49 protein-coding genes (1 of these 49 only partly in view) are annotated in these 56,685 nt (G+C 70.2%); 37 read left to right on the plus strand and 12 right to left on the minus strand.

All coding sequences use genetic code 11. The features are described from left to right. The first annotated feature begins 118 nt into the window (after positions 1-118). From AC3WXD_RS28025 to AC3WXD_RS28075, 11 genes are all read left to right on the plus strand, one after another. Positions 119-1,123: an ABC transporter permease gene (locus tag AC3WXD_RS28025; RefSeq protein ID WP_020423742.1), complete on the plus strand. Its 1,005-nt coding sequence runs from the start codon at positions 119-121 to the stop codon at positions 1,121-1,123. Further along, the gene (locus tag AC3WXD_RS28030) at positions 1,120-1,959 is read left to right on the plus strand and encodes an ABC transporter permease (protein WP_492325105.1); all 840 of its coding nucleotides are present in this window, start codon (positions 1,120-1,122) and stop codon (positions 1,957-1,959) included. Before AC3WXD_RS28025 ends, AC3WXD_RS28030 begins: the two co-directional genes overlap by 4 nt. Before the next feature lie 8 nt (positions 1,960-1,967). After that, positions 1,968-3,632, plus strand: a complete 1,665-nt coding sequence (locus AC3WXD_RS28035; RefSeq protein WP_492325106.1) for an ABC transporter ATP-binding protein — start codon at positions 1,968-1,970, stop codon at positions 3,630-3,632. A 44-nt stretch (positions 3,633-3,676) separates the two neighbouring features. Beyond that, positions 3,677-4,939, plus strand: a complete 1,263-nt coding sequence (gene gabT / locus AC3WXD_RS28040) for a 4-aminobutyrate--2-oxoglutarate transaminase (RefSeq protein ID WP_020202435.1) — start codon at positions 3,677-3,679, stop codon at positions 4,937-4,939. A gap of 61 nt (positions 4,940-5,000) precedes the next feature. Beyond that, positions 5,001-6,467 carry an NAD-dependent succinate-semialdehyde dehydrogenase gene (locus tag AC3WXD_RS28045; protein WP_020202436.1) on the plus strand — a complete coding sequence of 489 codons (1,467 nt, stop codon included), beginning with the start codon at positions 5,001-5,003 and terminating at the stop codon, positions 6,465-6,467. A gap of 24 nt (positions 6,468-6,491) precedes the next feature. Then, the gene (locus tag AC3WXD_RS28050) at positions 6,492-6,779 is read left to right on the plus strand and encodes a cupin domain-containing protein (RefSeq protein ID WP_029043477.1); all 288 of its coding nucleotides are present in this window, start codon (positions 6,492-6,494) and stop codon (positions 6,777-6,779) included. Continuing rightward, entirely contained in the window at positions 6,776-8,500 is a 1,725-nt protein-coding gene (locus AC3WXD_RS28055) for a thiamine pyrophosphate-binding protein (protein WP_492325107.1), read from the plus strand. The genes AC3WXD_RS28050 and AC3WXD_RS28055 overlap by 4 nt, the downstream gene beginning before the upstream one ends. A 103-nt stretch (positions 8,501-8,603) precedes the next feature. After that, positions 8,604-9,677, plus strand: a complete 1,074-nt coding sequence (locus AC3WXD_RS28060; protein ID WP_020202439.1) for a histone deacetylase family protein — start codon at positions 8,604-8,606, stop codon at positions 9,675-9,677. Positions 9,678-9,699: 22 nt separating this feature from the next. Continuing rightward, a complete protein-coding gene (locus tag AC3WXD_RS28065) occupies positions 9,700-10,944 on the plus strand; it encodes a Zn-dependent hydrolase (RefSeq protein WP_020202440.1) in 1,245 nt (414 codons plus the stop codon). 43 nt (positions 10,945-10,987) lie between these two features. Further along, positions 10,988-12,487: an aldehyde dehydrogenase gene (locus AC3WXD_RS28070; RefSeq protein WP_029043478.1), complete on the plus strand. Its 1,500-nt coding sequence runs from the start codon at positions 10,988-10,990 to the stop codon at positions 12,485-12,487. 352 nt (positions 12,488-12,839) lie between these two features. Then, entirely contained in the window at positions 12,840-13,793 is a 954-nt protein-coding gene (locus tag AC3WXD_RS28075; protein WP_492325158.1) for a Bug family tripartite tricarboxylate transporter substrate binding protein, read from the plus strand. 47 nt (positions 13,794-13,840) lie between these two features. Here AC3WXD_RS28075 and AC3WXD_RS28080 read toward each other — a convergent pair whose 3' ends face one another. Then, positions 13,841-14,314, minus strand: coding sequence for an aminoacyl-tRNA deacylase (locus AC3WXD_RS28080; protein WP_020202443.1), 474 nt, complete (start codon positions 14,312-14,314; stop codon positions 13,841-13,843). Positions 14,315-14,448: 134 nt separating this feature from the next. Next, positions 14,449-15,405 (minus strand): LysR family transcriptional regulator, encoded by a 957-nt coding sequence (locus tag AC3WXD_RS28085; protein WP_020202444.1) that lies wholly within the window; start codon positions 15,403-15,405, stop codon positions 14,449-14,451. A 355-nt stretch (positions 15,406-15,760) separates the two neighbouring features. Between AC3WXD_RS28085 and AC3WXD_RS28090 the strand changes: the two genes are divergently transcribed. The 5 genes from AC3WXD_RS28090 to AC3WXD_RS28110 all read left to right on the plus strand — a co-directional run bounded on the left by AC3WXD_RS28090 (position 15,761) and on the right by AC3WXD_RS28110 (position 19,472). Further along, positions 15,761-16,090 carry a hypothetical protein gene (locus tag AC3WXD_RS28090; protein WP_492325108.1) on the plus strand — a complete coding sequence of 110 codons (330 nt, stop codon included), beginning with the start codon at positions 15,761-15,763 and terminating at the stop codon, positions 16,088-16,090. A gap of 270 nt (positions 16,091-16,360) precedes the next feature. Further along, positions 16,361-16,681 carry an H-NS histone family protein gene (locus AC3WXD_RS28095; protein WP_020202445.1) on the plus strand — a complete coding sequence of 107 codons (321 nt, stop codon included), beginning with the start codon at positions 16,361-16,363 and terminating at the stop codon, positions 16,679-16,681. A 151-nt stretch (positions 16,682-16,832) separates the two neighbouring features. Further along, a complete protein-coding gene (locus AC3WXD_RS28100) occupies positions 16,833-17,240 on the plus strand; it encodes a lysozyme inhibitor LprI family protein (RefSeq protein WP_492325109.1) in 408 nt (135 codons plus the stop codon). A gap of 155 nt (positions 17,241-17,395) precedes the next feature. Beyond that, the gene (locus tag AC3WXD_RS28105; protein ID WP_059412086.1) at positions 17,396-18,553 is read left to right on the plus strand and encodes an acyl-CoA dehydrogenase family protein; all 1,158 of its coding nucleotides are present in this window, start codon (positions 17,396-17,398) and stop codon (positions 18,551-18,553) included. Between the two features lie 130 nt (positions 18,554-18,683). Further along, positions 18,684-19,472: an ImmA/IrrE family metallo-endopeptidase gene (locus tag AC3WXD_RS28110; RefSeq protein ID WP_492325110.1), complete on the plus strand. Its 789-nt coding sequence runs from the start codon at positions 18,684-18,686 to the stop codon at positions 19,470-19,472. Positions 19,473-19,522: 50 nt separating this feature from the next. Here AC3WXD_RS28110 and AC3WXD_RS28115 read toward each other — a convergent pair whose 3' ends face one another. The 3 genes from AC3WXD_RS28115 to AC3WXD_RS28125 form a co-directional block, all read right to left on the minus strand. Then, positions 19,523-20,833 carry an MFS family transporter gene (locus AC3WXD_RS28115; RefSeq protein WP_020202449.1) on the minus strand — a complete coding sequence of 437 codons (1,311 nt, stop codon included), beginning with the start codon at positions 20,831-20,833 and terminating at the stop codon, positions 19,523-19,525. Positions 20,834-21,308: 475 nt separating this feature from the next. Next, on the minus strand, positions 21,309-21,737 hold the full coding sequence (locus AC3WXD_RS28120; protein WP_052165853.1) for a hypothetical protein: 429 nt from the start codon (positions 21,735-21,737) through the stop codon (positions 21,309-21,311). A 319-nt stretch (positions 21,738-22,056) separates the two neighbouring features. Next, entirely contained in the window at positions 22,057-24,909 is a 2,853-nt protein-coding gene (locus AC3WXD_RS28125) for a M16 family metallopeptidase (RefSeq protein WP_492325111.1), read from the minus strand. A 168-nt stretch (positions 24,910-25,077) separates the two neighbouring features. On the opposite strand from AC3WXD_RS28125, the gene AC3WXD_RS28130 reads away from it, so the two are divergent. From AC3WXD_RS28130 to AC3WXD_RS28165, 8 genes are all read left to right on the plus strand, one after another. Next, a complete protein-coding gene (locus AC3WXD_RS28130) occupies positions 25,078-26,565 on the plus strand; it encodes an AlkA N-terminal domain-containing protein (RefSeq protein ID WP_492325112.1) in 1,488 nt (495 codons plus the stop codon). Then, entirely contained in the window at positions 26,562-27,098 is a 537-nt protein-coding gene (locus AC3WXD_RS28135; protein WP_454732562.1) for a methylated-DNA--[protein]-cysteine S-methyltransferase, read from the plus strand. The genes AC3WXD_RS28130 and AC3WXD_RS28135 overlap by 4 nt, the downstream gene beginning before the upstream one ends. Positions 27,099-27,549: 451 nt before the next feature. Beyond that, a complete protein-coding gene (locus tag AC3WXD_RS28140) occupies positions 27,550-29,835 on the plus strand; it encodes an alkaline phosphatase family protein (RefSeq protein WP_454732563.1) in 2,286 nt (761 codons plus the stop codon). A gap of 185 nt (positions 29,836-30,020) precedes the next feature. Continuing rightward, positions 30,021-31,397, plus strand: a complete 1,377-nt coding sequence (locus tag AC3WXD_RS28145) for a cytochrome-c peroxidase (RefSeq protein ID WP_029043483.1) — start codon at positions 30,021-30,023, stop codon at positions 31,395-31,397. Positions 31,398-31,528: 131 nt separating this feature from the next. Beyond that, a complete protein-coding gene (locus tag AC3WXD_RS28150; RefSeq protein ID WP_020202457.1) occupies positions 31,529-32,185 on the plus strand; it encodes a hypothetical protein in 657 nt (218 codons plus the stop codon). 62 nt (positions 32,186-32,247) lie between these two features. Then, the gene (locus AC3WXD_RS28155; RefSeq protein ID WP_059412092.1) at positions 32,248-33,165 is read left to right on the plus strand and encodes a 2OG-Fe(II) oxygenase; all 918 of its coding nucleotides are present in this window, start codon (positions 32,248-32,250) and stop codon (positions 33,163-33,165) included. A 41-nt stretch (positions 33,166-33,206) separates the two neighbouring features. After that, positions 33,207-33,800, plus strand: a complete 594-nt coding sequence (gene thpR / locus AC3WXD_RS28160; protein ID WP_454732566.1) for an RNA 2',3'-cyclic phosphodiesterase — start codon at positions 33,207-33,209, stop codon at positions 33,798-33,800. Between the two features lie 306 nt (positions 33,801-34,106). Then, positions 34,107-34,856: a flagellar brake protein gene (locus AC3WXD_RS28165; protein WP_020202460.1), complete on the plus strand. Its 750-nt coding sequence runs from the start codon at positions 34,107-34,109 to the stop codon at positions 34,854-34,856. Positions 34,857-34,919: 63 nt separating this feature from the next. On the opposite strand, the gene AC3WXD_RS28170 is transcribed toward AC3WXD_RS28165, so the two are convergent. Next, positions 34,920-35,768 (minus strand): IclR family transcriptional regulator domain-containing protein, encoded by an 849-nt coding sequence (locus AC3WXD_RS28170; RefSeq protein WP_029043485.1) that lies wholly within the window; start codon positions 35,766-35,768, stop codon positions 34,920-34,922. A gap of 322 nt (positions 35,769-36,090) precedes the next feature. Here AC3WXD_RS28170 and AC3WXD_RS28175 point away from each other — a divergent pair, with 322 nt between their 5' ends. Further along, on the plus strand, positions 36,091-36,597 hold the full coding sequence (locus tag AC3WXD_RS28175) for a hypothetical protein (RefSeq protein ID WP_492325113.1): 507 nt from the start codon (positions 36,091-36,093) through the stop codon (positions 36,595-36,597). A 36-nt stretch (positions 36,598-36,633) separates the two neighbouring features. On the opposite strand, the gene AC3WXD_RS28180 is transcribed toward AC3WXD_RS28175, so the two are convergent. Together AC3WXD_RS28180 and AC3WXD_RS28185 are read right to left on the minus strand one after the other, a co-directional pair. Further along, positions 36,634-36,987, minus strand: a complete 354-nt coding sequence (locus tag AC3WXD_RS28180) for a DUF1304 domain-containing protein (RefSeq protein WP_029043486.1) — start codon at positions 36,985-36,987, stop codon at positions 36,634-36,636. A gap of 87 nt (positions 36,988-37,074) precedes the next feature. Beyond that, on the minus strand, positions 37,075-37,596 hold the full coding sequence (locus tag AC3WXD_RS28185; protein ID WP_492325114.1) for a cupin domain-containing protein: 522 nt from the start codon (positions 37,594-37,596) through the stop codon (positions 37,075-37,077). A 244-nt stretch (positions 37,597-37,840) separates the two neighbouring features. On the opposite strand from AC3WXD_RS28185, the gene AC3WXD_RS28190 reads away from it, so the two are divergent. Beyond that, on the plus strand, positions 37,841-38,800 hold the full coding sequence (locus tag AC3WXD_RS28190) for a VTT domain-containing protein (RefSeq protein WP_020202465.1): 960 nt from the start codon (positions 37,841-37,843) through the stop codon (positions 38,798-38,800). An 8-nt stretch (positions 38,801-38,808) separates the two neighbouring features. Here AC3WXD_RS28190 and AC3WXD_RS28195 read toward each other — a convergent pair whose 3' ends face one another. Beyond that, complete coding sequence (locus AC3WXD_RS28195) at positions 38,809-39,492, minus strand: hypothetical protein (protein WP_492325115.1); 684 nt, start codon at positions 39,490-39,492, stop codon at positions 38,809-38,811. A 250-nt stretch (positions 39,493-39,742) separates the two neighbouring features. Between AC3WXD_RS28195 and AC3WXD_RS28200 the strand changes: the two genes are divergently transcribed. Continuing rightward, a complete protein-coding gene (locus AC3WXD_RS28200; protein WP_492325116.1) occupies positions 39,743-42,589 on the plus strand; it encodes a hypothetical protein in 2,847 nt (948 codons plus the stop codon). An 80-nt stretch (positions 42,590-42,669) separates the two neighbouring features. On the opposite strand, the gene AC3WXD_RS28205 is transcribed toward AC3WXD_RS28200, so the two are convergent. Beyond that, positions 42,670-43,668 (minus strand): TauD/TfdA dioxygenase family protein, encoded by a 999-nt coding sequence (locus tag AC3WXD_RS28205; RefSeq protein WP_492325117.1) that lies wholly within the window; start codon positions 43,666-43,668, stop codon positions 42,670-42,672. Between the two features lie 297 nt (positions 43,669-43,965). On the opposite strand from AC3WXD_RS28205, the gene AC3WXD_RS28210 reads away from it, so the two are divergent. Next, a complete protein-coding gene (locus AC3WXD_RS28210) occupies positions 43,966-44,430 on the plus strand; it encodes a YbaN family protein (protein WP_492325118.1) in 465 nt (154 codons plus the stop codon). On the opposite strand, the gene AC3WXD_RS28215 is transcribed toward AC3WXD_RS28210, so the two are convergent. Next, positions 44,427-45,095: a TetR/AcrR family transcriptional regulator gene (locus AC3WXD_RS28215; RefSeq protein ID WP_492325119.1), complete on the minus strand. Its 669-nt coding sequence runs from the start codon at positions 45,093-45,095 to the stop codon at positions 44,427-44,429. The two genes, AC3WXD_RS28210 and AC3WXD_RS28215, sit on opposite strands and share 4 nt — an antisense overlap. A 123-nt stretch (positions 45,096-45,218) precedes the next feature. Here AC3WXD_RS28215 and AC3WXD_RS28220 point away from each other — a divergent pair, with 123 nt between their 5' ends. The 3 genes from AC3WXD_RS28220 to AC3WXD_RS28230 all read left to right on the plus strand — a co-directional run bounded on the left by AC3WXD_RS28220 (position 45,219) and on the right by AC3WXD_RS28230 (position 48,141). Then, positions 45,219-46,235 carry an LLM class flavin-dependent oxidoreductase gene (locus AC3WXD_RS28220; RefSeq protein WP_082079537.1) on the plus strand — a complete coding sequence of 339 codons (1,017 nt, stop codon included), beginning with the start codon at positions 45,219-45,221 and terminating at the stop codon, positions 46,233-46,235. 167 nt (positions 46,236-46,402) lie between these two features. Then, the gene (locus AC3WXD_RS28225; protein ID WP_020202473.1) at positions 46,403-47,365 is read left to right on the plus strand and encodes an aldo/keto reductase; all 963 of its coding nucleotides are present in this window, start codon (positions 46,403-46,405) and stop codon (positions 47,363-47,365) included. 23 nt (positions 47,366-47,388) lie between these two features. Continuing rightward, entirely contained in the window at positions 47,389-48,141 is a 753-nt protein-coding gene (locus AC3WXD_RS28230; RefSeq protein ID WP_020202474.1) for a haloacid dehalogenase type II, read from the plus strand. Between the two features lie 105 nt (positions 48,142-48,246). Here AC3WXD_RS28230 and AC3WXD_RS28235 read toward each other — a convergent pair whose 3' ends face one another. After that, positions 48,247-48,999 (minus strand): FkbM family methyltransferase, encoded by a 753-nt coding sequence (locus tag AC3WXD_RS28235; RefSeq protein WP_492325120.1) that lies wholly within the window; start codon positions 48,997-48,999, stop codon positions 48,247-48,249. A gap of 231 nt (positions 49,000-49,230) precedes the next feature. Here AC3WXD_RS28235 and AC3WXD_RS28240 point away from each other — a divergent pair, with 231 nt between their 5' ends. The 6 genes from AC3WXD_RS28240 to yjjJ all read left to right on the plus strand — a co-directional run. Continuing rightward, positions 49,231-51,279: a sigma-54-dependent Fis family transcriptional regulator gene (locus AC3WXD_RS28240; protein WP_492325121.1), complete on the plus strand. Its 2,049-nt coding sequence runs from the start codon at positions 49,231-49,233 to the stop codon at positions 51,277-51,279. A gap of 202 nt (positions 51,280-51,481) precedes the next feature. Then, positions 51,482-52,594: an ATP-NAD kinase family protein gene (locus tag AC3WXD_RS28245; RefSeq protein ID WP_492325122.1), complete on the plus strand. Its 1,113-nt coding sequence runs from the start codon at positions 51,482-51,484 to the stop codon at positions 52,592-52,594. Between the two features lie 11 nt (positions 52,595-52,605). Beyond that, positions 52,606-53,601, plus strand: coding sequence for a thiamine pyrophosphate-dependent dehydrogenase E1 component subunit alpha (locus AC3WXD_RS28250; RefSeq protein ID WP_020202479.1), 996 nt, complete (start codon positions 52,606-52,608; stop codon positions 53,599-53,601). 49 nt (positions 53,602-53,650) lie between these two features. Beyond that, a complete protein-coding gene (locus AC3WXD_RS28255; protein ID WP_020202480.1) occupies positions 53,651-54,667 on the plus strand; it encodes an alpha-ketoacid dehydrogenase subunit beta in 1,017 nt (338 codons plus the stop codon). After that, positions 54,667-55,773, plus strand: coding sequence for an acetoin dehydrogenase dihydrolipoyllysine-residue acetyltransferase subunit (locus AC3WXD_RS28260; protein ID WP_492325123.1), 1,107 nt, complete (start codon positions 54,667-54,669; stop codon positions 55,771-55,773). Before AC3WXD_RS28255 ends, AC3WXD_RS28260 begins: the two co-directional genes overlap by 1 nt. A 151-nt stretch (positions 55,774-55,924) precedes the next feature. Further along, a protein-coding gene (gene yjjJ, locus AC3WXD_RS28265; RefSeq protein ID WP_492325124.1) for a type II toxin-antitoxin system HipA family toxin YjjJ crosses the window boundary here: on the plus strand, positions 55,925-56,685 show its 5' portion. 565 nt of this gene lie beyond the right edge of the window; the window shows 761 of its 1,326 coding nt (coding positions 1-761); the start codon lies at positions 55,925-55,927; its stop codon lies beyond the right edge, outside the window.

The raw sequence follows: 56,685 nt of genomic DNA on the forward strand, positions 1-56,685 counted from the left end.
CGCGGGTTCCGCTGCGGAACCCGCGCGCGCACCGGGCCGCTCCCGCGCGTGCGGGGCGGCGCAGCAATGCGGGCGCGATGGCGCCCGGACCCAGCTTTTGCCCCGCGTGGAGCATGCCGTGAATTTCCTCTCTTTCCTGTTGTCCCGCCTGTGGAAGGCCCTCGTGGTCGTGCTCGGCGTGGTCATCATCAACTTCTTCCTGATCCGCATGGCGCCGGGCGACCCCGCCACCGTCATGGCGGGCGAGGCCGGCGCCGGCGATGCCGCCTTCGTCGGCCAGCTGCGCCAGCAGTTCGGGCTGGACCAGCCGGTGCTCACGCAGCTCGGCATCTATCTCAAGGGCGTGGCCAGGCTCGACCTCGGCTACTCGTACCGCAACCACCTGCCGGTGCTGGACCTGATCCTGGACCGCCTGCCGGCCACCATCGTGCTGATGAGCGGCGCGTTCGTGTTCTCGCTCGTGCTCGGCGTGCTGCTGGGCGTGATCTCGGCGCGCACGCGCTACGAGAACAAGCGCCGCTGGGTCGACAGCGCGGTGATGAGCGGCGCGCTGCTGCTGTACGCCACGCCGCTGTTCTGGCTGTCGCTGATGGCCATCATCCTGTTCTCGGTGGTGCTGGGCTGGCTGCCCGCGTTCGGCATGGAGACCATCGGCGCCGGCTACACGGGCCTGGCGCGCGTGCAGGACGTGGCGCTGCACATGGTGCTGCCGACCATCTCGCTGGGCTGCTTCTTCATGGCGGTGTACGTGCGCCTCACGCGCGCCTCGATGCTGGAAGTGATGGGCATGGACTTCGTCAAGACCGCGCGCGCCAAGGGCGTGCCGGCCGGGCGCGTGATCCGCGTGCACGTGCTGCGCAACGCGCTGCTGCCGGTGATCACGTTCGCCGGCATCCAGCTCGGCCAGATGGCCGGCGGCGCGGTGCTGACCGAGACCGTGTTCTCGTGGCCCGGCATCGGCCGCCTGATGTTCGACGCGCTGCTGCAGCGCGACTACCAGCTGCTGCTCGGCATTTTCTTCGTGACCTCGGCGCTGGTGGTGTTCTTCAACCTGGTGACGGACATCGTCTACCGCTTCATCGACCCCCGCATCGCGGTGGGCGGCAAGGGAGCCACGGCATGAAAGCCTTCGCCCGACGTTATGCGCGCAACTACGGCGCGGTGATCGGCCTGCTGGTGCTGCTGGTCGTGGTGGCGGTGGCGCTGCTCGCGCCCGTGCTGTACGAGGACTCGCCGTGGCTGATGGTGGGCGAGCCGCTGGTGCACCCGTTCGCCGACGCCGCCTATCCGTTCGGCACCGACATGCTGGGCCGCGACATCACCGCCGGCATGCTGTACGGCGCGCGCGTCTCGCTGCTGGTGGGCGTGATCTCCACCGGCGTGGCGCTGGTGTTCGGCATCCTGATCGGCTCGGTGGCCGGCTACTGCGGCGGCCGCGTGGATGACGCGCTGATGCGCTTCACCGAGTTCTTCCAGACCATCCCGCAACTGGCGATGGCGGTGGTGATCGTGGCCATCTTCAACCCGACCATCTACTCCATCGTGGCGGCCATCTCGGTGGTCTCCTGGCCGCCGGTGGCGCGCCTGGTGCGCGGCGAGTTCCTCACGCTCAAGCAGCGCGAGTTCGTGCAGGCCGCGGTGGTGATCGGGCAGAAGCCGCTGCGCATCATCCTCACGCAGATCCTGCCCAACGCCATGTCGCCGATCATCGTGTCGGCCTCGTTCATGGTGGCCACGGCGATCCTGACCGAGTCGGCGCTGTCCTTCCTGGGCCTGGGCGACCGCAACATGATGAGCTGGGGCTTCATGATCGGCGCGGCCCGCACCATGATCCGCGAAGCCTGGTGGATGAGCGTGTGGCCGGGCGTGGCGATCCTGCTCACGGTGCTGTCCATCAACCTGATCGGCGAAGGCCTGAACGACGCCATGAACCCCCAACTGCGCCGCCGCGGCGAGTGAGCCAAAGGATGCCGCACATGCAATCACCTGACCAGAATCCCGCGCCGGCAGCCGCGCCGCTGCTGTCCGTGCGCGACCTCACCATCGCGCTGCCCGCCGGCGGCGACCGCCCGCACGCGGTCAGCGGCGTGACCTACGACCTGCACGCCGGCGAGATCCTGTGCATCGTCGGCGAGTCCGGCTCGGGCAAGTCGATGAGCGCCAACGCCATCATGGGCCTGCTGCCGCCCTACCTCAAGCCGCAGGGCGGGCAGATCCTGTTCAAGGGCCGCGACCTGCTGGCGCAGGACGAGAACACCCTGCTGTCGATGCGCGGCAAGGACATGGCGATGGTGTTCCAGGAGCCGCTGTCCGCGCTCAACCCGGTGATGACCGTGGGCGAGCAGATCGCCGAGGTGATGCGCGTGCACGGCGCCTATCCGGGCGAGGCGCGCAACCGCCGCGTGCTGGAACTGCTGGAATTCGTCGGCCTGCCCGACCCCGCCACGCTGACCCACAGCTATCCGTTCCGCCTGTCCGGCGGCCAGCGCCAGCGCGTGGTGATCGCGATGGCGCTGGCGCTCGAGCCCGCGCTGCTGATCGCCGACGAGCCGACCACCGCGCTCGACGTCACCACGCAGGCGCAGATCCTGGCGCTGATCAAGCGCATCCAGGCCGAGAAGGGCATGGGCGTGATGTTCGTCACGCATGACTTCGGCGTGGTGGCGGAGATCGCCGACCGCGTGGCGGTGATGGAAAAGGGCGTGCTGGTGGAGATGGGCACGGCGCAGCAGGTGCTCAACCACCCGCAGCATCCCTACACGCGCCGGCTCATCAGCGCCGTGCCGCACGGGCGCGCCAAGGAGCGCCAGGCGGACGCGGCCGAGACCGTGCTGGAAGTGCGCGACCTGCGCAAGACCTACGTCTCCGGCGGCGGCCTGTTCAGCAAGAAGCGCGTGGTCAACGCCGTGGACGGCGTGAGCTTCCGCGTGCAGCGCGGGCAGACGCTCGGCATCGTGGGCGAGTCCGGCTCGGGCAAGTCCACCATCGGCAAGTGCCTGCTCAAGCTGACCGGCATCGACGGCGGCGAGCTGCTGTTCGACGGCCAGGACATCGCGCGCCTGTCCGAGCGGCAGTTCCGCCCGCTGCGCAGCGACGTGCAGATGATCTTCCAGGACCCGTTCGCCTCGCTCAACCCGCGCCACACGGTGGGCCGCATCATCACCGACGGCCCGGTCGCCAACGGCGTGCCGCTGGCGCAGGCGCAGGCGCGCGGGCGCGAGCTGCTGCAACTGGTGGGGCTGGAGCCGTCCGCGTTCGACCGCTATCCCAACCAGTTCTCGGGCGGACAGCGCCAGCGCATCGGCATCGCGCGCGCGCTCGCGCTGGAGCCCAAGCTGCTGGTGGCCGACGAATCGGTCTCCGCGCTCGACGTCTCGGTGCAGGCGCAGGTGCTCGAGCTGCTGGCCGACCTGCAGAAGCGCCTGAACATCGGCCTGATCTTCATCACGCACGACCTGCGCGTGGCCGCGCAGATCTGCCATCACGTGATCGTGATGCACAAGGGGCGCGTGGTGGAGTCCGGCCCGCCCGACCAGATCTTCGACGCGCCGCGCCACGAATACACGCAGCGCCTGATCGCCGCGGTCCCCGGCAAGGAATGGGACCCGACCCTGATCCGCGCGGCCGCCTGAACGCGGCGCGCACCAACCTGACATCAAAGACGGAGCAACGACAGATGAAGAACGCCGAACTGGTTCGCCGCAAGGACGCCGCCACCCCGCGTGGCGTGGGCGTGATGTGCAATTTCTACGCCGAGCGCGCCGAGAACTCGGAGATCTGGGACGTGGAGGGCAAGCGCTACATCGACTTTGCCGCCGGCATCGCCGTGCTCAACACCGGCCACCGCCACCCGCGCCTGGTCGAGGCGATCCAGCGCCAGCTCGGCCGCTTCACCCACACCGCGTACCAGATCGTGCCGTATGCCAGCTACGTCGAGCTGGCCGAGAAGATCAACCAGCGCGCGCCGGGCCGCTCGGCCAAGAAGACCGCCTTCTTCACCACCGGCGCCGAAGCCGTGGAGAACGCCATCAAGATCGCCCGCGCCGCCACCGGCCGCCCCGGCGTGATCGCGTTCTCGGGCGGCTTCCACGGCCGCACCATGATGGGCATGGCGCTGACCGGCAAGGTGGTGCCGTACAAGGTCGGCTTCGGGCCGTTCCCGGGCGAGGTGTTCCACGCGCCGTACCCGTGCGCGCTGCACGGCGTGTCGGTGGACGACTCGCTCAAGGCGCTGCAGCACCTGTTCAAGGCCGATGTCGATCCCAAGCGCGTGGCCGCCATCATCTTCGAGCCGGTGCAGGGCGAGGGCGGCTTCAACGTGGCGCCGCCGGCCTTCGTCAAGGCGCTGCGCGCGGTCTGCGACGAGCACGGCATCCTGCTGATCGCCGACGAGGTGCAGACCGGCTTCGGCCGCACCGGCCGCCTGTTCGCGATGGAGCACTACGAGGTGGCGCCGGACCTGACCACGATGGCCAAGAGCCTGGCCGGCGGCATGCCGCTGTCGGCCGTGTGCGGCCGCGCCGAGGTCATGGACGCGCCCGCGCCCGGCGGCCTGGGCGGCACCTATGCCGGCAACCCGCTGGCGGTGGCCTCCGCGCTGGCCGTGCTCGACGTGCTCGACGGCGAGCAACTGATCCCGCGCGGCGCCGCGCTCGGCCAGCGCCTGGTGGCGCGGCTGGAAAGCCTGAAATCGCGCGTGCCGCAGATCGCGGAAGTGCGCGGCCTGGGCGCGATGGTGGCGGTGGAATTCCGCCGCGCCGACGGCTCGCCCGACCCCGAGTTCACGCGCGAGGTGCAGAACCGCGCGCTCGAGCAGGGCCTGCTGCTGCTGTCGTGCGGCGTGTACGGCAACGTGATCCGCTTCCTGTTCCCGCTCACCATCCAGGACGCGGTGATGGACGAAGGCCTGGACATCCTGGCCGACGTGCTCACGCGCTGACACCGGGCCGCATCCGCGCACGCTCCGGCACATCCACACCAACATAACGAGACAGAACATCATGCAACTCAAGGATTCCAGCCTCCTGCGCGCGCAGGCTTTCGTCGGCGGCCAGTGGCAGGACGCCGACAACGGCGCCACCTTCGCCGTCACCAACCCGGCCGACGGCGCGCTGATCGGCACGGTGCCGCTGATGGGCGCGGCCGAGACGCGCCGCGCCATCGAGGCCGCGCGCGTGGCGCAGGCCGCGTGGCGCCGCAAGACCGCGCGCGAGCGCGCCCAGGTCATGCGCGCCTGGTACGACCTGATGATCGCCAACGCCGACGACCTCGCCGTGCTGATGACCAGCGAGCAGGGCAAGCCGCTGGCCGAGGCGCGCGGCGAGGCGCTCTATGCCGCCTCTTTCCTGGAATGGTTCGCCGAGGAAGCCAAGCGCGTGAACGGCGACGTGCTGGCCACGCCCGCGGCCGACAAGCGCCTGCTGGTGGTCAAGGAGCCGGTCGGCGTGTGCGCGGCCATCACGCCGTGGAACTTCCCGCTGGCCATGATCACGCGCAAGGCCGGCCCCGCGCTGGCCGCCGGCTGCGCGATGGTGCTCAAGCCGGCCGAGGACACGCCGCTGTCCGCGCTCGCGCTGGCCCTGCTGGCCGAGCGCGCCGGGCTGCCCGCCGGCCTGCTCAGCGTGGTGACGGGCGACGCCGCCAGCTCGATCGAGATCGGCGGCGAGCTCACCGGCAGCCCCGTGGTGCGCAAGCTCAGCTTCACCGGCTCCACCGAAGTGGGCCGCATCCTGATGCGCCAGTCGGCGCCGACCATCAAGAAGCTGTCGCTGGAGCTCGGCGGCAACGCGCCGTTCATCGTGTTCGACGACGCCGACCTCGACGCCGCCGTGGAAGGCGCGATGGCCTCCAAGTACCGCAACGCCGGCCAGACCTGCGTCTGCGCCAACCGCCTCTACGTGCACGACAAGGTGTACGACGCCTTCGCGCAGAAGCTGGTGGCCGCGGTGGAAAAGCTCAAGGTCGGCCACGGCCTCGAGCCCGGCGTGCTGCAGGGCCCGCTGATCAACCAGGACGCGGTGGCCAAGGTCGAGCAGCATATCGCCGACGCCGTGGGCAAGGGCGCGCGCGTGCTCTCGGGCGGCAAGCGCCACCGCCTCGGCGGCACCTTCTTCGAGCCGACCGTGCTGGCGGGCGTGACGCCGGCCATGCTGGTGGCCCGGGAAGAAACCTTCGGCCCGCTCGCGCCGCTGTTCCGCTTCGGCAGCGACCAGGAAGTCATCGACATGGCCAACGACACCGAGTTCGGCCTGGCCTCCTACTTCTACAGCCGCGACATCGGCCGCGTGTGGCGCGTGGCCGAGGCGCTGGAGTACGGCATGGTCGGCATCAACACCGGGCTGATTTCCAACGAGGTGGCGCCGTTCGGCGGCGTCAAGCAGTCGGGCCTGGGCCGCGAAGGCTCCAGCTACGGCATCGAGGAATACCTGGAAACCAAGTACCTGTGCATGGGCGGCGTGGATCGCTGACCGGCACACCTTCAGGAGAAGCGCATGAGCAGACCCCAAGCCGTTCCCACCGTGCAGATCGACAACGACCGCGTGGCCGTCACCGAGTGGCGCTTCGCGCCGGGCGCCGAGACCGGCCATCACCGCCACGGCTACGACTACGTGGTGGTGCCGATGACCACCGGCGCGCTGCGGCTGGAGACGCCGGCCGGCGAGGTGGTCAGCCAGCTCGTGGCGGGCCGCGCCTACTACCGCGCGGCGGGCGTGGAGCACAACGTCATCAACGCGCACGAAGGCGAGTGCGTGTTCGTGGAAATCGAGATCAAGCGATGAGCGTATCTTCAACCCGGGCCGCCGCGCCGCGCGAGCGCAACGGCGGCCAGATCCTGGTGGAACAACTGCGCATCCAGGGCGTCAGGCGCGTGTTCCTGGTGCCGGGCGAAAGCTACCTGCCCTGCATCGACGCGCTGTACGACCACCAGGACGCGATTCAGCCGATCGTGTGCCGGCAGGAAAGCGGCGCCGGCTACATGGCGGAAGCCTACGGCAAGCTCACCGGCGAGCCCGGCATCTGCTTCGTCACGCGCGGGCCCGGCGCCACCAATGCCAGCATCGCCGTGCACACGGCGCACCAGGACTCCACGCCGATGATCCTGTTCGTCGGCCAGGTCGGCAACGACTTCGGCGAGCGCGAGGCGTTCCAGGAGATCGACTACCGCCGCATGTTCGGCCAGATGGCCAAGTGGGTGGCGCAGATCGACCGCACCGAGCGCATTCCCGAGTTCATCGCGCGCGCGTTCGCGGTGGCCACCAGCGGCCGGCCCGGCCCGGTGGTGCTGGCGCTGCCCGAGGACACGCTGTGGGGCAAGGCGGCGGTGGCCGACATGCCGCGCTACCAGCGCGCGCACGGCGCGCCCACGCCCGAGGCGCTGGGCGCGCTGGCCGGCCTGCTCGAGCGCGCCGAGCGCCCGTTCATGCTGGTGGGCGGATCGGGCTGGAGCGCGTCCGCGCAGCGCCGGCTCGAAGCGTTCGCCGAGCGCTTCGCGCTGCCGGTGGGCGTGGCCTGGCGCCGGCTCGAGTGCTTCGACAACCATCACCCGAACTACGTCGGCCACGTCGGCTGGGGCATGGGCGAGGCGCTGCGCGAGCGCATCCGCGAGGCCGACCTGCTGATCGCCGTGGGCACGCGCATGGGCGAGGCCACCACCGAAGGCTACACGCTGGTGGAAAGCCCGCTGCCGCGCCAGAAGCTGGTGCACGTGTACCCGGACGCCAACGAGCTGGGCCGCGTGTTCCAGCCCGCGCTGCCGGTGGTGGCGGACGTGAACGCGTTCGCCGCCGCGCTCGACGGCCTGTCGCCCGCGCGCGAGCCGGCCTGGGCCGCGCGCACCCGCGCCGCGCGCCAGGAGCTGCTGGCCGCGCAGGAGCCCAAGGCCGCGCCCGGCAGCCTCAACCTGAACCGCGCCGCCTGCCACGTGCGCGACGTGCTGCCCGAAGACGCCTGCCTTACCGTGGGCGCCGGCAACTACGCGCTGTTCCCGCATGCGTACTACCGCTTCAAGGGCGTGGGCACCAGCCTGGCGCCGACGGTCGGCTCGATGGGCTACGGCCTGCCGGCGGCGATCTCCGCCAAGCTGGAGAACCCCGAGCGCACGGTGGTCTGTTACGCCGGCGACGGCTGCTTCCAGATGAACCTGCAGGAACTCGGCGTGGCCATGCAGTACCGGCTCGGCATCGTGATCCTGGTGTTCAACAACGGCATCTGGGGCACCATCCGCTCGCACCAGGAGCGCGAGTTCCCGGGCCGCACGATCGCGCTGGGTTTCGACAACCCCGAGTTCACCGAGCTGATCCGCGCCTATCGCGGCTACGGCGAGGTGGTGGACAACGACGCCGCGTTCGGCCCCGCGTTCGCGCGCGCGCGGGCCTTCGCCGACCGGGAAAAGCTGCCGGCGCTGCTGGAGCTGCGCTACGACGCCGACGGCATCGCCCCGGGCGTGACGCTGACGGAGATCCGCGAAGCGGCGTTCGCGCGGCAGCGGGCGGCCGCCTAGCGCCTGGTGTCGCGCCCTTCTCCCGCGTCGTGGGAGAGGGGCGCGAACCGGCAGCCAACGCGTTTCACCAGGTTTCACCACGCTTCACCACGAACCCAACATCATGCGCGCCTTCTTCTCGGATGACCAACTGCTGCACCAGCCCCGCCAGTTCATGCGCGCGGGCCGCCTGTGCGAACCGACCGACGTGCCGGCGCGCGCCCATGCGCTGCAGCGCGCGCTGGCCGGGCGCGGCATCGCGCTGGCCGAGCCGGCCGATTTCGGCCGCGCGCCGCTGGAAGCCGTGCACAGCCCGGCCTATCTCGATTTCCTCGGCTACGCCTACGAGCGCTGGATGGCGCTGGCGCGGCCCGGCTTCGAGCCCGGCATCGAGGTGCTGCCGAACCTTTCGCCGTACTACAACGGCCGCGTGGACCAGCCGCGCCGCGCGCCGTGCCCGACCGATTCCATCATCGCGCAGGCCGGCTACTACCTTGGCGACCTGAGCGCGCCGCTCGGGCCGCAGAGCTGGCGGGCCATCCTGCGCTCGGCGCACAGCGCGGTGGCCGCCGCGCAGTACGTGTGCGAGCAGCAGCACCGCCAGGGCATCGCGTATTCGCTGTCGCGCCCGTCCGGCCACCATGCGCACAGCGACCGCGCGGTGGGCTTCTGCTACGTCAACAACTCGGCCATCGCCGCGGAGACGCTGCTCAAGCGCTTCGGCAAGGTGGCGGTGCTGGACGTGGACGCCCATCACGGCGACGGCACCCAGCAGATCTTCTACCAGCGCTCCGACGTGATGACGATCTCGCTGCACGCCGACCCGAGCGGCTACTACCCGTTCTACACCGGCTACGCCAACGAGCGCGGCTACGGCGCGGGCTACGGCTACAACCTGAATTTCCCGCTCGCGCACGGCACCGAGGACGACGGCTTCCTGGCCGCGCTCGACAACGCGCTCGACGCGCTGCGCGACTACCGCCCGCAGGCGCTGGTGCTGGCGCTGGGCTTCGATACCTACGTCCACGACCCCATCAGCGTGCTGCGCGTGGGGCTGGACGCCTACCGCGGCATCGGCGAGCGCATCAACGCGCTGGGCGTGCCCACGGTGGTGGTGCAGGAAGGCGGCTACGAGGTCGAGGCGATCGGCCCGGCGCTCGATGCCTTCCTGTCCGGCCTCGTCCCGGCGATGGCCTGAACCGAGAACAAGGAGACCCGACATGACCGCACTGAAGATCGACGGCGAGCGCCTGTGGCAGTCGCTGATGGACCTGGCCCGCATCGGCGCCACGCCGCGCGGCGGCAACGCGCGCCTGGCGCTGACCGCGCTCGACGGGCAGGGCCGCGACCTCGTGGCCGGCTGGATGCGCGACGCCGGCCTGACCGTGACGGTGGACCGCGTGGGAAATATCTTTGGCCGCCGCGCCGGGCGCGACGACAGCCTGCCGCCGGTGATGACCGGCAGCCATATCGACACCCAGCCCACCGGCGGCAAGTTCGACGGCTGCTTCGGCGTGCTGGCCGGGCTGGAGGTGATGCGCACGCTCAACGACCACGGCGTGCGGACCGAGGCGCCGCTGGAACTGGCGATCTGGACCAACGAGGAAGGCACGCGCTTCGTGCCGGTGATGATGGGCTCGGGCGTGTTCGCCGGCATCTTTCCGCTGCAGACCGCGCTGGACGCCACCGACAACGAAGGCAAGCGCGTGGCCGACGAACTGCGCGCGATCGGCTATGCCGGCGACGCCGAAGTGGGCGGGCGCAGGATCGGCGCGTATTTCGAGGCGCACATCGAGCAGGGCCCGGTGCTGGAAGACGCCGACAACGTGATCGGCGTGGTGACGGGCTCGCTGGGCCTGCGCTGGTACGACCTGACCGTGACCGGCATGGAGGCGCATGCCGGCCCCACGCCGATGCCGCTGCGGCGCGACGCGCTGTACGGCGCCTCGTTCATCGTGCAGGAAGTGGTGCGCATCGCCCATGACTTCGCGCCGCACGGGCGCGGCACGGTGGGCGTGATGACGGTGCATCCGGCCTCGCGCAACGTGATTCCCGGCGAAGTGAAGTTCACCGTGGACCTGCGCCACCAGGACGCCGACCGCCTGGCCGAGATGGACGCGCGCCTGCGCGCGGCCTGCGCGGCGCTGGCGCGCGGCGAGACCACCGGCGCGCCGCTCGGCGTGAAGATCGAGGACGTGCAGTATTTCCCGCCCACGCCGTTCGCGCCGGAGCTGGTGGGCCACGTGCGCGGCCAGGCCGCGGCGCTGGGCTACACGCACCAGGACATCGTCACCGGCGCCGGGCACGACGCGGTGTACATCGCCACGGTGGCGCCCACCGCCATGATCTTCGTGCCGTGCAAGGACGGCATCAGCCACAACGAGGTGGAGGACGCCCGGCCCGAGCACCTGGAAGCCGGCGCCAACGTGCTGCTAGGCGCGATGGTGGCGCAGGCCGGCGCGTAAGCGCCGCCATGCGCCTTCGTTCCACTTCAACCGCGGAAACATGATGAGTGAATTGCACGACCTCGCCTACTGGCGCCAGCGCGCCGCCACGGTGCCGATGCGCACCCAGGCCTACATCGGCGGCGCCTGGACCGACGCCGCCGGCGGCGCCACCTTCGAGACCCGCAACCCGGCCACCGGCGCGCTGCTGGCGCACGTCGCCGCGTGCGGCGGCGCCGACGTGGACCGCGCCGTGGCCGCCGCGCGCGCGGCCTTCGAGTCCGGCGTGTGGTCGCAGATGCCGCGCCGCGAGCGCAAGGCCGCGCTGCTGCGGCTGGCCGCGCTGATCGAGGCGCAGCGCGAGGAACTGGCGCTGCTGGAAACGCTCGACATGGGCAAGCCCATCGGCGACGCGCTGCTGTACGACATCCCCGAGGCCGCGCGCACCTACGCGTGGTACGCCGAGGCCATCGACAAGCTCTACGACGAGATCGCGCCGACCGACGGCAACACGCTGGCCACCATCACGCGCGAGCCGCTCGGCGTGGTGGCGGCGGTGGTGCCGTGGAACTACCCGCTGCTGATGGCGAGCTGGAAGGTGGCGCCGGCGCTGGCCGCCGGCAACAGCGTCATCCTCAAGCCGGCCGAGCAGTCGCCGCTGACCGCGCTGCGCCTGGCCGAGCTGGCCGGGCAGGCCGGCATTCCGGCCGGCGTGCTCAACGTGGTGCCGGGCCTGGGCGCGGAAGCGGGCCAGGCGCTGGGCCGCCACCCGGACGTGGACTGCATCGCCTTCACCGGCTCCACCGCCACCGGCAAGCGCTTCATGGAATACGCGGGCCAGTCCAACCTCAAGCGCGTGTGGCTGGAGTGCGGCGGCAAGTCGCCGCACATCGTGTTCGACGACTGCCCGGACCTGGACCGCGCCGCGCAGGCCGCCGCCGTGGGCATCTTCAACAACCAGGGCGAGATCTGCATCGCCGGCTCGCGGCTGTACGTGCAGCGCGGCATCTACGATGCGTTCATGGCGCGGCTGGAAGCGGCCGCGGCGCGCATGCAGCCCGGTGATCCGCTCGACCCGGCCTCGGCGATGGGCGCCATCGTCGACGCGCGCCAGCTCGACCGCGTGCTGTCGTTCGTCGACGCGGGCCGGCGCGAAGGCGCGCGCCTGCGCCTGGGCGGGCAGCGCGTGCGCGGCGAGAGCGGCGGCTATTTCCTCGAGCCGACCATCTTCGAGTGCCCGTCGCAGTCGCTGTCGATCGTGCGCGAGGAGATCTTCGGCCCGGTGCTGGCCGTGACCGTGTTCGACACCGAGGACGAAGCCGTGCGCATGGCCAACGATTCGCCGTATGGCCTCGGCTCCGGGCTGTGGACCGCGAACCTGTCGCGCGCGCATCGCGTCTCGCGCCGGCTGCGCGCGGGCCTGGTGTGGGTCAACTGCTACATGGACGGCGACGTCACGGTGCCGTTCGGCGGCGTCAAGCAATCCGGCAACGGGCGCGACAAGTCATTGCACGCGCTCGACAAATACACGGACCTGAAGACCACCTGGATGCATCTGGGATGACAGGATTGATTTAAAGAAATTCGCTGAATCCGTTCAGCCTGATTTACGGAAAATAGCAGGGCCGTATCGCGTGACCGGGGCGTTCTCGTTGCCCGCCGTGCGGTACGGTCCTGCGTTTTCCGTCTTCAATCCCTCGAGGCAGAGCGGAAATTCCATCGCAGTGCATGAAACGGAACCGATCATCCAACAGGGTGCATATTGCTCTGTAAACGGTATTGGAAATTATAAAAAAGCCATTTTTCAATGGCATGGCAATTGCTTGACTGATTCACACCCCGAGCCGGGACGATCCAATCTCCTAGAGGCAAGCCACACCATGCAAAATCCTTCATTCCAGAAACGACGCGCGGCGATGCTCGCCATCCTGCTGGGCGCCGCCGCGCCTTCGCTGTTCGCCCAGACCACGCGCGACTGGCCCACGCAGCCGGTGCGCATCGTGGTGCCGTTCCAGGCCGGCTCCGCCACCGACCTGATCACGCGCCAGATCGGCATCGGCCTGAGCAAGGAATACGGCCAGACCTTCGTGGTGGAGAACCGCCCCGGCGCGGCGGCCATGATCGGCAGCGAGGCCGCGGCGCGCGCGCCCAGCGACGGCTACACGCTGCTGATGTCCGGCCCCGCCTCGATGGTGACCAATCGCTTCCTGTACAAGAAGCTCAGCTACGATCCCGATGCGTTCGAGAAGGTCGCGGTGGTGGCCTATACGCCCAACATCCTGCTGTCCAGCCCGGACCTGCCGTTCAAGACGCTGCCGGAGATGATCGCCTACGCCAAGGCCAACCCGGGCAAGCTGACCTATGCGTCGTTCGGCGCCGGCACCACCTCGCACATGGCCGGCGAGATGCTCAAGGCGCTGGCAGGCATCGACATCGTGCACGTGCCGTACAAGGGCGCCGGCGACGCGATTCCCGCGCTGCTGTCGGGGCAGGTATCGATGTACTTCGACACCATCATGACCGGGCTGCCCTACGTGAAGGCCGGCAAGCTGCGCGCGCTGGGCGTGTCCAACAGCAAGCGCTCGCCGATGGCGCCGGACATCCCGACCATCGCCGAGCAGGGCTACCCCGGCTACGACATCGCGCCGTGGTACGGCATCGTCGCGCCCAAGGGCACGCCGGCGGACGTGGTCAACAAGCTCAACGTGTCGATCAACAAGCTGCTCAAGGACCCCGGCTTCCGCGAGAAGCTGGCGGCCACGGGCGCCGAGCCGCGCGGCGGCTCGGTGGCGGATTTCAGCGCGATGGTGGGCGCCGAGATCCCGCGCACGGAGAAGCTGGTCAAGCAGTCGGGGATCAGTCTGCAGTAGCGCGGCGAAAGGCTCGCCGCGCGCGCGGCGGGCCTGCATTCGCCGGCCTACATCATGTGGCGGGAAAAGCGGCCGTGCTCGGCGCCGGCCATCAGTTCGGTGAACTGCTCGCAGCTCATGTGCACCAGCTGCTGGTGGTCGCCGGCCTCGAAGAACACTTCGGGCTGGGCCAGCAGGCTGTCGTCGAGGTAGGTGTGCATGCCGTACGCCATCGCCACGGGCGGGATGGCGCCGAAGTCGCAGTCCTTGAAGACTTCGCGGATCTCGTCCTCCTGCGCGAGGATCAGCGTGCGCCCGGTCTGCGCGCACAGCGCCGACAGGTTCAGGTGATGCGTGGACGGGATCACCACGGCCACGTAGCCGATCTCGTCTTCCAGCAACAGGGTCTTGGCCAGGCGGTCTCCGGGAACGTGCGCTGCCTCGGCAGTGGCCATGCTGCTGAGGGTGTAGGGATGGCGGATGGTATCGAAACGGCTGTTCCTGCTGTTCAGGCAATTTGCCAGGGTGGTAGCCAAGGCCATGATGCGTCTCCTTCGCTGTACGTTGCAGTCTGGGCCGGGGGACCCCTGCGCTTCCTACTATAGACGGCGCCGCCCGGATGCAAAGCCGCTATCGGTGGGGAACGGTTGGCGGTGACGCCCGCGCCATGCGGGGCTCAGTCCTCGCCGTGAGTTGCATCGGCCTGCGTGCCGGCCTGCCGCGGCGCCGGCCACAGGACCTGGAGCTCGGTCTTGAGGAAATTGAGCAGGTAGCGCGTGGCCATCGTCTGGTAGCGGTTGGGCATGGTCAGCATGTAGAGCCGGCTGCCGAACACGCTGATGCGGTAGTCGGGCAGCAGCGCCACCAGCGTGCCCGCCGCCAGCTCGTCGGCGACGGCGTAGAGCGGGAAGATGCCCAGGCCGACGTCGCCCAGCACGCCGTCCTTGAGGAAGGCGAAGTTCTCCGAACTGAGCGTGGGTTCCAGCGCCACCTGCTCGCGCACGGCGTCGGCGCCGTGGCCGCGCGTGCCGAAGGCCTTGAGCTTCTGGCCGATCGGCGAGGCGCACACGATGGCATGGCCGCGCAGGTCGGCCAGTTCGCGCGGCGCCGGATGCGCGGCGAGATAGCCGGGCGAGCCGCACACGATCCACTCGACCACGCCGATCTCGGTGGCGACCACCGAGTCGGGCGGCGTGGAGATGATGCGCAGGGCCACTTCCACGTCCTCGGACACCAGGTTGTGGATGCGGTTGTCGAACACCACGTCGAGCGTGATGTCCGGGTAGCGGTGCTTGAACTTCACCAGCAGTTGCGACATCAGCGCGTGGCCCAGGCCGGTCGGCACCGACAGGCGCACATGGCCCTGCAGGCTCTTGCCCATGCTGTTGATGAGCGCGTTGGCGGCGGCCACCTCGCCGAGGATGTTGCGGCCGTGCTCGTAGAGGCCGGCGCCCACGGGCGTGGGCTCGACGTGGCGCGTGGTCCGGCGCAGCAACTGCACGCCGAGCGCTTCCTCCAGCGCCTTGAGGTGGTAGCTCACGTTGGCGCGCGTCATCTTGAGCTTGCGCGCGGCGGCCGACAGGTTGCCGGCGTCGACGATGTCCACGAACAGGCGAAGGGCGTTGAGGTCCATGTGGCGCTTGAAATCCTTGCAGTGAAAGCATGCCGGCGTGGCGGCGTGGCAGGAGTTTAGCCGCGTTGGCGGGGGGGGGTTCAAGGGCGGGGGTTTAGCGGTGTTGGCGCACCGCTCTCCGGCGCGGCGCGAGGCGCGGGTTTATCTCGCGGCGCAGGCGGCGGCATTCCGTATTCGCCGAATTGAATCGGGGCATGAATCCGGTCCCAAATCCGGCCCGCGGCGGACCTGCGATTTGTCCGCCGCCATCGCCGCGCGCCGGCGGGCAAAGAATGGATGCCGCCGCTGCATGCAATGCGGGCGCGCCAATTCGCATTGCGCGGGCGGGGGCGTTTGAATCAAAGCAGGCAATCCAATGCGATTCAAGTCCGGCGCCGCGATGCGCGTCTTTCCGCGCCAATTTCGCCATCCGCATTCGGAAGCCGGGCGCGCGGATCGCGATAGTCCGCGGCCGGAAAGTGGATACTGCTTAGCTCCGGCTTTGCCGGTTTCGGGGGGAATTCCTGTCATTTTTGCCAATTGTGTGCAATATCCCAAAACGGCCCGGCCGGGTGCCGGCGCGCGCCGCCGGACGCCGCCAGCGGCGGCGGTTGCGGGCAATTGGGCGGCTTTTTTGCTTTCGATTACCTTTCGGGCGCGCGCCGATTGCCTGAATGCCGCGGCGCGGCAACCATCAAGGCGATGATGGAAATGAGAAATAACCCCTCGCCTAATACGTGAATCCGGCATTTCGGACTGTGCATTGGGCCGTGGCGAATCCGCGCCAATCCTGTCAATCCGCGCAATCGACGCAATCGGACCAATCCACGCTGCGGCAGCCAGCGCCAATAGGCAAGGAAATTCGGACGGTTGTATCAAGTTCTTACGTGGCTATATTTTCATTAATCAAACGTGGTAGGCTACGGCATCCGATTTTCCCCCTATCATTCAATTAACCCTCCCCAGGAGAATCCAAATGGCGACATACAAGCAACTGATTGCGGAGAAGGAAGCGCTCGAAGCAAAGCTGGCGGAAATGCGCGCCAGCGAAGTGGCTGGCGTCATTGCCCAGATCCAGGGCCTGATGACCGAATATGAGCTGACGGTCGACGACATCGCGCCCAAGCGCCGTCGCGGCCGTCCGGCATCCGGCGCCAACGGCAAGGCCGCCAAGCCCAAGAGCACGCTGCCGCCGAAATACCGCGATCCCAAGACCGGCGCCACCTGGACCGGCCGCGGCCGCGCCCCGGCATGGCTGGGCAAGAACCGCGCGCGTTTCCTGATCGCCGAAGCCTGATTGCGCGGCGGCGCTCGCGCGCCGCCCGGCTTTGCCATCGACCCGGCCGCGGCGCGCCTCGCCGCGCGCGGCGGGCGTTGCCGGCGCCGTTTTCTCGTTTTTCCGTTCTTCCATTCTTCCGTTTCTCCCCCTTCGCCTTCCCGTTTTCCCGATGAAAAAAACCTTGAGCGCGGCGTTGCTGCTGGCGGCGTCGCTCGGCGCGCAGGCGGGCGAGCGTCCGGAGCGTTCGTTCTCGGCGCGGTACACGGCCTGCATGAACGGGCCCGACGCCACCACCGCCGGCATGCACGGCTGCATCGCCGCGGAAACCGCGCGCCAGGACACGGCGCTGAACGCGGCCTACAAGCGCCTGCAGCAGGCCATCGCGCCCGCGCGCAAGCCGGCGCTGCTGGACGCCCAGCGCGCCTGGCTGAAATTCCGCGATGCCAACTGCGGCTTCCGGGCCGATCCCGACGGCGGCACCCTGGCGGGGCTGAGCGCCGCGTCCTGCGTCATGCAGATGACCGCGGACCGCGCGCAGGAACTGGGCGACCTCGCGACCGAGGCCGCCTCGCATTAGCCATCCGGGTTTCGTGGATATGCCTGCTGAAGCATATCCACGGGATTGTAAAGTCTGGCTATCCAGTCTGTCCAAGATGTGTGGGATTGTCAAAATACGGTGACGGCGTACCATGTTGGCCACATCGTTGTTTGCCTTGACCGGAGATTTCCCCCATGAGCCTGGATGCCGAATCCTTTTCGCTGCTGCGCGCGTCGGTGCAGCGTTTCATCGACGAACGCCTGAAGCCGGCCGAAGACACGCTCGAGGAAACCGACGACGTGCCGGCCGAGATCGTCGCCGACATGAAGGAGATGGGCCTGTTCGGCATCTCCATCCCCGAGAACTACGGCGGCATCGGCCTGTCGATGTCGCAGGAATGCGATGTGGTGTATGACCTCGGCCATACCGCCTTCGCGTTCCGTTCGGTGTTCGGCACGAACGTCGGCATCGGCTCGCAGGGCATCCTGATGGACGGCACCGAGGCGCAGAAGCAGGCCTACCTGCCCAGGATCGCCAGCGGCGAGCTCATCATCTCGTTCGCGCTGACCGAGCCCAACGCCGGCTCCGACGCGGCCTCGCTGCAGACCCGGGCCGAGCTCGACGGCGACCACTACGTCATCAACGGCACCAAGCGCTTCATCACCAACGCGCCGCGCGCGGGCGCCTTCACGCTGATGGCGCGCACCGGCGGCGCCGGCGCCTCGGGCATCTCGTCGTTCATCGTGCCGGCCGACACCCCGGGCATCTCGCTGGGCAAGCCGGACAAGAAGATGGGCCAGCGCGGCACCAAGACCTGCGACGTGGTGCTGGAGAACGTGCGCGTGCCGGCCGCCAACATCATCGGCGGCGTGCCGGGCGTGGGCTTCAAGACCGCCATGAAGGTGCTCGACCGTGGCCGCCTGCATATCTCGGCGCTGGCCTGCGGCATGGCGCACCGTCTGATCACCGACGCCGTGGCCTACGCCAGGGAGCGCAAGCAGTTCGGCCAGCCGATCGGCGATTTCCAGCTGATCCAGGCGATGCTGGCCGACAGCCAGGCCGAGCTCTACGCGGGCCTGTCGATGGTGCGCGACTGCGCCCAGCGCTACGACGCCAAGACGCCCGGCAAGAGCGACCCGGAGGTCAGCATGCTGGCCTCGTGCACCAAGATGTTCTGTACCGAGATGGTGGGCCGCGTGGCCGACCGCGCGGTGCAGATCCACGGCGGCGCCGGCTACATCGCCGAGTACAAGGCCGAGCGCTTCTACCGCGACGTGCGCCTGCTGCGCCTGTACGAAGGCACCACGCAGATCCAGCAACTGATCATCGCCAAGCAACTGCTGCGCGACTGATCCGCCATGCGCGCGGCGGGCGCGGGCATGGCCCGCCCTGCCGCGCGCGGCCATTCCTCGGCGGCCCGTGCCGCCCACGCGCGCAGCGGCCGCAGAGCGCGCAGTCCTGCTGCCCCGACGGAGACCACTCATGATGGCGTTCGCCGCTTCCCGTGTTCCTGCGCCCGGCGGCGAACTGCCGCCGGCCGTCCACGACGGTGGCGCGCGGCCCGACCGCGCCCTGTGCTATCCGGTCATCGCCGCGTTGACGGCCGCCATGCCGCAGGGCGAGGCGCCGCCCGACGCCGCGCGCTTCGCGCTCGGCGCGGCCCGCGCGCTGGGCCGCGCCGATCCGGTGTCGTCGGTCCAGGCGGCGCCGCTGCGCAGCTTCGACGGCGCGCTCTACCGCACCGGCACCGGCGCCTGGACCATCCTCTACGGCGACCGCCTGCCCGCGCCGCGCGCGCGCTTCATGATCGCGTACCTGCTCGGCCGCCAGTTGCTTGGCGGTCCCGGACTGGAGTTCGTGGAATGCGCCGACGAGGCGCTGATGGCGATGCCGGACGACGAATCGGCCGGCGGCCTGGCCTATGCCTTCGCGGCCCGGCTGCTGATGCCGCTGGAGGCGTGCCGCCGCCACCTGCCCGGCGCGGTGGACCTCGACGCGCTGGCCGCGCTGGCGCGGCGCCTCGGCCTGCCGCTGCCGCACGTGGCGCGGCGCTGGCTGTCCTACACCGCGCAGCGCGCCGTGCTCACGCTCGGATGCGACGGCCGCCCGCTCGGCACGTGGGCCAGCGAGACCGCGTTCGGCCTGCCCGCCGCCGATCTGGCGGGCACGCACATGGCGTGGGAAGACGGCATCGGCATCGGCCTGTCCTTCGGGCCCAGGCATGCCGCCGCGCGCGCGGGGCAGCGCCGGCCCGCGGCGTTTCCGCGCTAGCGCCCGGGGCCACGTCCCCGGCGCATCATCGATGCCCGCTCAATTCCCGCTCAATGCTCGTGATGCAGGTACTTCGCCTGGCGCGGCAGCCGGAAGCTGACGGCGAACACGATCACCATCATCGCCGTCACGTACCAGTAGAAGCTCGACTCGTGGCCGAGCGACTTGAGATCGAGCGCGACGTATTCGGCCGAGCCGCCGAATACCGCGTTGGCCACCGCATAGGCCAGCCCCACGCCGAGCGCGCGGACCTCGGTCGGGAACATCTCCGCCTTCACGATGCCGCTGATCGAGGTGTAGAGGCTGACGATGGCCAGCGCCACGGAGATCAGCACGAACGCGGCGAACGGGCTGTGCACCGCCTTGAGCGCGGTCATCACCGGCACCGTGCCGAGCGCCCCGAGCGCGCCGAACAGCAGCATGTTGTTGCGCCGGCCGATGCGGTCCGACAGCATGCCGAACAGCGGCTGCATGCACATGTAGAGGAACAGGCAGCCCGTCATCACGTAGCTGGCGGTCTTGATCGACATGCCGGCCGTGTTGACGAGGTACTTCTGCATGTAGGTGGTGAACGTGTAGAAGATCAGCGAGCCGCCGGCGGTGTAGCCGAGCACCGTGAAGAAGGCCGCCTTGTGGTTGCGGAACAGCTCGGTGAGCGTGCCGGCTTCCTTGCTCGAGCGCGTGGCGGCCGAGGTGGTCTCATGCAGCGTGCGGCGCAGGAACAGCGCGATCACGGCGGTGATGGCGCCGACCACGAACGGGATGCGCCAGCCCCAGGCCTTGAGTTCCGGCTCGTCGAGGAACTGCTGCAGCGCCACCACCACCAGCACCGCCAGCAACTGCCCGCCGATCAGCGTGACGTACTGGAACGAGGAAAAGAAGCCGCGCTGGCCCTTGAGCGCGACCTCGCTCATGTAGGTCGCGGTGGTGCCGTACTCGCCGCCGACCGAGAGGCCCTGCAGCAGCCGCGCCACCAGCAGCAGCGCGGGCGCCCAGGCGCCGATGCTGGCATAGGTGGGCAGGCAGGCGATCAGCAGCGAGCCGCCGCACATCATCGTCACCGACAGCAGCAGCGAGTTCTTGCGGCCGTGGCGGTCGGCGATGCGGCCGAACAGCCATCCGCCGATCGGGCGCATCAGGAAGCCCGCGGCGAACACGCCCGCGGTGTTGAGCAGTTGCGCGGTGGGGTCGGACTTGGGGAAGAACGAGCCGGCGAAGTAGATCGCGCAGAACGCGTAGACGTAGAAATCGAACCACTCGACGAGGTTGCCGGACGATGCGGCGACGATCGCGTAGATGCGCTTGCGTTTTTCTTCTGCGGTTGGGGGAGCGGTAAAAACGGGGGCGGAGAGATCGGTCATGATTTGCCTTTTTGATTTCGTCATGCCGCCCCGCGCCAAGGAGGCCACGGGGGCCAAGCCGGCATGCAGGCGTCCAGTGTACTGCGATTGCGCCGGCGCGGCCGTCCTGCGCGCCTGTCGCCGCATGGCGGCGGCGCGACATGGCGCGTATGGACCTGTCACGGCGTGACATTCCGGACGGCCGGTTTTCTCGCGCGGCGGATGCGGCGAGCCGCGCGCCGGCACAAGGCACGAACGCATCCCGCGCCGGCTCCGGCGCGGAAGGGGGGATCCATGCTGGGGATGGGTCGATGGGGCGCGCCGCCTTCGGCGGCACGCGGCGCGGTTGCGCGGGCGCGTTTCCCGGAAGATGGCGCGTGCTGGCGTGCACCGTCGCGGCCACGCCAATGCGGTCTGCCCTGGCGGCGCGGACAGCCGTGCAGGCCGCGGAAGCGCGGTGCCTGCGGTGTCCTTGCTGCGTGTCCTGCCGCGCGCGCTACTGCGCTTCCTGCGGCGGTTCCGTGCGCTGTTCCTGGCGCGGCTCCTGCGCTTCCTGCGGCCACACGGCGTCCACGTCCCGGAGCAGGTGGCCCGCCAGGATGTAGTCGCCCAGCCGGGTGGCCTTGGCCTCGAGATCGAGCAGTTCGTGGTCGGCCAGCGTGCCGAGGTCGAACTGGCAATACAGGTTGCGTTGGCGGAAGGTGGTCTTGGTCTTGGCCAGCCCCTCGATCAGGGCTTCGCGTGAATGGACGGCGATGCTTTCCTGTCCCCGGTACTGCACTTTAATGCCGCGTTTCTCTCCGAGCCGGCCCAGTTCGACGGCATCCTGCCATCCGGTCTCATAGTCCAGCTCAAGGGCCAGCACATCTTTCGATGCGAGAAGCCGAAGCGCTTCTGCTTTGCTGCTAGCTCGCACTATTGACATCCACACCTCTTATATCGACTTGGAGACACTATCAAAAAAATCCTGGCGTCATTGCGCGGTCGCGGCAGTGCGGTCACGGCAACTACCGGCTGACTATGCCGGCTGAATGCACCGGCCGAACCGTTCGTGCCGTCCGCGGCCGCGTGCGTCGTGGCCAGGATCGTTCGGCTTTGTTCCGATAACGTCTCTTATATACTGTACGAATATACAGTCAACGCGCGGTTGCAGCAAGGGGTTGCCCCCGGGCCGTCCGCGTTGCCGCGCCGCGAGCGGCCTGCGGCGCCCGCGGCGGCCTCCATTTTCCTCCAGTCTCGTCGTTTCAGGGGGACGGCGTTGCCGTTTCCGCCGCGCTGTCCGTCTTCATGGTGGCGCCGGCGTTTTGCGCTGCCGTGACAGAGAAATCTCCGGCGTATATCTGGACCACCCTGGCCGGGTCCAGGTACTGGCGGATCGCCGCGTTGACCTGCTCGACGCTCGCCGTGGCGATACCTTGCTCGAACTTCGTGACATAGCGCATGGTGCGTCCCAGGAACAAGTGGCTGGCCAGCATGCCGGCCAGCGATGCGTCGCTGGTGCGCGCCAGCGCGCCTTGCTGCAGCAGGCCGCTCCTGGCCTGCCCCAGCTCCTCCGCCGTGATGCCGCGCGCCGCCAGCCGCGCCAGTTCCTCCTGCACGCCGCGCCGGAGCTTGTCCAGGTTCTGCGGCGCATAGGCCGCCTGCATGCCGAAGCGCCCGTTGCCGTCGAGCGCGCCGACCCGCACGAAGCTGCCCACACTGTAACTGATGCCGTCCTGCTGGCGCAGGCGGTCGGCCAGGCGGCTCTTGAGCGGGTTGCCGCCGAAGACGCGGTTGGCGATCACCAGCGCCGGATAGTCGGGCGCGTCGCTGGTCAGCGGCACCGGCAGCGCCGCCATGTAGACGGCATTGGCCTTGCCGGCGGTCTCGCGGGTCAGGCTGGCCGGCGGCAGCGCCACGAACGGGCGCGCGATGCGGACATAGGGCGCCCGCGCGCGCCAGTCGCCGAACAGGCTGGCCAGCTGGGCGCGCGCCGCCGGCTGGTCGAAGTCGCCGACCAGCGCGACCTGCCCGTTGTCCGCGCCGTAGAAGCGCGCGTGGAAGGCGCGCACGTCCTCCAGCGTCAGCCGCGTGAGCGCGTCCATGTCTTCCTGCGGCGTGGCCACGTAGCGCGGGTCGCCGGCGGGGTAGGGGTTGCCGTGCCGCCCGAGCGCGGTGGCGGCGATCGTCTCCGGCCGTCCCAGCCCGCTGGCGATGCCGGCGATGGCGTTGGCGCGCAGCGTCTCGAACTCGGCCGCGGGCAGGCTCGGCGCGCGCAGCACGTCGCGGATCAGCGCTAGCGTCTGCGCCAGCGTGTCGCGCCGCGCCTCGAAGCGCACCGTGACCGCTTCCTCGTCGCCCTGCACCGAGACCGAGGCCTTGAGCGCGGCCAGGCGGTCCGAGATCTGCTGCCGGTCCAGGCTGGTCGTGCCGCGCATCAGCATGGCGGCGGTGAGGTCGCCGGCCGCGCCCAGCCCGCGCAGGCTGTCGAGGTCGCCCATGCGCAGCACGATGCGCCCGCTCACGGTCTGCCCGCGGCTGGGCTTGGGCAGCAGCGCGAACTGCATGCCGTTGGCCAGCGCGCCGCGCAGCGTGTGCGCCTCGATGTTCTCCGGGCTGGGATCGAAGGCGGCCACCTCGGCCTTGGCCGGCTGGGGCCGGAAGCCGGCCACCAGCGCCGCGACGTCCGGCGCGGCGGGCATCGCCGCCGGCGCCAGCGCGGCGTCGGCCGCCTGGCCAGGCATGTCGAGCGGGATGAAGCGGCCGAGCGTGCGGTTGCTCGGGCGCAGGTAGTTCTGCGCCACGCGCTGCAGGTCGGCCAGCGTGACCTGCGCGGCCTGGTCGCGCGCGATCAGCAGCAGGCGCCAGTCGCCCTTAGCGATGGCCTCGGACAGCGCCACCGCGTAGCCGGCCGGATTCTCCAGCAGGCGCTCGTAGGCGTTGAGCAGGCGGGTGCGCGCGCGGTCCAGCTCCACCTGCGTCACCGGGTGCGCGCCGAAGCCTTCCACCTGCGCCACCAGCGCCGCGCGCGCGGCTTCCAGGTCCTGCGTCTTGCTCACGCCGGCGGCGAATAGCACCGAGCCGGGGTCGCGCATGGCCGCCACCGAGCCGGACTGCCAGGTGGCGCGGCCGGTTTCGACCAGCGCCTTGTACAGGCGCCCGCCGGCGCCGTCGGAGAGGATGTCCGCCAGCAGCTGCATGGCCACCACGTCCGGGTGCGCGCCCGGCGCGATGTGGTACTGCACGGCCACCATCTGCGCGTCGCCGGCGCGCCGCAGCGTGACCTCGCGCGTGCCTTCCTGCGGCGGCTCCACGGTGTACTGCGCCGGCAGCGTGCGCGCCGGCTTCGGAATCGGGCCGAAGTACGCGCCGATGCGCGCCAGCGTGGCGGCCGCGTCGAACTTGCCGGCCACCACCAGCACCGCGTTGTCGGGCTGGTAGTAGCGGCGGTAGAACTCCTGCAGGTTGCCGATGGCGACGTGCTCCACGTCGCTGCGCGCGCCGATCGGCACCTTGCCGTAGTTGTGCCAGCGGTAGGCCGCCGCGCGCATCTGCTGCGCCAGCATGGGGCCGGGCTCGTTCTCGGCGCGCTCCATCTCGTTGCGCACCACCGTCATCTCGCTGTCGAGCGCGGCGCGCGCGATGAAGCTGTTGACCATGCGGTCCGCCTCCATCTTCAGCGCCCAGTCCAGGTTCTCCTCGCTGGCGGAGAAGCTCTCGAAGTAGTTGGTGCGGTCGAAGCCGGTGGTGCCGTTGAACTGCATGCCGCGGCGCGTGAGCTCCTGCGCGATGGCGTTGCCGGGCAGCGACGGCGTGCCCTTGAACAGCAGGTGCTCGAGCAGGTGCGCCATGCCGGTCTCGCCGTAGTTCTCGTGGCGGCTGCCGACCAGGTAGGTCATGTTGACCGTGGTCACGGGCTGCGCCGCGTCGGGCGCCAGCAGCACGCGCAGGCCGTTGGGCAGGCGGTATTCGGTGATGCCCTCGGCGCTGGCCACCTGCGCCGGCGCGGTGGCGGCGGGTGTGGGCGGCACGGCGGGCGGCACGGCGGGCGCCGCGGGCGCGGCGGTGCTGAAGGCGAGGGCGAGCAGGCAGGTAAGGCGCTGGAGAGCGTGGCGCATGCGAAGGCGGCAAGAGAAGTCCGGAGGCCGATTCTAGCCGCTGCCGCGCGGCGTGGCGGCACGGCGCCGCGTTTTCCGAAATTTCCGCGTTTTGCCGCACCGCAGCAGGCCAAGGCAAATGTCCGAATCCGGCTAATGCCGCGCGCGCGGCGGGTTAGCATGCACGCTATGAAACTCGATCCGGACACCTGCTACAAGGCCGTGGCCTCGCACGACCGCCGCTTCGACGGGCGCTTCTTCGTGGGCGTGTCGTCCACCGGGGTCTATTGCCGGCCGGTATGCGCGGTGCGCACGCCCAAGCGCGAGAACTGCACGTTCTACGAGACCGCGGCGGCGGCCGAGAAGCGCGGCTTCCGCCCGTGCCTGCGCTGCCGGCCGGAGCTGGCGCCGGGGCACGGCCTGTCGGACCTGTCCGGGCGGCTGGCCCAGGCCGCCGCCACGCTGATCGACGAAGGTTTCATGGTGGATGCCGGCGTGGCCGCGCTGGCCGCGCGCATCGGCGTCACCGAGCGCCACCTGCGCCGGCTGTTCGACGCGCAGTTCGGCGTCTCGGTGCTGGAATACGCGCAGACCCAGCGGCTGCTGCTGGCCAAGCGCCTGCTGACCGACACCGCGCTGACGGTGACGGATGTCGCGCATGCCGCCGGCTTCGGCAGCGTGCGGCGCTTCAACGACGTGCTCAAGACGCGCTACGGACTCACGCCGCTGGCCATGCGCAGGCGCGCCGCCGACAACGTGGCCGACGAGCTCGTGTTCGAGCTCGGATACCGCCCGCCGCTGGCCTGGGCCGCGTGGCTGCAGTTCGTCGGCGTGCGCGCCGTGGACGGCATCGAGCAGCTCGGCGACGGCACCTACGCGCGCACGCTGGCCATCGACAGCGGCGGCGCCACGCACCTGGGCTGGCTGCGGCTCGAGCACGTGCCGCGCCGCCACGTGGTGCGCGTGGCGCTGTCCGGCACGCTCGCGCACGTGATTCCGCAAGCGCTGGGGCGCGTGCGCCGGCTGTGCGACCTGGGCTGCCGGCCCGACGTGGTGGACCGCCACCTCGGCCCGCTCGCCGCCGAGGTGCCCGGCATGCGCCTGCCCGGCGCGGTGGACGGCTTCGAGATCGCCGTGCGCGCGGTGGTGGGCCAGGTGATCTCGGTCAGGCACGCGCGCACGCTGCTGGCGCGCCTGGCCGCGCATCACGGCCCCGCGCTGGCGCAGCCCGCGCCGGGCCTGCGCCATGGCTTCCCGAGTGCCGCCGCGCTGGCGCAGGTCACGCCCGAAGCGCTGCGCGAGATCGGCATCCCGCTGGCCAAGGGCCGCGCCATCCGCGCCATCGCCAGCCGCGTCGCGGCCGGCGAACTGAAGCTTGATCCGAGCGCCGCGCCCGAGGAAACCATCGCGCGCCTGTGCGCGATCGAAGGCGTGGGCGACTGGACCGCGCAATACGTGGCGATGCGCGCGCTGGGCTGGCCGGACGCGTTTCCCGGCACCGACTACGCGCTGCGCAAGGTGCTCGGCATCGCCACCGTGCGCGCCATGAAGCAGCACGCCGCGCAGTGGGCCCCGTGGCGGGCCTACGCCGCCATCCACCTGTGGCGGCGTTATGAGGAACGCAAGGAGCCGGCGCCGGCCGGCCAGGAAAAGGCAGAGAAAAAGGACACGCCATGATTGCCTACCGCATCATCCCCAGCCCGCTCGGCGACGTGCTGCTGCGTGCCGACGAGGCCCGCCTGAGCGGGCTGTTCTTCGTGGGGCAGAAATACTATCCCGCGGCGGCCACGCCGGCCGCGGCCGTGCCCGCCGCCGCGCGGGCCGTCTTCGAGCAGGCCGCCGGCGAGCTCGACGACTATTTCGCCGAGCGCCTGCGGGCCTTCACGGTGCCGCTGGCGCTGGGCGGCAGCGCGTTCCAGCATGCCGTGTGGCAGGCCCTGTGCGCGATCCCGTTCGGCGAGACCGTCTCCTACGGCGGACTCGCCGCCGAGCTGGGCCTGCCGCCCACGCACGCGCGCGCCGTGGGCGGCGCGGTGGGCCGCAACCCGCTCTCGGTGATCGTGCCGTGCCACCGCGTGCTGGGCGCCGGCGGCGGCCTCACCGGCTATGCCGGCGGCACCGACCGCAAGCGGGCGCTGCTGCGGCTCGAGGGCACCGCCGCGGCGACCGCGCTGCCCATCCTGCGTCAGTCGGCGTTGGCATTTGCATGAGCGGGAGGGCGCCGGCCCGCCTTGCCGATTTATTCGCCGGAACAATGTCAGGTCATTAAGAAATAAAAAGGACATTTATTCGGATTTAATTCCCACGATGCCCGGCATCGGCCGAATAAATGCAATCGGCCTCGGCCGCCGCGTATGCTTCAATACGCGGAGAAATCCGCATCGCCGGGCGCGCCGGTCCCCGCCGCGCCGCATCCCGCCAGCCGCCGCGGCGCGGCGCGGCGTTCATCGCGTGAAATGTCCATACATCCATAAACATAAATATCATGTAATTACGCATGTAATAAGATTTAACATTTCATGAAGTGCTTAATGGTTCCACGACACCGACCTGTCATGTGATCGACCAATACTACCGGCGCCTCACAACAGCTCGATTTTCTTGCAGTTCCCCCGAGCTTCTCAATAAAAACGGTAGGTCCTCACATATCCCGGAGTAGGAATGTCATCGTTCCAATCACCCCGCAGTATTCTCATCCTGACTGCAGTCGCATCGGCCTGCGTGCTGACCGCCTGCGGCGGCGGAGACGACAATGCCAGCGCAGGCACCGGCGCCGGCACTGGCCCGAGCCAGACCCAGCAGACCATTGCCGGCGTCGTCGCCGCCAGTGGTTTCGTTCCGGGCAGCGCGGCCCAGCCCACGCTGAAGGCTGGTTACTATCAGGGCGCGCTGGTCTGCGCCGATGCCAACGGCAACGGCAAGTGCGACACCTCGGAAAACCCGGTCACCACCGATTCGCATGGCGCCTTCAAGCTGAGCGTCAGCGCGCCGGTCGCGCTGATCGCCGACGTTGGCGCGTCGGCGATCAATACCGGAACGGGGGCCGCCGTGGGCAGCCGCGTCGCGCTGCGCGCATCGCTGGCGCAGGTGAATGACCAGATCGGCAGCAGCGTCGTGATCAGCCCGCTGTCGAGCGAAGTGCAGCGCCTGGTCGAAGCGAACAGCACGACCTACGCCGTCGAGAAGGCAAACCTGGCCCAGCGCGTCGGCGTCGGCGCCGACGCGGTGCTGTCGGACCTCAACGCGGCATCCGGCGCGACGCAGTCGGCCCTGCTGACCGAGGCCAACCAGCTCGCCAACCGCTTCACCTACGCGACCAAGAAGTTCGACCGGGGCGATCTCTATCCGGACGCGCTGTCCGTCTCCGGCGGCGACCCGGAACTGACCGGCATGGGCAACGTGACGGCCGCCACCGCGACGACCACCGACACCCGCGAGCCGATCACGTTCCTGCAGGCGCAACAGGCCGCCTTCAACCTCGAAGGCATTCCGCGTTACGACAACATCTTCATCGTGATGCTGGAAAACAAGGGCACGCAGACCATCCTGAATTCGCCGTATGCGCCCCACATCAACGAGTACCTGACCGCCGGCAACCAGTTCACCAGCTATTTCGCCACCGGCAACCCGAGCGAGCCGAACTACACGGCGCTCGGCGGCGCCGACGACTGGGGCATCACCGACGACAATCAGTGGAACTGCAACGCGACCGGCGCGAACGCACCGCAGGACACGCCGATGCCGGACAACACGCAGCCCGGCCTGGCCAAGTCGCCGTTTTCGGCCACCTGCACCTCGACGCCGAACGTCAACCACAACATCGTCGGCCACCCGAACCTGTTCAACGCGATCACGGCTTCCGGCATGACGTGGCGCACCTATAGCGAGTCGATGAACCCGGGCCAGGACTTCCGTACCGACAGCGTCGCCGACGCGGCCGTTACCGCGCCCGACAACGTCTACCCGCCGGGCACGCTCAACGGCAACGCCACGCAGGTCGGCAGTTCGACGGCCATCCTGCCGATGCCGGCCGGCCTGTACAAGACCAAGCACCATCCGGGCATGGCCTACCAGAACGTGCGCAGCGCGCCGGAATGGAAGTTCAGCAACCGCACGCTCGGCGGCGGCCAGTGGGATGCGGCGCTGAAGAACAGCTCCGACTACACGGTCCCGTCCAACTACGTGGTCGACCAGCTCGGCGCCGACCTGCAAAGCGGCGACGTCGGCAACCTGAACTTCCTGATGCCCGACCAGTGCGACGACATGCACAGCATCACGGTGAAGACGGCGGACGGCACCGTCACCGCGAGCGATTGCGGCGGCAACGCGATCATCACGCGCGGCGACAACTTCGTGCAGAAGCTCGTGACCAAGATCCAGTCCTCGCCGCTCTGGGCAAACCGGCAGAAGAAGGTTGCCATCGTGCTGATGTTCGACGAAGGCACGGCCACCTCCGGCTTCAATTCGTGCTGCGGCTGGAACCCGTCCAACGGCACGCTGGCCAATCCGCTGAAGCAGAATGCCGACGGCACGTTCTCGGTGGATTCGACGATCGCCAACTACACGCTCGGCAATCGCGGCCACGGCGAATCGGTCTACGCGGTGCTGACCAACCAGCCGGGCGCGCCCAAGCACGTGGTCGACAGCGACGCCTACAGCCACTTCTCGTTCGTCCGCACGCTGCAGGACATGTTCCAGATCGCCGATCCGCAGGTCGATACCTCGTACATGAACCGCTCGAAGTACACCGAGAAGTTCATTGCGCAGAACATCCTGAACCTGCCGGAGTACGCGGGTAGCGCCGATACGCACTTCGACTCGGTCCGCCCGATGAACCATGCGTACAAGATCCCGGCGACCTACACCGCGAAGCAGTCTTCCGACGTGAACACGGCGGCGCAGGTGGGTCCGGACGGCAACCAGACCAACGTCTGGGCAATCAAGTAAGGCGCGGCCCGCGCGGGCGCGGCACGGCGGCAGCAGCGGCCGTGCCGCATCATCGCGGCCCCGGGGCCGGCGGCGGCGGGCAGGACCAGCCGCCGCCGGCCATTCGTGTTCCAGCGCTTCACATCGACTTTCCCGGCACACCTGGCAAACCCAGGGGCCGACGTACCTCGCAAAAGGAACTCACCATGCGCAAGCTCTTGGCTGGTGCCATGTGCATGCTTTCGCTGATGCTGGCCGCCTGTGGCGGCGGCGACGGCAGTGGCGCGACGACCGGCAGCAACGACCCTTCGACCGGCCCGAGCGGACCCGCGGCCGGCACCCCGAGCACGCCGGCGCTGAGCCTCGCGGCACAGCTCGGCAAGCAGCTTTTCTTCGACCGCACGTTGTCGGGCTCCGGCAAGATGTCGTGCGCGACCTGCCACGATCCGAACTACGCATACGGCCCGCCGAACAATCTCGCGGTCCAGCTCGGCGGCCCCGCCCTGGCGTCGGCCGGCGTGCGCGCGGTGCCGTCGCTGCGCTACAAGGACAACACGCCCCCGTACTCCGACCTGCTCGACAACCCGGACGGCATCAGCGTGCCCGGGCCGGGCGGCGGCTTCACGTGGGACGGGCGCGCGGCCACGCTCGCCGACCAGGCCAAGCTGCCCCTGCTCGATCCCGTCGAGATGGACAATGCCTCGCCCGCCGACGTGGTGACGAAGGTGAAGGCGGCATCGTACGCGCCGCTCTACCTGCAGGCATACGGCGACAACGGTTTCAGCGACACCAACGCGGCGTTCGACAACATCACCGCCGCGCTCCAGGCGTACCAGCGCGAAGACCCGAGCTTCCACCCGTACAGCAGCAAGTTCGACCTGTGGGCGGGCAACAAGATCGGCGGGCAGCTGACGGCGGCGGAGCAGCGCGGCCTTGCCGTGTTCACCGACGCGAACCGCGGCAACTGCGCCTCGTGCCACTACCAGGGCGCGGGCTTCAACGGCAGCAGCGCGTTGTTTACCGACTTCTCGTACGAGGCGATCAGCGTGCCGCGCAACCCGGAGATCCCGGCGAACGCCACTGCGGGCTATTTCGACATGGGTGTCTGCGGCCCGGCCCGGACCGACCACCTGCCCGCTTCCCCGGGCGCGGCCAATGCGTTCTGCGGCATGTTCAAGGCGCCGACGGTGCGCAATTCGGCGACGCGCCAGGCGTTCTTCCACAATGGCGTGATCCATTCGCTGACGCAGTTGGTGCGCTTCTACAACACGCGGGACACCAATCCCGAGCTCTGGTATCCGACGATCGGTGGCACGCCGAAGGCCACGCCGGACGCCAGCTTCCCGACCTACGGCCTGATCACGACGCAGTACGTCGGCGGCACCGTGCAGAAGTTCGACGACCTGCCGGCGGCCTACGTCGGCAACATCGACACGCAGATGCCGCTCGACGGCCGGGCCCCCGGCTCGCCGACGCCGATGTCCGAGCAGGACGTGCAGGATCTCGTGTGCTTTCTCGGCACGCTGACCGACGGCTACAAGCCGCCGGCCAACCCGCCGACCAGCGGCGCCTGCGTGAATTGACGCGATCCCCGGCGCCGCGCGGCAACGCGCGGCGCGGCGTTTGCGGCGGGGGCGGCATGACGCCGCTCCCGCAACCCCGATCAACTGAATGGACCATTTTCATGACGTACTGCCCGACCTGGAACCGAAACATGGCGCGCGCCATATGCGTGCTGGGCCTTGCCACCGCACTGGCCGCGTGCAACCAGGCGAAGACCGCCGAGGAGGCGGCCAAGACCGACCAGGCAACCTTCGCCGCCGCGCTGAACGACTATCTCGCGCACAAGGGCAACCTGTGCCTGGCGAAGTACGACTGGCCGGTAAACGTCGAATACAAGGATGGCCCCATCACCGAGCGCGACGCGGTGCAGATGCCGGTGCTCGAGAAACTCGGCATCGTCACCGCCAAGGACGCGATGGTCGACTACAAGAACGAGGACGGCACCGTGCAGAAGAAGGTGCGGCAATACGCGCTGTCCGCGGAGGGCCAGAAATTCTACCTGCGCCAGCCGGTCCAGATTCCGGCCCCGGACGGCGGGAAGGTCACGCATGCGGGCGACCTGTGCGTGGCCAAGCTGACGCTCGACAAGGTGATCGGCTGGGAGCCGCCGCGCACGTTCGACGGCAAGACCCAGACGGCGGTGATGTTCACCTACAAGCTCGATGCCGCGCCGTGGATGCGCACGCCGGAAGCGCTGCGCGCCTTTCCGATGGCCGCGCGCGTGATCGAAGGCAGCGGGACCATGCAGCTGCGTGAAGGCTTCCACCTGACGCCGCACGGCTGGCTCCCGAACGACGACCTGATCTGACCCGGACCGGGCCGCTGCCGGCATCCGCCGCCGCGCGGCGCCCGTTTCCTCATTTTTCCGCCATGCCAGAAACCACGCTCGCCACCATCCACTTCCCTCCCGCCCTGCGCGACTGGATCACGCAGGGACTGCAGCGCGGCGGCGCGCCCGACCACATGGCGCAGGCGCTGGCCTCGCAGGGCTACGATCCGCTGGTGGCGCGCGAGCTGGTGGCGGCCTTCGCGCGCGCGCGGCGCGAGGGCACGCCCGCGCCGCGCGACAGCATCACCGTGAGCCGCGCCGTGCCGGCCGCGGCGGGCGGCCCACGCCTGGCGCAAGGCACGCTGCTGCGCGCCGCCGACCGCGACGTGCGCGTGCTGTCGCGCATGGACCAGCCGATCGTCGCCGTGCTCGAGGGCGTGCTGAGCCACGACGAGTGCGACGCGCTGGTGGCGATGGCGCAGCCGCGCCTGGCGCCGTCCACCACGGTCGATCCCTCGACCGGCTTCACCGTGGTGAGCGAGGGGCGCACCAGCCACGGCATGTTCTTCCGCCTGCAGGAAAACGCGCTGGTGGCGCGCCTCGACCAGCGTATCTCCGCGCTGATGCGGCTGCCGGTGGAGAACGGCGAGGGCCTGCAGGTGCTGCGCTACGGCGTGGGCGCGCAAAGCTCGCCGCACTACGACTTCCTGATGCCGACCAACGCGGCTAACCAGGCTTCGCTGGCGCGCAGCGGCCAGCGCGTGAGCACGCTGGTGGTGTATCTCAACGACGTCGAGGCCGGCGGCGAGACCGCGTTTCCCGAGATCGGCTACGCGGTTTCGCCGCGCAAGGGCAATGCGGTGTATTTTGAGTATTGCGATGCGGCCGGCCAGCTCGACGGCAGGACCCTGCACACGGGCGCGCCGGTGCGGGCCGGCGAGAAATGGGTCGTCACCAAGTGGATGCGGCAGCGGCGCTTCGTGCCGGCCGGCGGCGAGCCGCGCATGATGGCCGGCTAGTTGGCGGGCTGATGCCCGGCTGGTGCCCGGCGCCGGGCACCTTGAAAAAGATCGAGCCGATGGCACGCCTGTTCGTGGCAATCGAAGTCCCCGCGGCGCTGGCCGGCGCGCTGCTCGCGCGCGTGCCGCGCGCGGCGGGCATGCGCCTGGCGGCGCCGCATCAGGTCCACCTCACGCTGCGTTTTCTCGGCGAGCGCGACGAGGCCGCCGCGCAGCGCATCGAACAGGCGCTGGCGCGGGTCGCGTGCGCGGCGTTCACGCTGACCGTGCAGCAGGCCGGCTGCTTTCGCGGGCGCCGCGCCAGCGTGCTGTGGGCCGGCGTCGCGCGCAGCGCCGCGCTCGACGCGCTGCACGCCGCCGTCGGGCAGGCCCTGGATCGCTGCGGCGACGACGGCACCGCCTCGCCGGCGGCGGCGGGGCATCGCCGCCATGCCGGCTTCCTGCCGCACATCACGCTCGCGCGCAGCATGCAGCCCGTGCCGGACGCCGTGCTGCAGGCGTGGCGCGCCGCGCAGGCGGAACTGGCCGGCGCGCCGTTCGCGGTCGGGCGCTTCGTGCTCTACCAGAGTCACCTGCTGGCCGACGGCGCGCAGCACGTGTGCCGCCGCGCCTACGCGCTGGCGCAGCAAGCGTAAACGCCGCGGCGTCCGGGCCGGGTTGCGGGGCTCGCGGGAGTGACCGCGCCGGCACCCGCGCCACGCGCACGCGGCCGGGCCGCACGCACCGGCAGTGCCCGAACGCCGCCGGACGGCCACCCCACGGAAGTCTGGCTTAAGTTTTGCCACACTTCGCCGTTGAACCAACAAGAGCTTGCGCAGCGACAGGCGCCGCGCTTAACATGCTGCGGCGCTGACGCCCGCACCTCGCGCGCGGGTCAGCCCGTTTTCCGTCGCAAGCCACTCTGGCGCGACGCAGGCCCCTCAAGACGTTTGCGTGATTTCATGAGTCTCCAAGATTCCTCGGAGCAATCCGATCAGGACGCGGGCGCGTCGTCGGACGATCGCTACCGCCTCACCCACTCCTCGCAGATCGGCACCGTGCTGCGCGATCTGGCGTGGCAGAAATGCATCGTCAACGTGCGCGCGCGCACCGCGCATGAGATGGTCACCACCGTCCTGCACGTGGATCCGGCCAGCCGCACCTTCATCTTCGACTGGTGCCGCACCGAGCCGGAGCGCCAGGCCTTGATGGCCTCCAGCGAGAATGCGTTTTCCGCTTCGCTGCGCGGCGTGCCCGTGAATTTCGTGATCGGCGCGCCCGAGGCCACCGAGTTCCAGGGGGCGCCCGCCTTCATCGCGCCGTTCCCGGAGAAGATGTATCACCTGCAGCGCCGCCGCCATTTCCGCGCGCGCACCCTGCTCACCAAGGGGCATAGCTGCAGCATCAAGATGCCCGACGGCGCCCAGCTCAAGCTCGACATCGCCGACCTTTCGCTGTCCGGCGTGGGCCTGCGCTCCAAGACGGTGGATGCCACGCGCCTGCCGGTCGGCACCACGGTGTCCGGCGCCCGGCTGGACTTCGGCCCGCTGGGCAAGGTCGACCTGAACCTGCAGGTGGTGGGCCACTGGCTGGCCGGGCGCGACGACAGCGCCCTGCATCACTTCGGCTGCGCCTTCGCCAATCTCGACGGCCGCATGGAGAATTTCCTGCAGCGCCTGGTGTTCTCGCTGGAGCTCGCCAGCCGCGGCTGAGCGCGGCGGCAAGCGGCGGGCGCGTTGCCCGCCGTTCCAGACGTTTCAGCCACTTTCAGCCGCCTACGCGGCGATCAGCTTGCCGATGGCCACCGCGGCCTCGCGCATCGGCGGCAGCAGCCGCGTGACCATTTCCGCCTCGGACACCTGCGTGGCCTTCATGCTGACGCTGATGCCGGCCATCACGCTGCCGGAAATCCCGCGCACCGGCACCGCGATCGCGCGCAGGCCGGGCTCCAGTTCCTCGTCCACCACCACATAGTCCAGTTCGCGCGCGTTGGCGAAGCTGGTTTCCAGCTCGGGCCGCGAGATCTTGGTCTGCAAGGTGCGCGGGCGCAGGTCCACGCGGTCGAAGAAATCTTCCAGCGCCGGCTCGGCCAGGTGCGCCAGCAGCAGGCGCCCGATCGAGGTGCAGTAGGCCGGCAGCCGGCTGCCCATGCCGAGTGAATAAGTGAGCACGCGCTGCACTTCCGAGCGCACCAGGTACAGGATGTCGGTGTCGTCGAGGATGGCCAGCGCCGAGGTCTGCTGGATGCGCGCGCTGAGGCCGTCGAGGATGGGCTGGGCCAGCGACACCAGCGCGGTGGACGAGAAATACGCATGCCCCAGGTGCAGCACGCGCGGGCGCAGCGCGAACTGGCCGCCCTGCTGGCTGACGTAGCCGAGCTGCTCCAGCGTGTACAGGCAACGCCGCACCGAGGCCCGCGACAACTGCGTGCGCTGCGCCACCTGGGAGATGGTCAGCGGGCGCTTACGTTCGGAGAAAGCCTCGAGCACGCTCAGGCCGCGCGCCAGCGACAGCATGAAGTTGGGGTCGCCGGAGAAGCTGTTGAGAAGGTCGGCCTGGGGACGGGCGACGCGGACAGTGGCGGCCGGTGCCTGGCCAGGGCTGCTCGGAAGGGAGGCGTCCATTGGGCGATTGCGCGCATGTCGTTCGATAATCGCGCATCTTAAACCCCCTCGGCCCACCGGGCCAGCGCTTTTCTTGTGCGCGCCGCCTCGCAATGGTGCCCGCGGCCCGCGCGGCGGGCAAAAAAACGTCGCCGTCCCAAGGTGGCGGCGACATCGAAGGGTGCCATCAAGACGGGGGTCTTGGCGACGCCTCCAGCATAGGACGGCACATCAAGACATTGAATACAACTTCGGAGGGGATCGAAGTATCGGACAAGGCTCAATGCCGGGTCCGCGCCGGGGCGGGTAGAATCGCGCCCTTGTTTCCCATGCCGATCCTGCCATGACCGACCAGCCCGAACCGTCCGGCGACCAAGCCGCGGATGACGCCGACAAGATCCAGGAAGCGCGCCTGTGGCGCGCCGACGGCTGGACCGCCCGCGTACTCAAGAACGAGGACGACGACGGCTGGGCCGTGGCCATGATCAAGGACGGCGAGCCCGAGCCCGCCCTGGTCGGCCCGTGGACGATGGGCCGCGACAAGAAGAACCCCAAGCCGCTCGACGCCGGCGCGTTCTCCACGCTGGTCAAGACCGCCTCCGAGGTGCTGCGCCGCCACGAGCAGCAATTGCACGCCATGCTGCACAAGAGCGTGCTGGTGGACACCGACACCGCGCGCATTGCCGTGACGCTCGACATCGTGCCCGACGAGGACAATCCCTACGCCGTGCTGCGCGCCCGCGACGAGTTCGGCGAGGAACTGGCCCAGGTGCGCGTGTCGCCCGCGTTCAAGCTGAGCAAGGCCAGCGCCGCGGACTGGATCGAGAACGAATACCGCCGCCCGGGCTGAAGCCGCGCGGGTCTTCAGCGGGTCTTCGGCGGACCTTCAGCGGGCCAGCAGCACCAGCGCGATGGCCACCGCCGCCGGCACGGCCTGCAGCCACAGGATGCGCCGGTTGGCCGTAAAGGCGCCGAACACTCCGGCCACCAGCACGCAGCCCAGGAAGAACAGCTGCACCGGCACCGCCGCGCCGGCCAGCCCCCACAGCAGGCCGGCGGCGAGAAAGCCGTTGTAGAGGCCCTGGTTGGCCGCCAGCGCCCGCGTGGCGGTGGCGAATTCCTGCGTCAGCCCGAACGCGCGCAGGCCGCGCGGCCTGTCCCACAGGAACATCTCCAGCACCATGATGTAGACGTGCTCCAGCGCCACCAGCGCGACCGCTGCAAGGGACAACCATTTCATGGACAAGGCTCTCGGGAAAGTACGGCGGGTTGGGAATCGTTGGAATCGTTGCGGGAACGTCGCGGGCAATCGTCGAGGGTAGCCGGTTCAGCCCGGCGCGGCCGGCGCCAGCCGCGCGATCAGCGCCGCGTGCCGCGGGTACGCGGCCCGCAGGCTGGCGGCGTCGGCCAGCTCGAACTCGCTGAACTCGAAGCCGGGCGCCACCGTGCAGCCGACCAGCGAGAAGCCGTCCGGGTCGCTGCGCTCGGCGGCGAACCAGCAGCCCGCCTTCACCACCGCCTGGAACACCGCGTCGCCATGTTCGAGCGCGTTGCCGAGCCGGTGCGTGGTCAGGCTGCCGTCCGCCTCCAGCACGTGCACGTGGAGCGGGCAGCCGGCGTAGAAGTGCCAGACCTCGTCGGCGCGGATGCGGTGCCACGCCGAGTACGCCCGCTCGCACAGCAGGTAGTAGATCGCCGTGGAGGCGGCGTGCGTGGCCGCGCCGCCGGCGCCTTCGCGCGCCACGCGCGCGCTGTCGCGGTGCGTTTCGCGGTAGTAGCCGCCCTCGGGATGCGCCCGCAGGCCGAAACGCGCGATCAGCTGGTCTTGCAGGGCGGGGTCGGCGGGCATGCGTGGCTCCGGGGGCGGGAGGTGAATGGAACGTGCATGATAACGGGAGCCGACATGATGCCTGCTGCCTGCGGAAAAGTCAGCGCGGCGTGGCTTCAGGGATTTTGAGGCAACCATGCAAGACGGCGCCCGCATGCGCGGCGCGGTGGTGGCACACTAGCGCCTATGCCCGCCGGCGCGGACATCCCGTGCGCGCCGCCAGAGATCTTGGGCAGGCAATGACGCGGAGCGTGGCGTGGGCGGTGTGGGCGAACTGAAGACCTTGCTGGAGAATCACGGCGTGGTGCTGGTGTTTCTCAATGTGCTGGCCGAGCAGGCCGGGCTGCCGGTGCCGGCCGTGCCCATGCTGTTCGTGGCCGGCGCGCTCGGCATGCGCGAGACCGGCCCGTCGATCGGCGTGGTGCTGGCGGCGGTCATCGTGGCCTGCCTGATCGCCGACACCGCGTGGTATTTCGCCGGCAAGCGGCTGGGCCAGCCGATGCTGCGCACCATCTGCCGCGTCTCGATCTCGCCCGACAGCTGCATCCGCCAGACCCAGTCGCTCTACCTGCGCGTGGGCCCGCGCTCGCTGGTGTTCGCCAAGCTGCTGCCCGGCGCGGGCGCGCTGTCCACGGCGATGGCCGGCATGACCGCCACGCCGTTCCCGGTATTCCTGTTCTACGACGCATTGGGCGCGCTGGTGTGGGCCGGCGGCGCGCTGCTGATCGGCATCGTGTTTACCGATTTCGTGGAAGTGATCCTGCTCGCCTTCAGCACCTACGGCCCGGTGGCGGTGATGGCGGTGGTGGGCGCGTTCGCGGCCTTCGTGGCGTACAAGTTCGTGCGGCGCGTGCGCTTGCTGCGGCGCACCCGCCGCGTGCGCCGCATGACGGTCGAGGAACTGGAGTCGCGCCGCGGCGGCGAGCGCGGCCCGCTCGTGCTCGACGTGCGCAGCAGCGCCGAGGAGCGCATTCCCGGCGCCATGACGATGGACCTGCACGCGCCGCTGGAGATGCTGGCGGCGCATCCCGTGACCACCGAGATCGTCATCTACTGCGCGTGCCCGAACGAGGTGTCCGCCGCGATCCTCGCCGAGCGGCTGCAGGCCGCGGGCTACCTCAACACCTGGGCGCTGGCCGGCGGCTTCGACGAATGGAAGCGCCTGCAGGACAGCGCCTCCGCCGTGGAAGACCTGGCCCAGGAACCCGCGCCGCGCGCTTCCTGAGCGCGGTTCTAGCAGCCGACCCAGTAGGCGTAACCGACCAGCCGCTCGCCGAGGAAATACAGGCGGTACTGGTCGCCGTCGCCGTCCAGCGTGTACAGCGTGGTGTAGTCCAGGTGCTCGAGCGGGTCGCCCTCGTCGCGGTCGGACGGGCTGCGCACCTTGCCGGGCGCCTCGGCCATCTTCCAGTGCGGGTTCCGGCGCAGCGCCGCGTCGAGCTGGCCCAGCGTGGTGGCGGCGGTGATGTCGCGGCCTTCGAGCTTGAGCGTCAGGCCCGCCGGGATGCCGTGCAGCGCGCGGATCACGGCGTCGCCGCTGCGACCCACCTCGATCAGCGCGTCCGGGTAGCGGTAGTCCATGAGGTGCTCTTCGTCCAGCGCCGTGCCGCATTCCTCCTGGTTGGGCGTGATCTCGGGCGGCTTGCCCCAGGCCGCCTGCACGTCCGCCATGCTGGTCAGCCCGCGCAGCGCCACCAGCGGGCGCGCCAGCGGCGCGGGGGCGAAGGCGGGCGCGTCATCGGGCGGCGCGGCATCGTCGTCGCGCGCGGCCTGCGCGGCGGAGGCCGGCGCCGGGGCGGCCGGCGTGCCCGCCTCGCGCTCGCAGCCCGGCAGGGCCGCCAGCGCGGCGCAGGCGGCGAAGATGGACAGGCAGCGCGGCAGCAGCGCGCCGGCGGGAGCATTCGGGCAGGACGTCATGCAAAAAGAATAGCCACTGGGGCAGGGACCGCATCAGGTGCGCAACCATACACCGAAGCGCACAGGCTGAACATGCCCGCTTGGTGGGCTGCCGAACGGAAGCGGCGCGCTGTACCGCATCACGCCTTCATGCTGTCTTGGGCCGCTTCATGCCGCCCCGCGCCGGCGCGGGCGGCCCGCCCGGCACTTCGCGCCGCCACCCGCCGTGGCGCCGCCTATACTTGGGCGGACATCTGCGAGGGAGAGCCGCATGCCTGCCGAAGACCAGCCTTCCGGAGATGAACCCGCCCGCATCGCGCGGCGCCGCCGGCAGCTCGGCATTCCCCGGCGCGCGCGCGACGGCGAGGGCAACTGGGCGCTGGCGCTGTCGGGCGGCGGCATCCGCAGCGCCACCTTCTGCCTGGGCGTGATGCAGGCGCTGGCCAAGGCGCCGCCGCCGCAACTGGCCGGGCGGGCGCCGCCGCCCGGCGCCGCGCCCGCCGACGTGCAGGAAGGCGACGGCCCCGACGCCATCGCGCCGGCCCCCGCGCCGGCCACCGCCGCGCTGCTCGGCCAGTTCGACTACCTCTCCACCGTCAGCGGCGGCGGCTACCTCGGCGCCTTCTTCTGCAGCCTGTTCGTGCCCGGGCGCCTGAAGTCCGGCACCAGCGCCGCCGAGGCCGCGGCGCTGGCTTACCACACGCTGGAGCAGGAGCCGCCCGGGCGCATCCGTTCCTCGGTGTCCTATGCCGCCGAGCCCGGCCGCGCGGCGGTGGCGTGGCTGCGCGAGAACGGGCGCTACCTGACCCCGTCCGGCGGCGGCGATTCGCTCTACGCGGCCGCGCTGGTGGTGCGCAACTGGTTCGCCATGCAGTACGTGATCGGCAGCGCGTTGCTGTTGCTGCTGGCGGTGCTGGCCCTGCTGCGCCATCTTGCCGTGGGCTGCTGGATCGGCCTGGGCCGGCACCAGATGGACCTGCTGCACGACGCGCGCCAGGTGTTCAACGAAGGCGGCATGGCGATCTGGTGGAGCGAGCTGCTGTGGCTGCCGCTGGCGGCGCTGCTGCTGCTGGCGGTGCCGCCCGCGGTGGCGTACTGGCTGGTCTACCCGCGCGCCGGCGAGGCGCAGCCGGCGCTGCGCTTCGACAGCCTCGCCACGCGGCTGGCCGCGCTGGCGGGCGCGGCGATGCTGGGGCTGGCGGCGTGGCTGCACTGGCTCGGGCCGGGCCTCGTGGTGTCCTGCCTGCTGCTCGGCGCGGGCGTGCTGTGCTGGCTCGGCGTGGCCTGCTGCTTCGTCCTGTGCCGCGAGCCGCCCGCCACGGTGCAGGCCTACCGCGTGCGCGCCACGCGCGCGCTGAGCGGCGCGGTCGGCATCGTGCTGTGGCTGGCGGCGCTGGGCGTGGCGGACACCGTGGCGCGCACGTTCTACCTGTACACGCAGTCCAGCGGCCATCCGTGGGGCGCGCTCGGCCCGGCCGGCGCGCTCGGCGCCCTGGTCTGGCTGGTGCGCTACGGCGCCGGCATGCTCGACGGCAAGGGCGAGGGCGGCGCGGGCAAGGGCGGCATCGTGGCCGCGCTGGCGCGCCTGCCGGTGTCGCTGCTGGCCGGCAGCGCCGCCGCCGTGCTGGCGCTGCTGGTGTTCGTGCTGTGGTCGTGGCTGGTGCTGTGGGTGCGCTGGAACGGCGCCGAGCCGGTCGACTGGCTGGTGTTCGGCAATGCCTACACCACGCCCGTGCTGGGCACGCTGAGCGCGCTGGCGCTCGGGCTCACGCTGATCGCCGGGCGCTTCGCCGGTTTCCTCAATCTGTCCACGCTGCAGCAGTTCTACTCGGCGCGGCTCACGCGCGCCTACCTGGGCGGCTCCAACGGCCAGCGCTTCGCGCCGCCCGCCGGCGCCGGGTCCGCCGCGCGGCAGCACGCCGCGCAGCGCGCGCGCCTGAGCGTGGCGGAGCCGGCCGAGGGCGACGCGCTGAGCCTCAACGCCTACTACGATCCCGCCATGCTGGCGCCGCTGCACCTGATCAACGTCACGCTCAACCTGACCGTGGACCCGGCCGAGCAACTGGTGCAGCGCGACCGCAAGGGCAAGCCGCTGTGCATCGCGCCGGGGCCGTTCACGCTGCCGCCCACCGCCGCGCGCGGGCTGCCGCCCGATGCCTTCGTGCGCTTCACCGTGGACGGCCAGCGCTTCTTTCCGGAGACGCACAAGGCTGGCGGCAGCGAGCTGGCGCAGTCGCGCACGCTGGGCGACTGGATCGCCACCTCGGGCGCGGCCATCTCCACCGGCCTGGGGCGCTCCACCACGCTCGGCACCTCGCTGCTGCTGGGGCTGGCCAACCTGCGCCTGGGCACGTGGTGGCCGTCCTATCCGCTCGATGCCGGCAGCGCGCCGCGCGCCGGCGGCGCCGAGCGCGACCGCGTGCAGGCCGACCGGCCCGGCAGGCCGTGGCTGGGCGCGTGCATCTCGCTGCTCCGCACGCAGTACTACCTGGCGTGCGAGCTGAGCGCGCGCTTCCACGGCACCCACCGCGGCTGGCAATACCTGTCCGACGGCGGCCACTTCGAGAACACCGCGGTCTACGAGCTGCTGCGCCCGGAGCGCCGGGTGTCGCTGATCGTGCTGTGCGATTGCGGGGCGGACCCGCGCTACCAGTTCGGCGACCTCGCCAACCTGATCCGGCTGGCGCGCATCGACCTGGGGCTGGAGATCGTGGTCGACGGCGCCGCCGCCGAGGACCCGCTGCTCGGCGGCGTGTTCGGCACGCCCGCGGATTTCCCGCCGCAGGCGCGCGGCGCGGGCAGCAACGAAGCTGGCGACAAGACCGGCGACAAGTGCGCGCTGCTGCTCAACGTCTATCGCGCCGGCGAGCCCGCCGCCGCGCGCAGCCCGGTCGCGCGCATCGTGCTGCTCAAGCCGTGCCCGCTCGCCGGCGCGCCGGCCGACGTGCGGCAATACGGCGCCAGCCATCCGGCCTTCCCGCAGGAGCCCACCAGCGACCAGTTCTTCGACGAGGCGCAGTGGGAAAGCTACCGCGAGCTCGGCTTCGCCATCGGCCAGCGCGTGTTCGGCGGCGGCGCGGCGGGCGACGCGGTGGCGCGGGCGCTATGGGCTCGCTGATGGCGCGCTGAGGCGCCACTCGGCGCGGAGGCCCTGCGCTTGTCTGTGGCGGCTGTCGGCCCGATGCCGGCGCCGCCGCGCTACGAAGCCGCGCCGTGCGCGGCCAGCACCGGGTCGCCCTCGAGCGCGCTGGAGGGGCTGCCGTCCACGCCGACCGGCACGTCGCCCACCAGCGTGATGCGGTAGAGCTGGCGGTCGAAATCGAGGTCGAAGATGTCGGCCGGCGCCAGGTGCGCGGTGGCGCGGTTGTCCCAGAACGCGATGCTGCCCGGTTCCCACTTGAAGCGCACCGTGTATTCCGGGCGCACCACGTGTTCCCACAGCAGCTCCAGCAGTTGCTGGCTCTCGCGCGGCGCGAAGCCGGACAGCGACTTGAGGAAGCTCGGGCTGACGTAGAGCGCGCGCTCGCCGGTCTCGGGGTGCACGCGCACCAGCGGATGCTCGCTGACCAGCGAGCGGCTCTTGACCGCGCGCTCGAACTCGCCGGTGGCGCTGGCGCCGGCCGGCGCGGTGAAGCGGTGCACGCCGCGCAGGCCGTCCACGATGCGGCGCAGCGGCTCGGACAGGCCCTGGTAGGCGGCCACGAGGTTGGTCCACTGCGTGTCGCCGCCATAGGGTGGGATCACCACGCCGCGCAGGATGGAGGCGGCCGGCGGGTTGACCGCCGCGGTCACGTCGGTGTGCCAGCCGGTCCACGGGCGCTGGATCGCCTGGCCCTCGAAGCGGTTGGCCTTGCGGTGCTTGCTGATCGAGTACAGCTCGGGAAAGCCGTCCACGTGGCCGAACACGGGATGCCCGACGGTGAGCTCGCCGAACTGCCGGGCAAAGGCGATGTGCTGCTCGTGCGACAGGTGCTGGTCGCGGAAGAACACCACCTTCCACTTCAGCAGTGCGGCGCGGATCGCCGCCACCTGTGCCGGCGGCAGCGGCGCGCGCAGGTCCACGCCGTCGATGCGCGCGCCGATGTGCGCGGAAAGCGGGTGCACGGTGAGCGGTTGTCCGGCGGCGTGCCGGCGCGCGGCGTCCGCGGTGGTATCGGTCACGGCGGCGGTCACAGCGGCGGTCGCGGCGACGGTCATGGCGAGGCTCCTTGGCAAGGGAAGAGGGCGGCGCCTGCCGCCAAAGCGCTACCATATGCCGTGCCGCGCGGCGTGCTCAACGAAGGAATTCGGCTTTGCATATGCGCGCAAGCCGCATCGCCGCCGGGGTCGCGCGGGCCACGCCTTGCCGCGCGACGCGGCGGCGCGGACAATGGCACGCATACCGCCAGCCGAACCGAGAGAAGCCATTCCATGCCACCTGCCGTTGCCGCCCTCACGCACGGGGCCGCCCGCCTTGCCGCGGCGCGGCGCGGTTTGCCGCCGAGGTGAACCGCCGTGGATGACGCGAAAGCCGGCCCGCGCGACGCCGTGCCGCCCCGGGCCCGCGCCGCGGCGCAGGCCGACGATGCTCCGCTGCGCCTGGCGCGCACGCGCGCGGCGCGCGCGCTGCTGACCGCGCTGGCGCTGGCCAGCCTGGGCGTGGCCATCCTTGGCCTGTTCATTCCGGGTCTGCCGAGCACGGAATTCGTGCTGCTGGCCGCGTGGGCCGCGGCCAAGGGCTCGCCGCGGCTGCACGCATGGCTGCTCGGCCACCGCGTGTTCGGCCCCATGCTCTACAACTGGCATCACGGCCGCATGGTCAGCCGCCGCGCCAAGTGGAGCGCCACGGCCGCGATGACGGTGTGCGCCGGCGTGCTGCTGTACGGCATGCACCGGCCCTGGCTGGCCTATGCCGCGATCGCCTGCATGGCCTGCGTGCTGGCGTGGCTGTGGCGCCGGCCGGAGCCGCCGGCTTCCTAAACCCTCTGCGGCGCCTTTGTTCTGGCCGCTTTGGCAGGCCTTGCGGGCGGCGCCGGCCAGGCCAGCATCGCCATCTCCGCCAGCCCTTCCAGCGCGGCGCGCGTGGCGCCGTCGCGCGCCTGCATCGACATGCCCTGCATCACCGCGTTGAAGAAGCGCGCCAGCGCCGCCGCGTCGGCGCCCGCGGGCAGCTCGCCCGCGGCGATGCCGGCCTCGATGCGCGCCTGCATGGCCTGTTCCTTTTCCCGGCGGCGCAGGCGCAGCGTGTCCTCGATGTAGGCGCAGTCCGCCGAGCAACTGGTGCCGCTCATCAGGAAGCAGCCGGCCGGGCTGCCCTTGGCGCTGAACAGCGCGGCCGCGCCGGCCAGCAGGCCGTGCACGGCCTCGCGCGCGCTGCCGCCGGCTTCCAGCGGGCCGTACAGCAGCGCGCCGTGGGTCTCGGCGTAGCGGTCCACGGCTTCGTAGAACAGTTGCTCCTTGCTGCCGAAGGCGGCGTACAGGCTGGGGGCGGTGATCGCCATCGCCTCGGTGAGCGCCGCGACCGAGGTGGACTCGTAGCCGTGGCGCCAGAACAGCGCCAGGGCCTGGCCCAGCGCCGCGTCGCGATCGAATTGCCGGGGCCGTCCACGGCCCGCGCCGGAAACACTCTTTTTCATAGTGGTCATTATATTTTTCCGTTGCCAGTCGCACCAGCCTGTGATTAATATAGCGATCGTTCAATAAATCGTCGAGCCGGCCGCAGTCCGTCGCCCCCATCGACGTTCCGCATCTACGCCATGAGTGCCGCCATGATCCCCTACTCCCTGCTTGACCTGTCGCCCATCGTGGAAGGCGGCGATGCCGGCCAGGCCATGCGCAACACGCTTGCGCTCGCGCAGCACGCCGAGCGCCTCGGCTACCGCCGCTTCTGGCTGGCCGAGCACCACAACATGCCCGGCATCGCCAGCGCCGCCACCGCGGTGCTGATCGGCCACGTCGCCAACGGCACTTCCACCATCCGCGTGGGCTCGGGCGGCATCATGCTGCCCAATCACTCGCCGCTGGTGGTGGCCGAGCAGTTCGGCACGCTCGAGGCGCTGTTCCCGGGCCGCATCGACCTCGGCCTGGGCCGCGCGCCCGGCACCGACCAGTCCACCGCCCGCGCGCTGCGCCGCAGCGCCACGCAGGACACCGCCGACGCCTTCCCGCAGGACGTCGAAGAACTGCAGGCGTATTTCGACACGCCGCGCCCCGGCCAGCGCCTGCGCGCGGTGCCCGGCGCGGGCCTGAAGGTGCCGCTGTGGCTGCTCGGCTCCAGCCTGTTCAGCGCGCAGCTGGCCGCGGCGATGGGCCTGCCGTTCGCGTTCGCCTCGCACTTCGCGCCGGGTTTCATGCGCCAGGCGGTCGATCTGTACCGGCAGACCTTCCGCCCGTCCGAGCAACTGGACCGCCCGCACGTCATGCTCGGCCTGAACGTGTTCGCGGCGGATACCGAGGTGCAGGCGCGCCGCCTGTTCAGCTCGCTGCAGCAGCAGTTCCTGGCGCTGGTGCGCGGCGCGCCCGGCCCGATCCGTCCGCCCGTGGACGACATCGAGACGCTGTGGAGCGAGACCGAGGCCACCCATATCCGCCGCTCGCTGGCCTGCTCGGTGGTGGGCGACGCGGCCGGCGTGCGCGCCGGCCTGCAGCGTTTCGTCGACGACCTGCGCCCGGACGAGCTGATGCTGACCGCGCAGATCTACGACCACGAAGCCCGCCTGCGCTCGTTCGAGATCGCCGCGCAGGCCATGCGCGACCTCGCGCCCGCCGCGCGCACCGCGCTCTGAGTTTGCGCGGCTGACGCACGGAAGGGGCCGCCGCGGACCCCGCCAGCAAGCTTTCCGTTCCCTGCCTACAATGTGCTTTTCGCCGCGCCGGCCACCGGCGCGGCACCCTGCCGCCGACGGGCCGGCCTGACGGGGGCACATCGCATGCAACTCGCGGAGCAAAACGGATGACCTCAAGCATCACCAAGCGCAAACTGGGCAGGTCCGGGCTGGAAGTCTCGCCCCTGGCATTCGGCGGCAACGTGTTCGGTTGGAGTGCCGACGAGGCCACCTCCTTCAAGCTGCTCGATGCCTTCGTCGGCGCCGGGCTCAATTTCGTCGACACCGCCGACGTCTATTCCCGCTGGGTGCCCGGCAACCGGGGCGGCGAATCCGAGACCATCATCGGCAAGTGGTTCAAGCGCAGCGGCAAGCGCGCCGAGGTGGTGCTGGCGACCAAGGTCGGCATCGAGATGGGCGAAGGCAGCAAGGGCCTGTCGCGCGCGTACATCGAGCGCGCCGTCGATGCCTCGCTGCAGCGACTGCAGACCGACTACATCGATCTCTACCAGTCGCACACCGACGACCAGGACACCCCGCTGGAAGAAACGCTGGACGCCTACGACCGCCTCATCAAGGCCGGCAAGGTGCGCGCCATCGGCGCCTCCAACTACGGCGCCGCGCGCCTGGCCGAAGCGCTGGCGACCAGCGCCCGCCTCGGCCTGCCGCGCTACGAGAGCCTGCAGCCGAACTACAATCTCTACACCCGCGCGGCATACGAGAGCGAGCTGGAGCCGCTGGTGCTGCGCGAAGGGCTGGGCGTGCTCAACTACTACGCGCTGGCCAGCGGCTTCCTGAGCGGCAAGTACCGCTCCGAGGCCGACCTCGACAAGAGCAGCGCGCGCGGGCAGGCCGTCAAGGCCTACCTGAACGCGCGCGGCCTGGGCATCCTGGCCGCGCTCGACGAAGTGGCGGCACGCCGCGGCGCCAATCCGACGCAGGTCGCGCTGGCGTGGCTGATCGCGCGGCCGAGCATCACCTCGCCCATCGCCAGCGCCACTTCGGTGGCGCAGCTGGACGACCTGATCGCCGCCACGCGCCTGCAGCTCGGCGCCGACGACATCGCCCTGCTCGACAAGGCCAGCGCCTGAGCGCGGCCGCAACGGGAGCAGACATGGACAGCAATAACGGCCAGGCGGCGGACGCCGGCAAGCACGGCCTCGGCGAAGTGAAGGCGCTGGTGTTCGACGTGTTCGGCACCGTGGTCGACTGGCGCAGCAGCGTCAGCGCCGACCTCGCCGCCTTCGGCAAGCGCAAGGGCATCGAGGCGGACTGGGTGGCGTTCGCCGACGCCTGGCGCGCTGGCTACGTGCCCGGCATGGACCGCGTGCGCGAAGGCGCGCGGCCCTGGGCCAACATCGACGTGCTGCACCGCGAGCGGCTCGACGTGCTGCTCGACGAGTTCGGCATCCAGGGCCTGGACGAGGCCGAGAAGGACTACCTCAACCGCGCCTGGCACCGGCTCTCGGGCTGGCCCGACACCGTGCCCGGGCTCACGCGCCTGAAGCAGCGCTACATCCTGAGCACGTTCTCCAACGGCAGCGTGCCGTGCCTGATCGACACGGCCCGGCACGCCGGCCTGCCGTGGGACGCGATCTACAGCGCCGACGTGGTGCGCCACTTCAAGCCCGATCCGCGCATCTACCGTGGCGTGATCGGCTTTCTCGGCCTGCATCCGCACGAGGTGATGCTGGTGGCGGCGCACAACGGCGACCTGCGCCACGGGCGCTCGCACGGCATGCGCACGGCCTACGTCAACCGGCCCACGGAATACGGGCCGAACCAGTCCAAGGACCGCGCCGCCGAGTCCGACTGGGACGTGGTGGCCGGCAGCATGACGGAACTGGCCGACCGGCTCGGCTGCTGAAGCCGGCGCGCGCGCGGATGTGCGGGCGGATGCGCGGATGCGCCCGCCCGTTCCGCGCCGCCGGTGCGCGCTTGCGCGGCGCCCGCACTTCGCGGTCCGGGAACGCTAGAACCGGATGACTTCCCCGCGGGCCGGATGCTGGGCAAAGCTGTCGCAGCCCCAGTGGAAGACCTCGTAGCCCAGCGCCTCCACCCACGCGATCAGCGCTTCCCTGCGCTCGGCGAACCACGCGAATTTCCACGTCTCGAAGACGAGCGGCGGATAGTGGTTGCGCCTGAGCAGTTCCCGGGCGCCTTGCAGCACCTGGAGCTCCATGCCTTCGACGTCGATCTTGATCAGGCGGATATCGGTGTACTCGCCCTGGTCCAGCGTCGCCACGGGAATCCGCTCGACCGCCACGCCTTGCGGGCTGCGGCGATGGAAAGCGTTGAATTCCGCGTCGAAGCTGTAGCTGCCGATGTTGTTGTGGCTCGGGTAGTCCGGGATCTGCGCCTCGATTTCGCCGGGGCGGTCGGACAGCGCGAGATGGTAGGTGTTGATGTTGGAAAGGGAATTCAGCGCGATCGATCCGCCCAGGCAATAGAGCGCGAGCCGCTGCGCGTCGAAGCATTCGAAGCGGTGCAGCGGATACTGCCGCGCCAGCGGCAGCACGAAGGTGCCGATGTTGCAGCCGACGTCGAGAATGGTGCCGGGCAACTGGTTGCGCAGCAGCTTTTCGAAGAACGGGCGCAGCCATGTTTCGAAGCCACCGGTCTTCCTCAGTTCGTTCGAGATCAGGTCCGGCCCCTGGAAAACGATGTAGCGAGTGCCGTCGAGTGCGCTGGTGATGACTTCGGTCGGGGGGAACAGGATCGGCATGGGCCGGCGTGGGCGAGTGGGAGGCCTCGAAGTTAAGGCGAAACCCGAGCCGTGGACATTGGACGGATACGAAAATTGCTGCGCCGCACGCATGGGCCTGCCCGCGCACATCGCATGAAGAGGTTTGCCCAAGCCGCTCCCGGTCGGATACATTAGGATTCCCGGCCGCCCGTCATTCAGAGGCACGCAGAGCCGGACGGCGCCACGCCGGGAGACGACAAGGAGACGACGATGGACCTGCGGCAACGCGAGCACATCGACACGGTAGTCCAGCTCACCACGCACGCCGGCGCGCCGTTGCCGTGCCTGCCGCGCGCGCCCGAGACCATCATCCAGAATTCCTGGCGGCGCTGCGTGCACCAGTACGGGCTCGACCCCGCGCGCATGCAGCAGGCCCGCATCCTGCCGCAGACGCGGCTGCGCGAGCACCAGCAGCGCATCGACGATTTCACCCGCATCGCCCGCCACGGCCTGCAGACGCTCTACGGCCAGGTGGCCGGCATGGGCTACGTGGTGCTGCTCACCGACGCGCAGGGCGTGACCGTGGACTACCTCGGCGACGCCAATGCCGACGCACGCCTGCGCCGCGCCGGCCTGTACCTGGGCGCGCAGTGGAGCGAGGCCGGCGCCGGCACCTGCGCGGTGGGCACCGCGCTGGCCACCGGGCAGGCGCTGACGGTGCACCAGGCCGACCATTTCGACGCCACCCACATCCCGCTGACCTGCACCGCCGCGCCGCTGTTCGACTCGCACGGCAGCCTCTGCGCCATCCTCGACATCTCCGCGCTGACCTCGCCGCAAGCCAAGGACAGCCAGGGGCTGGCGCTGCAGATGGTGCGCATCTACGCCAGCCACATCGAGAACGCCAGCTTCCTGCGCAGCCACCGCGAGGACTGGATCCTCAAGCTCGACGCGGCGCCGGAATTCGTCGACGTGAACCCGGAATACCTGCTCGCGCTCGACGCCGCCGGCCGCGTGAGCGGCCACAACCGGCGCGCGCAGCAGATGCTGGAGGCCGAGCTTGGCGCGGGCGGCGGCGTATCGACCGTATCGGGCGCGCCGGTGCTGGGCATGGCCTTCGAGGCGCTGTTCGACGCCCGCCTGGACGAGCTCGGCCGCTTCGTCCATTCGCGCCCGAGCGAGCAGCGCGCGCTGGCGCTGTCGCGCAGCGGCAGGCGGCTCTACCTGAGCGTGATGCCGCCGGCGCCGCGCTGGCAGCCGGCCGTGGTGGCGCGCGGCGCGCCGCTGCAGGCGCCGCTGGCCGCCCTGTGCGGCGGCGATGCCGCGCTGCAGCAGCAATTGCAGCGCGCCGCCAGGCTGGTGGATTCGCCGATCAACCTGCTGATCAACGGCGAGACCGGCAGCGGCAAGGAATACCTCGCCAAGGCGCTGCACCAGGCCAGCGCGCGCCGCGGCGGGCCGTTCGTGGCGGTCAACTGCGCGGCGATTCCCGAGACGCTGATCGAGAGCGAACTGTTCGGCCACCTGCCCAACAGCTTCTCCGGCGCAGGCCCGCGCGCCAAGCGCGGCCTGATCCAGGAAGCGGACGGCGGCACGCTGTTCCTCGACGAGATCGGCGACATGCCGCGCGAGCTGCAATCGCGCCTGCTGCGCGTGCTGGCCGAAGGCGAGGTGCTGGCCATCGGCGCCGCGCGGCCGGTGCCGGTCAATGTGCGCGTGATTTCCGCCACGCACCATCCGCTGGATCAACTGGTGAGCAGCGGGCGCTTCCGCGAAGACCTGTACTACCGCCTCAACGGCGCGCGCCTCGCGCTGCCGCCGCTGCGCGAGCGCACCGACCTGGACTGGCTGATCGACAAGATGCTCGGCGCGGGCGGCGCCGCCGTCAGCCTGTCGCCGGCGGCGCGCGCGCGCCTGCATGCGCATGCGTGGCCCGGCAACCTGCGCGAACTGCGCAACGCGCTCGAATACGCGCGCGCGGTCTGCACCGGCGGCCATGTCGAAGTGGAAGACCTGCCCGAAGGCATCGGCGCCGCACCGCGGCAACCGGGCTTGCTGGCGCCCGCGCTGCCGCCGGCCGGCGCGGCGGCGCCAGCGGTCCAGCCGGCGCCGGTCGCCGGCCCCGGCCCGCACTTTGATCCGCACTTCGATCCGCACCAGCTTCCGCCCGAGGGCATGCTGCTGATGCAGTACCTGCGCGCGGCGGGCTGGAACCTCAGCGCGGTGGCGCGCCAGATCGGCGTGAGCCGCATGACGCTGTACCGCCGCATGGCGCGTTATGGCATCGCCTCGCCCAACCAGCGCGACGCGCCGCACTGACCGCGCGACAGGTGTCGCGCGGCTTGACACCTGATGCTGTGACACCTGTCACAGCGCGGCCCCGGCTGTCTCGCCGGTAGCCGTTTTTTCTGCGGGTAATCCCGCGCTTTTTCCGCGCTTTTGCTGCCTTGCCTGCGTGTGCGCCGGGTGGCACGCCCATTGCGATATGCCTGCCACAAGATAAAACGGCAGGAGACCAGGCATGGGTGAGCAGACGCTGGCCGCGCGGCCGCTGGTGGGCATCATCGCCAATCCGATCTCGGCGCGCGACATCCGCCGCGTGATCGCCAACGCCAATACGCTGCAGCTGGCCGACCGCGTCAACATCGTGCTGCGCCTGCTGGCCGCGCTCGCCGCCTGCGGCGTGGGCCGCGTGCTGATGATGCCGGACCGCGAAGGCATGCGCGTGCTGCTGGCGCGCCATCTGACGCGTCGCCAGGGGCCGGACGCCGCGCTGCCCGAAGTGGCCTACCTCGACATGCCCGTCACCGCGCGCGTGGACGATACCTTCCTGGCCGCGCGCATGATGCGCGAGGCGGGCGTCGCCGCCATCATCGTGCTCGGCGGCGACGGCACCCATCGCGCGGTGGTGCGCGAATGCGGCCGCGTGCCGATTGCCGGCATCTCCACCGGCACCAACAACGCCTATCCCGAAATGCGCGAGGCCACCATCACCGGCCTTGCCACCGGCCTGTTCGCCAGCGGGCGCATTCCCGCCGCGCAGGCGCTGGCCGCCAACAAGCGGCTCGACGTCCGCATCGCCGGCGAACACGAAGTGCGCCACGACATCGCCCTGGTGGACGCCGTGATCTCGCACGAGCATTTCATCGGCGCGCGCGCGTTGTGGAAGACCGAGACGCTTGGCGCCGTGTACCTCGCCTTCGCCGATCCGCAGGCCATCGGCCTGTCCGCCATCGGCGGGCTGCTCGAGCCGGTCGGGCGCCACGAGCCCGGCGGCCTCGCCATCGAGCTCGCCGCCGCCGGCGCAGGCCGCTTCGACCTGCGCGCGCCGATCGCGCCGGGGCTGCTCAGCGCCGTGCCCATCGCCGGCTGGGAGCGCCTGGCCGACGGCGTGCCGCACCGCGTGCGCCAGCGCAGCGGCATCGTCGCGCTGGACGGCGAGCGCGAGCTGGTGTTCGGCGCGCGCGACGAAGTTACCGTGACGCTGCGCGAGCGCGCCTTCCTCAGCCTCGACGTGGCCGCCTGCATGCGCTACGCCGCTGCCGCCGGGCTGATGCGCTGCGGGCGCGCGCCGCCGCCCGCTTCCTGCCCGCCAACGCTTGCCGATAGCCTTACCGCTGCCACAAAACCATGAAGGAGACAGACATGACCACCCCAGCCAGCCAGAACACCTTGCCGCTCGGCAAGGAAGACCTGCTCGCCGTGTATCGCCGCATGCGCACCATCCGCGATTTCGAGGAGCGCCTGCACGTGGACTTCGGCCGCGGCGACATTCCCGGCTTCGTCCATCTCTACGCCGGCGAGGAAGCCGCCGGCGTCGGCATCCTGCATCACCTCGGCGACGGCGACCGTATCGCCAGCACGCACCGCGGCCACGGCCACTGCATCGCCAAGGGCGTGGATCCGGCGGCGATGATGAAGGAGATCTACGGCCGCAAGGGCGGCTCGTGCAACGGCAAGGGCGGCTCCATGCATATCGCCGACCTGTCCAAGGGCATGATGGGCGCCAACGGCATTCTCGGCGCGGGCGCGCCGCTGGTCTGCGGCGCCGCGCTGGCCGCCAAGTTCCGCGGCAAGGGCGAGGTCGGCATCACGTTCGCCGGCGACGGCGCCTCCAACCAGGGCACCTTCCTCGAAAGCCTGAATCTGGCCGCCGTGTGGAACCTGCCGGTGATCTTCGTCATCGAGAACAACGGCTACGCCGAGTCCACCGCGCGCGAGTACGGCACCGCCGTGGACAGCTACGTCGACCGCGCCGCCGGCTTCGGCATTCCCGGCGTGACCGTGGACGGCACCGACTTCTTCGCCGTGCACGAGGCCGCCGGCGAAGTCATCAAACGTGCCCGCGAAGGCGGCGGCCCCGCGCTGCTCGAATGCAAGATGGTGCGCTTCTATGGCCATTTCGAGGGCGACGCGCAGACCTACCGCGCCAGCGGCGAGCTCGACGACATCCGCGCCAACAAGGACTGCCTGAAGAAATTCGCCGCCACCGTGACGCAGGCCGGCGTGATCGCCCCCGAAGAACTGAAGGCCATCGACGAGCAGGTCGCCGCGCTGATCGAGGACGCCGTGCAGCAGGCCAAGGCCGCGCCGTTCCCCACCGCCGCCGACCTGCTCACCGACGTCTACGTCAGCTACTGAGCGCATCGCAGACCGGACCGCACGAACAGCACAGACAGGAGACCCAACCATGTCCCGCAAACTCAGCATGAAGCTGGCGATCAACGAAGCGATCGACCAGGAAATGACCCGTGACCCGAGCGTGATCATGCTCGGCGAGGATATCGTCGGCGGCGCCGGCGCGGACGGCGAGAAGGACGCCTGGGGCGGCGTGCTCGGCGTCACCAAGGGCCTCTACGCCAAGCACGGCGACCGCCTGCTCGACACGCCGCTGTCCGAGTCCGCCTACGTCGGCGCGGCCATCGGCGCGGCGGCCTGCGGCATGCGCCCCATCGCCGAGCTGATGTTCATCGACTTCATGGGTGTGTGCTTCGACCAGATCTTCAACCAGGCCGCCAAGTTCCGCTACATGTTCGGCGGCAAGGCCGAGACGCCGGTGGTGATCCGCGCGATGGTCGGCGCGGGCTTTCGCGCGGCGGCCCAGCACAGCCAGATGCTTACGCCGCTGTTCACGCACATCCCGGGGCTCAAGGTGGTGTGCCCGTCCACGCCCTACGACACCAAGGGCCTGCTGATCCAGGCCATCCGCGACAACGACCCCGTCATCTTCTGCGAGCACAAGAACCTGTACGGCTTCGAAGGCGAGGTGCCGGAGAACTCGTACGCGATTCCGTTCGGCGAGGCCAACATCGTGCGCGACGGCAAGGATGTGTCCATCGTCACCTATGGCCTGATGGTGCACCGCGCGCTGGAAGCCGCCGCCACGCTGGCCAAGGAAGGCATCGAGGCCGAGGTGGTGGACCTGCGCAGCCTGTCGCCGCTGGACATCGACACCGTGCTGGAGACCGTGGAAAACACCGGCCGCCTGGTGGTGGTGGACGAAGCCAGCCCGCGCTGCAACATCGCCACCGACATCGCCGCGCAGGTCGCGCAGCGGGCCTTCGGCGCGCTCAAGGCCGGCATCGAGATGGTGTGCCCGCCGCACACGCCGGTGCCGTTCTCGCCCGCGCTGGAAGACCTCTACATCCCCAGCGCGGCGCAGATCGCCGAGGCCGCGCGCAAGACCGTGAAGGGAGGAAAACACTGATGGCCGAGATCACCCCGATCGTCATGCCCAAATGGGGCCTGTCGATGAAAGAAGGCACCATCAACGACTGGCTGGTGGAAGAGGGCGCGCAGATCACCGTGGGCATGCCCATCCTCGACGTGGAGACCGACAAGATCGCCAACGCCGTGGAAGCGCCCGACGCCGGCACGCTGCGCCGCAAGGTCGCCGCCGTGGGCGACGTGCTGCCGGTCAAGGCGCTGCTCGGCGTACTGGCCCCGCCCGGGGTCAGCGACGCCGAGATCGACGCCTACGTGGCCGCCTACGAAACCCCGGCCGCCGACGAAGACGACGCCGAAGCGGGCGCCGCCGCGTACCAGTTCATCGACATCGACGGCATCCGCGTGCGCTACGCCAGGCGCGGCGAAGGCGCCGAGACCGTGCTGTTCCTGCACGGCTTCGGCGGCGACCTCGACAACTGGCTGTTCAACCTCGACGCGCTGGCCGAGACGCACACCGTGGTCGCGCTGGACCTGCCCGCGCACGGCCAGTCCACGCCGAAACTGCCCGGCAACACGCTGGCCGCGCTGGCCGGCTTCGTCGCGCAGTTCATGGACGCGCTCGACATCGGCCAGGCGCATCTGGTCGGCCACTCGATGGGCGGCGGCGTGGCCGCGCAACTGGCCGTGGACGCGCCCCAGCGCGTGCGCTCGCTGGCGCTGGTCTCGCCGGTCGGCCTCGGCGACGAGATCAACAACGGCTACACCGAAGGCTTCGTCAACGCGCAATCGCGGCGCGACCTCAAGCCGGTGATCGAACTGCTGTTCGCCGACACCGGCCTGGTCAGCCGCCAGATGCTGGACGACCTGCTCAAGTACAAGCGCCTCGACGGCGTGACCGAGGCCCTGGCCAGCCTCGGCGCCAGCCTGTTCGGCGGCGGCCGGCAGACCGAACAGCCGGGCCGCAAACTCGGCGACAAGCCGGTGCTGGTGGTGTGGGGCGCGCAGGACCACGTCATTCCGCCGGCCCATGCGCAGAACGCGCCGGCCGGGGCCACCGTCAAGGTGTTCGACGACGCCGGGCATATGAGCCAGATGGAGCGGGCTGGCGAGTTCAATGCGTTGTTGCGGGCGCATTTGGGAGGGTGAAGAGGGGGGTGAAGAGGGCCGTGGAACGTGAAAGGCACTTTCGTATCTATTCAATATCTATTCATATTCCACGGCAAAGATTGGAGAAGACGTTACTAAGTGATTGATATACAATCATTTTCTCGTACATCGATCCATTCAGTATCTATTCATGTCTGCCCACATCACCGCGCTACTCGACGCGCTTGGCAGTGGTCCCGCCAACGCGGGGTACCTGTGCGAGCGGCTGGGGATCAGCCAGCCTACGTTGTCGCGCCGCATCGCGGCCGCGAGCGACCGTGTGCTGCGCATCGGCAAGGCCAAGGCCGCGCAGTATCTGGCGCGCCGCAGCGTGGCGGGGCAGGCCCAGCTGGCGTTGTACCGTGTCACGGCCGCCGGCAGGCTGGAGCAATGGGGCGAACTGTTGCCGGTCCATCCGGGCTTTGTCGTGCGCGAGGCGGGCCAGCCCGATCGTCACTTCGAAGGCCTGCCGTGGTGGCTGCAGGACATGCGCCCGCAGGGCTTTCTAGGCCGGCACTGGGCGCGCCAGCGCGCCGCCGGGCTCGGCCTGCCCGACGACCCGCGGAACTGGACTGACGACCACGTGCTGGTCGCGCTGGCGGCGGGGCAGCATGACGTGACCGGCAACCTGCTGCTGGGCGACCTGAGCCGCGACGCCTGGCTCGCGCAACGGCCGGAAGGCATCGCCGCCGGCGAGCGCGCGCAACGCTTTCCGGAACTGGCGGCGCGCTCGATGGCGGGCGAGCGGATCGGCTCCAGCGCCGGCGGCGAGCAGCCGAAGTTCGCGGTCCAGGTGGATGGGCGGGATGTGCTGGTCAAGTTCAGCGCCGCGCAGGACAGCGCGATCAGCCAGCGCTGGCGGGATTTGCTGCTGGCCGAACACCTGGCCCTGCAGCACCTGGCCGGGCACGG

It is taken from the genome of Cupriavidus sp. FW216-B1, from assembly GCF_058789195.1.

Bases quoted from the DNA above. Each gene is read 5' to 3' on its own strand.
- AC3WXD_RS28030 (WP_492325105.1), top strand. From the start codon at position 1,120: ATGAAAGCCTTCGCCCGACGTTATGCGCGCAACTACGGCGCGGTGATC.
- AC3WXD_RS28035 (WP_492325106.1), top strand. From the start codon at position 1,968: ATGCCGCACATGCAATCACCTGACCAGAATCCCGCGCCGGCAGCCGCG.
- gabT (WP_020202435.1), top strand. From the start codon at position 3,677: ATGAAGAACGCCGAACTGGTTCGCCGCAAGGACGCCGCCACCCCGCGT.
- AC3WXD_RS28045 (WP_020202436.1), top strand. From the start codon at position 5,001: ATGCAACTCAAGGATTCCAGCCTCCTGCGCGCGCAGGCTTTCGTCGGC.
- AC3WXD_RS28050 (WP_029043477.1), top strand. From the start codon at position 6,492: ATGAGCAGACCCCAAGCCGTTCCCACCGTGCAGATCGACAACGACCGC.
- AC3WXD_RS28055 (WP_492325107.1), top strand. From the start codon at position 6,776: ATGAGCGTATCTTCAACCCGGGCCGCCGCGCCGCGCGAGCGCAACGGC.
- AC3WXD_RS28060 (WP_020202439.1), top strand. From the start codon at position 8,604: ATGCGCGCCTTCTTCTCGGATGACCAACTGCTGCACCAGCCCCGCCAG.
- AC3WXD_RS28065 (WP_020202440.1), top strand. From the start codon at position 9,700: ATGACCGCACTGAAGATCGACGGCGAGCGCCTGTGGCAGTCGCTGATG.
- AC3WXD_RS28070 (WP_029043478.1), top strand. From the start codon at position 10,988: ATGAGTGAATTGCACGACCTCGCCTACTGGCGCCAGCGCGCCGCCACG.
- AC3WXD_RS28075 (WP_492325158.1), top strand. From the start codon at position 12,840: ATGCTCGCCATCCTGCTGGGCGCCGCCGCGCCTTCGCTGTTCGCCCAG.
- AC3WXD_RS28080 (WP_020202443.1), bottom strand. From the start codon at position 14,314: ATGGCCTTGGCTACCACCCTGGCAAATTGCCTGAACAGCAGGAACAGC.
- AC3WXD_RS28085 (WP_020202444.1), bottom strand. From the start codon at position 15,405: ATGGACCTCAACGCCCTTCGCCTGTTCGTGGACATCGTCGACGCCGGC.
- AC3WXD_RS28090 (WP_492325108.1), top strand. From the start codon at position 15,761: ATGCGATTCAAGTCCGGCGCCGCGATGCGCGTCTTTCCGCGCCAATTT.
- AC3WXD_RS28095 (WP_020202445.1), top strand. From the start codon at position 16,361: ATGGCGACATACAAGCAACTGATTGCGGAGAAGGAAGCGCTCGAAGCA.
- AC3WXD_RS28100 (WP_492325109.1), top strand. From the start codon at position 16,833: ATGAAAAAAACCTTGAGCGCGGCGTTGCTGCTGGCGGCGTCGCTCGGC.
- AC3WXD_RS28105 (WP_059412086.1), top strand. From the start codon at position 17,396: ATGAGCCTGGATGCCGAATCCTTTTCGCTGCTGCGCGCGTCGGTGCAG.
- AC3WXD_RS28110 (WP_492325110.1), top strand. From the start codon at position 18,684: ATGATGGCGTTCGCCGCTTCCCGTGTTCCTGCGCCCGGCGGCGAACTG.
- AC3WXD_RS28115 (WP_020202449.1), bottom strand. From the start codon at position 20,833: ATGACCGATCTCTCCGCCCCCGTTTTTACCGCTCCCCCAACCGCAGAA.
- AC3WXD_RS28120 (WP_052165853.1), bottom strand. From the start codon at position 21,737: ATGTCAATAGTGCGAGCTAGCAGCAAAGCAGAAGCGCTTCGGCTTCTC.
- AC3WXD_RS28125 (WP_492325111.1), bottom strand. From the start codon at position 24,909: ATGCGCCACGCTCTCCAGCGCCTTACCTGCCTGCTCGCCCTCGCCTTC.
- AC3WXD_RS28130 (WP_492325112.1), top strand. From the start codon at position 25,078: ATGAAACTCGATCCGGACACCTGCTACAAGGCCGTGGCCTCGCACGAC.
- AC3WXD_RS28135 (WP_454732562.1), top strand. From the start codon at position 26,562: ATGATTGCCTACCGCATCATCCCCAGCCCGCTCGGCGACGTGCTGCTG.
- AC3WXD_RS28140 (WP_454732563.1), top strand. From the start codon at position 27,550: ATGTCATCGTTCCAATCACCCCGCAGTATTCTCATCCTGACTGCAGTC.
- AC3WXD_RS28145 (WP_029043483.1), top strand. From the start codon at position 30,021: ATGCGCAAGCTCTTGGCTGGTGCCATGTGCATGCTTTCGCTGATGCTG.
- AC3WXD_RS28150 (WP_020202457.1), top strand. From the start codon at position 31,529: ATGGCGCGCGCCATATGCGTGCTGGGCCTTGCCACCGCACTGGCCGCG.
- AC3WXD_RS28155 (WP_059412092.1), top strand. From the start codon at position 32,248: ATGCCAGAAACCACGCTCGCCACCATCCACTTCCCTCCCGCCCTGCGC.
- AC3WXD_RS28165 (WP_020202460.1), top strand. From the start codon at position 34,107: ATGAGTCTCCAAGATTCCTCGGAGCAATCCGATCAGGACGCGGGCGCG.
- AC3WXD_RS28170 (WP_029043485.1), bottom strand. From the start codon at position 35,768: ATGGACGCCTCCCTTCCGAGCAGCCCTGGCCAGGCACCGGCCGCCACT.
- AC3WXD_RS28175 (WP_492325113.1), top strand. From the start codon at position 36,091: ATGACCGACCAGCCCGAACCGTCCGGCGACCAAGCCGCGGATGACGCC.
- AC3WXD_RS28180 (WP_029043486.1), bottom strand. From the start codon at position 36,987: ATGAAATGGTTGTCCCTTGCAGCGGTCGCGCTGGTGGCGCTGGAGCAC.
- AC3WXD_RS28185 (WP_492325114.1), bottom strand. From the start codon at position 37,596: ATGCCCGCCGACCCCGCCCTGCAAGACCAGCTGATCGCGCGTTTCGGC.
- AC3WXD_RS28195 (WP_492325115.1), bottom strand. From the start codon at position 39,492: ATGACGTCCTGCCCGAATGCTCCCGCCGGCGCGCTGCTGCCGCGCTGC.
- AC3WXD_RS28200 (WP_492325116.1), top strand. From the start codon at position 39,743: ATGCCTGCCGAAGACCAGCCTTCCGGAGATGAACCCGCCCGCATCGCG.
- AC3WXD_RS28205 (WP_492325117.1), bottom strand. From the start codon at position 43,668: ATGACCGTCGCCGCGACCGCCGCTGTGACCGCCGCCGTGACCGATACC.
- AC3WXD_RS28215 (WP_492325119.1), bottom strand. From the start codon at position 45,095: ATGACCACTATGAAAAAGAGTGTTTCCGGCGCGGGCCGTGGACGGCCC.
- AC3WXD_RS28220 (WP_082079537.1), top strand. From the start codon at position 45,219: ATGATCCCCTACTCCCTGCTTGACCTGTCGCCCATCGTGGAAGGCGGC.
- AC3WXD_RS28225 (WP_020202473.1), top strand. From the start codon at position 46,403: ATGACCTCAAGCATCACCAAGCGCAAACTGGGCAGGTCCGGGCTGGAA.
- AC3WXD_RS28230 (WP_020202474.1), top strand. From the start codon at position 47,389: ATGGACAGCAATAACGGCCAGGCGGCGGACGCCGGCAAGCACGGCCTC.
- AC3WXD_RS28235 (WP_492325120.1), bottom strand. From the start codon at position 48,999: ATGCCGATCCTGTTCCCCCCGACCGAAGTCATCACCAGCGCACTCGAC.
- AC3WXD_RS28240 (WP_492325121.1), top strand. From the start codon at position 49,231: ATGGACCTGCGGCAACGCGAGCACATCGACACGGTAGTCCAGCTCACC.
- AC3WXD_RS28245 (WP_492325122.1), top strand. From the start codon at position 51,482: ATGGGTGAGCAGACGCTGGCCGCGCGGCCGCTGGTGGGCATCATCGCC.
- AC3WXD_RS28250 (WP_020202479.1), top strand. From the start codon at position 52,606: ATGACCACCCCAGCCAGCCAGAACACCTTGCCGCTCGGCAAGGAAGAC.
- AC3WXD_RS28255 (WP_020202480.1), top strand. From the start codon at position 53,651: ATGTCCCGCAAACTCAGCATGAAGCTGGCGATCAACGAAGCGATCGAC.
- AC3WXD_RS28260 (WP_492325123.1), top strand. From the start codon at position 54,667: ATGGCCGAGATCACCCCGATCGTCATGCCCAAATGGGGCCTGTCGATG.